This window comes from Rhodococcus sp. IEGM 1406 (genome assembly GCF_030056745.1).
Classification (GTDB): domain Bacteria; phylum Actinomycetota; class Actinomycetes; order Mycobacteriales; family Mycobacteriaceae; genus Rhodococcus_F; species Rhodococcus_F erythropolis.
This window is the reverse complement of the sequence record NZ_JASHKO010000009.1, coordinates 1-57671: the sequence shown is the minus strand read 5'-3', so window position 1 is coordinate 57671 and position 57671 is coordinate 1. Positions and strand designations below refer to the sequence as shown.

The window sequence follows — 57671 nt, the reverse complement described above, 5'->3', positions numbered from 1 at the left end:
TGGTCGGTTCCTGAGCCGAAGCAGTTCCGGCCAGGCTGAGTAATGCGAAGAACGTCAGTAATGCAAAGGCCAGTAGTCGGCTGAGTGTCGCGAGGGTCTGCCGTTTCACTACGGGTGGGGCCACGTACGTCCTCCGAGCGGGTCGGGAATAGCGCGTCTGGACAAAGGTGCCGCGCAGCACAGGGATTGTTTCGTTGCTGCGATTTCCGGACTCTAACGGCTCCGTTCGCTTCAGATGGGGTTCTGAGATTTCCGGGATGTTTCGGTTCCGTATCGAAGGCCGAAGGCTGCATCAATTGTCCGATTCTTGTGTCTGTTCCTGCGTAAACAACGGCGAAGGCGTCGATGTCGGTCGCGATCCCTAGACTGATGAACCGTGAGCCCCGCAACCACAACTCGGTCCAGCACGTCCACCGCTTCAGCCGGCACCACCGGCAAGGCGGACGATCGCCCTCTTCTGATGCTTCTCGACGGGCATTCGTTGGCATTTCGCGCCTTCTATGCGCTGCCTGCAGAGAACTTCAAGACACACAGTGGGCAGGCCACCAACGCGGTGTACGGCTTCACGTCGATGTTGATCAACCTTCTTCGTGACGAGCAGCCCACCCACTTGGCCGCGGCTTTCGACGTGTCGCGTCAGACGTTTCGCGCCGACCTGTTCCCCGAATACAAGGCGCAGCGCGCGAAGGCTCCGGACGAATTCAAGGGCCAGATCGACATCACCAAGGACGTTCTCGGCGCGCTGGGCATCCCGGTCATGGCCGAGGAAGGTTTCGAGGCCGACGACGTGATTGCCACGTTGACCACGCAGGCGGAGGCACTCGGATACCGGGTTCTCGTCGTGACCGGCGACCGCGACTCGCTGCAGCTGGTGACCGACAACGTCACTGTGCTCTACCCGAAGAAGGGTGTCTCGGAGCTCACCCGATTCACGCCGACGGCCGTCGAGGAGAAGTACAGCCTCACTCCGTCGCAGTATCCGGATTTTGCTGCCCTGCGCGGCGACCCGAGTGACAACCTCCCCGGTATCCCCGGCGTCGGCGAGAAAACCGCTACCAAGTGGATCCGTGAGTACGGTGACCTGCAGGGACTGGTAGACAACGTGGACAAGGTCCGCGGCAAGGTGGGCGACTCACTACGAGAGAACCTCGCAAACGTCCTGCTCAATCGTCAGCTCACCGAGATGGTTCGCGACGTTCCGTTGCCGTACACGCCCGAGCAGTTGGTGTTGGCCCCGTGGGACCGCGAGAAGATTCATGCGTTGTTCGACGATCTCGAGTTCAAGGTTCTCCGCGATCGACTGTTCGCGACCCTGTCGTCGTCCGAGCCCGAAGCAGAGGAAGGGTTCGAGGTCAGCGGCGACGCACTCGCCCCGGGTGGGGTTGCCGCGTGGCTCGACGCCCACGCGCGAACCGGTGAGCGTCACGGCGTCACGGTGCTTGGAACCAGAACTCCGTTTGCCGGCGACGTCACTGCACTTGCGATCGCGGCCTCCGACGGTGAATGTGCATACATCGCGGCGTCGACGGCAACACCGGAAGACGAAGCAGCTCTCGGTGATTGGCTCGCCGATGCATCGCAGCCGAAGGCGCTGCACGAAGCCAAGTGGGCGATCCATGCTCTGTGTGGGCGTGGTTGGACGCTCGGTGGACTGACCAGCGACACTGCTCTGGCCGCATATCTCGTCCGGCCGGGCCAGCGCAGCTTCAATCTCGACGACCTCTCGCTCCGCTACCTCAAGCGTGAACTGCGCGCCGAAACATCCGGCCAGGAACAGCTTTCACTGCTCGACGACACCGAACAGCTCGATGCCGAAGCAGCCGAGACCGCGATGCTCAGCGCTCAGGCCGTTCTCGACTTGGCAGCTGCACTGGACACCGAGTTGGAGTCGATCGAGTCCAAGTCGCTCCTCTCCGACATGGAACTGCCGTTGACGATCGAGCTCGCTCAGATCGAGGCCACCGGCATCGCCGTCGACAGCGCGCATCTGCACGATCTTCAGAGCCGTTTCGCCTCCCAGGTCGCCGACGCCGCAAACTCCGCGTACGAGGTGATCGACAAGCAGATCAACCTGGGTTCGCCGAAGCAGCTGCAGGTGGTCTTGTTCGAAGAACTCGACATGCCCAAGACGAAGAAGACGAAGACGGGCTACACCACCGACGCCGAGGCGTTGCAGGGTCTGTTCGACAAGACAGGACACCCGTTCCTCGAACACCTTCTCGCGCACCGTGATGCGACGCGTATGAAGGTGACCGTCGACGGTCTTCTCAAGGCCGTGGCCGAAGACGGACGCATTCACACGACGTTCAACCAGACGGTCGCCGCGACCGGACGTCTGTCGTCGACCGATCCGAACTTGCAGAACATCCCGGTGCGAAACGACGCGGGGCGCGAGATTCGCGACGGATTCGTAGTCGGGCAGGGGTTCGACGTTCTGCTCACTGCCGACTACAGCCAGATCGAAATGCGCATCATGGCGCACGTGTCAGGCGACGAGGGGCTGATCGAGGCATTCAACACCGGTGAGGACCTGCACAGCTTTGTCGGCTCGCGCGCATTCGGTGTACCGATCGAAGAGGTAACTCCTGAACTGCGTCGCCGGGTCAAGGCGATGTCCTACGGTCTGGCCTACGGGCTCAGTGCCTACGGATTGGCGTCGCAGTTGAAGATTTCGACCGAAGAAGCGAAGCAGCAGATGGATGCGTACTTCGCTCGTTTCGGCGGCGTGCGGGATTACCTCCACGCGGTGGTCGAGCAGGCACGTAAGGACGGCTACACCTCGACGCTCTACGGTCGTCGTCGCTACCTGCCGGACCTCAACAGCGACAACCGTCAGCGTCGTGAGGTGGCAGAACGGGCTGCCCTGAATGCGCCGATCCAGGGCACCGCAGCCGACATCATCAAGGTCGCGATGATCAATGTTCAGAAGGCTCTCGCCGACGCCGGATTGAAGTCGCGCATGCTGCTGCAGGTGCACGACGAATTGGTGCTCGAAGTGGTCGCCTCCGAGTTGGAGGAAGTCACCGCACTGGTCAAGGACAAGATGGCCACAGCCATCGAGTTGTCGGTACCCCTGGACGTTTCGGTGGGAACCGGTCGAAGCTGGGACAGCGCGGCTCACTGAGTCGGCGCCAAGGCAGCCTGGCTACGAAACGCCAAGGCAGCCTGGCTACGAAAAGAGCGCGCTCCGAATCGAATTCGATTCGGAGCGCGCTCGCTTTCGCTATTCAGCTGAAGCGGTTTGCTCTGCGATCTGCTTGCGGACCTCGTCCATGTCGAGTGCCTTGACCTGAGTGACGAGCTCTTCGAGCTGAGCAGCGGGAAGAGCGCCGGCCTGGTTGAACACGAGTACGCCTTCGCGGAAGGCCATGATCGTGGGGATGGAGCGGATGTTCGCGGCCGCTGCGATTCCCTGCTCGGCCTCGGTGTCGACCTTGGCGTGAACGACGTCGGCGTGCTTCTCCGAAGACGCTTCGAACGTCGGTGCGAACTGGCGGCACGGGCCGCACCAGGAGGCCCAGAAGTCCACGAGGACGACGTCGCTGCCGTTGATCGTTTCGTCGAAGTTCTGCTGGGTGAGTGTCTGGGTGGCCACAGGGGTCCTTTCCATTGTGCGGGCTGTTGGTGTGTGCAACGCCCCGGAACCGCTGATTCTTCCCTGAGCCGATTTCAGCTTGCGTTCTCGGTCGCCCGAAACGTCCGGCGGTAGGCCTGGGGCGTGGTGCAGCGAAGCCGGATGAAGTGCTGGCGAAGCACGGCGCCGCCGCCGAAACCGACGCGTTCCGCGATGACATCGACGGAGAGGTCCGAATTCTCCAGGAGTTGCTGGGCGGCCAGTACTCGCTGATCGCTGAGCCAGCGGGCGGGAGTTGTTCCCGTTTCCGCTTGGAAACGGCGGGCAAATGTGCGAGCGGACATGTTCGCTCGGGCCGCGACCATTCCGACAGTGAGGTCGAGGGCGAGATTCTCCGTCATCCAGTCGAGGAGTGGGGCAAGGGTTGCACTCGGCGTCGAGGTGAGGGGAGTGGCGACGTACTGGGCCTGCCCACCGTCACGGTGGGGTGGCACCACCATCCTTCTCGCGATGCCGTTGGCGACACGAGAACCCTGTTCCTTTCGCACGATGTGCAGGCACAGATCGATTCCTGCCGCGGTGCCTGCGCTGGTGAACACCGGATCTTCGTCCACGTACAACACGTCCGGATCGACCTTGGCTTCCGGATACGTCTGGGCAAGCCTCTCTGCGTGCCGCCAATGCGTCGTGCATCGCCTTCCGTCCAGTAGTCCAGCTGCGCCGAGGACAAACGCTCCGGTGCACAGGCTCGCCACCTTGGCGCCCCGGGCTACGGCCTCGTTGAGTTTGACCAGCAGGGGATCGACACTCGAGTCGGGACTCGGTGAGCACATGTACGCGTCGCCGGCGTCGTAAGTTCCGCCGGCGGAAACGACGATGAGGTCGGCGTCGTCGAGAGAATCGAGGTTGTACGGAACATCGATGTTGTAACCGAACCGCGTTCGGATCGGGCCCGGAACTGCGGCTATCAGAGAGAAGTCGTAGGTGGGGAGGCCGTCGTCGGATCGGTCGAAGCCGAAGACTTCACATGCCACGCCGAGTTCGAACGCCTCGGTCATCGGCATCAGTGGGACCACCACTTTCGCGAGCATCTTTCGAGTGTGACAGAAAAATGGGAAAGTGGCAGAAAATCGTCCAAGTCTGGCTTTTCTGCCACTACTGCCACGTGGGACATTCCGTCAGGCTGAACACATGGCAATCATCGTCGTCAGCCTCCTGGTCCTACTGGTCCTGAACGTACTAGCTCTTGCCGGCCGAACGCCCGACACTCGTCACGACGTCAGTCCGCACGGAGACTTCACCCTTTGAGGGCAAGTCTGGCCTTTCAATACACCGCAGCTGCGGTGGTGTGGGGAGCCAGTTTCCTCTTCATGAAGATCGGGCTCGAAGGTCTGTCCTTCACGCAGGTAGTTCTGTGGCGCTTGGTCTTCGGTGCGCTCGCGCTGGTTCTCGTGTCAGCGGTCAGCCGGATCGGCCTACCGAGGGAATTTCGTGTCTGGAAGCACCTGGCTTTTCTCGCAGCGACGCAATGCATCGTGCCGTGGCTGCTGTTCAGTTGGGCGGAGCAAAACATGTCCTCGGGACTCGCGAGCATCTACAACGCCACCACGCCACTGATGACTATGGCTGTCTCCCTTGCCTTTCTGCCGGGGGAGACGCTGACGCGATACAAGTCGCTGGGGTTGCTTCTCGGATTCGGTGGGGTGCTGATCGTGTTGGCGCCGTGGAATCTCGGCGTTGGCGGAAGTGTGAGTGCTCAGGTCGCTTGCCTAGGAGCGACTGCGTCGTACGGGATTTCGTTTGTCTACCTCAGGCGTTTCGTGCTTCCTCTCGGCGTCGACACTCGTACGGTCGCGCTTGTGCAGATCAGTATCGGTGCTTTCGTGATGGTTCTGGCCTCTCCGGTCGTCGCAAACACGCCGATGCACCTCACGCCGGCAGTCGTCCTGTCGATGATCGCTCTAGGCGCACTGGGGACCGGGCTCGCATTCATCTGGAACACCAACGTCGTTCAGGGGTGGGGGCCGACTGCGGCGTCCACCGTCACTTATCTCAGTCCAGTGGTGGGCGTCGCTCTCGGCGCAGTAGTCTTGGACGAAAGCGTTGGCTGGAATCAGCCGGTTGGTGCGCTGGCGGTGATCGCGGGAATCCTGGTGACCCGACGTGCAACCCGCTCTTTCACACCGGCGGTGTCAGTAACCATTCCGTCTTCTGTTCGCCGTCCCAGCGCCTGATCCCGCCGCTGCGCCCTTGAATCACGTCGGTGCCCAGCAGGGCGATGGCTTCACCCAGACGTGCAGGTTCGACGCGTCGGGCGAGCGTCACATGAGGCGTCCACGCGCCGGGCTCGACGTGGGCGGGAAGTGCCGTCGAGCCAACTGTTGACTCGGCTATTTCTCGGTGCAGGTGAAGGAGTGCACGCGAAGGAACAACCGAGCGCGCCAAGACCATCTGCTTGCCGCCGAACACGACGTAGCCACCCAGCCGGACCTCGAAGTCCGGGGCCGAGAAGCGCCGCACCAACAGTTCGTCGATCTCCGCGGGGATCTCACGGGCGACGAACAGCGTGATGTGCGGACGGTTGGACGGGCTGTGATGAGAGGCCTGACTCGGTAATCCGGCGTCGGCGAGTAGCTGCCATTGTGCTCGCACTGCCGACTCACTCACCGGATCGAGGAGCAATTCCACCGACTGGACCATGGTGAGCAATGATTGCCTGATGACAGGTGCGAGCGCAATCGGTACTCCGGCCATGCGGCTGGGACTCATGCACGGCGACGGAATTGGCCACGAAATCGTCCCGGCGACACGGCAGATCGTGGATGCGGCGCTGTCATCGGTTCATGCTCCGCCCGTCGAGTGGGTAGAGCTTCCGCTCGGGAGTACGGCCATCGACACTCACGGCACGCCAATTCCCGACGAAACCATCGATGGGTTGGGGCAGCTGCAAGGCTGGATCCTCGGACCCCATGACAGCGCGTCGTATCCCGAGAGTTTTCGCGGACAACTCACCCCCGGCGGCGTCATCCGGAAAAAGTTCGAGTTGTTCGCGAACATCCGACCGGCAGCAGCATTCCCCGGCGTCAAGGCGATGGTCCCCGACATGGATCTGGTGATCGTCCGCGAGAACACCGAGGGGTTGTACGCGGATCGGAACATGGCAGTCGGCAGCGGCGAATTCATGCCGACGCCAGACATCGCCCTGGCCGTCGGTGTGTTCACCCGCGCTGCATGCGAACGGATCGCACGCACTGCCTTCGCGTTGGCGTCGCGTCGGCGCAATCACGTCACGATCGTCCACAAGGCCAACGTCCTGACACTGACCACCGGCCTCTTCCGCGACGCCTGCCGAACCGTCGCCGCGGAGTACCCCCACGTAGTCGTCGACGACGAGCACGTCGACGCGATGGCGGCGCACCTCGTTCGACGCGGCGGAGACTTCGACGTCGTGGTGACCGAAAACATGTTCGGCGACATTTTGTCGGATCTGGCGGGCGAGCTGTCCGGTTCACTCGGAACCGCGCCGTCGATCAACGCTGCCGAGACGCAGGTCATGGCTCAGGCTGCGCACGGTGCAGCACCCGACATTGCCGGGAAGAACCGGGCGAACCCGACGGCACTGTTCCTCTCGAGTGCGATGATGCTCGACTGGCTCGGTGATGCGCGCGGAGATCGGTTGTTGTCTGCGGCGGCACGCCGCATTTCAGACGCGGTTCGTACGACCATCGCGTCGGGTATCGCGACCGCCGACCTCGGCGGTTTGGCATCGACCAGCGAATTTTCCGAAGTCGTGTACGCACACACTCTGCGTCGCTGATTCTTGTACGACAGGCCGGAATCTTGCGAAGTCGGCGACGGTGGAACTCCTGCCGTAACCTACCGTTCGACTGAATTTCGGATGGACGTTGCAAGTGCGGCGATCGACGAGTGGAGAGCAGAGTCGTGGTCGATGAAAACGCACGGGCACCAAGGCCACGTGGCGTGGGTTATGGCTCGAGCAGTGGCGGGCGTATCCGCACCAACGTGGTGCGAGTCTTGTTGGTGGGCTTGATCGTCGCACTGTGCGGCGGGTGTGTGACCAACAACGAGGGCCTCGTTCCGGAGGGGCCGCCACTTGACATCCAGAAGGTGCCCGAGATCGCCGCCCTGTTGCCCCCGAACGTCAGGGAGTCGGGCAAGCTGCAGGTAGGGGTCAACATTCCTTACGCACCAAACGAATTCAAAGATGAGAATGGCAAAATCGTCGGCTTCGACGTCGACATCATGAACGCAGTGGCGACTGTGCTCGGGGTCGAAGCTGTCTATAACCAGGCCGACTTCGACAAGATCATCCCCGCTATCCAGTCGGGAAGCTACGACCTCGGCATGTCTTCGTTCACCGACTCCAAGGAGCGGGAGAAGTCGGTCGACTTCGTCACGTACTACAGCGCAGGTATCCAGTGGGCTCAGCGGCCGGACAATCCCGTGGACCCGAACAATGCGTGTGGGTTGCGAGTGGCGGTACAGACCACAACTACCGAGGACATCGACGAAGTACCCGCCAAGAGCGAGGCATGCGTTGCTGCGGGCAAGCCGCCCATCGAGAAGATCAAGTACGACAGTCAGGACGATGCGGCCAATGCTCTCATCCTGGGTCGAGTCGACGCGTTGTCCGCTGATTCGCCAGTGACCGGCTACGCGATCAAACGGAGTAAGGGGCGGATGGAAGCTGCCGGTGAGCCCTTTGATTCGGCGCCGTACGGCTGGCCGATCGTGAAGGGTTCCGCCCTTGGTCCCGCCCTGCAGCAGGCAATGCAGTACCTGATCGACAACGGTGTCTATCAACAGATCGCGCAGACCTGGAGTGTCGAGGCCGGCGTCATCGAAGTATCCAAGATCAACGGCGCGGAAAGCTGATGAACATGACAACAACTGAGACTGGCGATCCGGCGCCGATCAAGGCGATCCCACTGCGCAGACCGGGCCGATGGGTCGCAGCAGTCGTGGTGGTGGTCCTGGTGGGGCTCTTTATCTACGGTTCGGCGACCAATGAACAGTTCGGCTGGGCGACTTACCGCCAGTACCTCTTCGACGCTCGAATTTCGAAGGCCGCCTGGGTCACCATTCAACTGACAATTCTGTCGATGGCAGCCGCGATCGTTCTGGGCATCGTCCTCGCGGTAATGCGGCTGTCGCCGAACCCGGTGCTGAAGTCCGCTGCCTGGGTGTATTTGTGGGTCTTCCGCGGCACGCCCGTTTACGTCCAGCTCGTCTTCTGGGGTCTCTTCCCCTCCATATACAAGAGCATCGATCTCGGCGTTCCGTTCGTCCATCAGTTCGTGCATTTCGACATGCAAGATCTCCAGGCGGCGTTTCTCTTCGCAGTCATCGGACTCGCATTGAACGAGGCGGCGTACATGGCCGAAATCGTCCGTGCAGGTATCGCCTCGGTCAACGAAGGTCAGACCGAAGCGTCAGTGGCTTTGGGAATGACGTGGGGCCAGACGATGCGGCGAACGGTCCTTCCCCAGGCGATGCGGGTGATCATCCCACCGACCGGCAATGAATTGATCAGCTTGCTCAAGACGACTTCGCTGGTGACCGCAGTGCCGTTGAGTACCGAACTCTACGGACGAGCGAGAGACATATCCGGTGCAAATTTCGAGCCGATCCCACTCTTGATGGTCGCGGTTACGTGGTACCTCGCAATGACCAGTGTTCTCATGGTCGGCCAGTACTACGTCGAACGCCACTATTCGAAAGGGTCGACGAGGACGCTTACCACTCGCCAGCTTCAGGCACTCGCCGACGCACAGGGCAAAGAAACGGTAGTGGAGACACTCCCGGATATTCCAGGAGGAGAACGCAGATGACACCGATGGTCAAGGCAGACCGGGTCTGTAAGAACTTCGGCGCGCTCGAGGTTCTCAAAGGGGTCTCACTCGAAATCGATCCCGGCCAAGTTCTGTGCCTCGTCGGGCCGTCCGGGTCGGGCAAGTCGACGTTCTTGCGCTGCATCAATCACCTCGAGCAGGTCAACGCCGGCCGACTGTACGTCGACGGCGACCTGGTGGGCTACTCGGAGAAGAACGGCAAACTGTACGAACTCCACCCGCGAGCAGCGGCCAAACAACGCCGCGACATCGGGATGGTGTTTCAGCACTTCAACCTGTTCCCGCACCGCACCGCTCTCGAGAACATCATCGAAGCGCCGACGCAGGTGAAGCGCGTCAGTAAGAAGAAGGCTGTCGAACGAGCGAAGGACCTCCTCGATCAGGTCGGGTTGAGCGCCAAAGCCAACGCCTACCCGGCCCAGTTGTCGGGTGGTCAGCAGCAAAGAGTTGCCATCGCCCGCGCTCTCGCGATGGACCCGAAGCTCATGCTGTTCGACGAGCCGACATCCGCGCTCGACCCCGAACTCGTCGGTGAAGTTCTCACTGTGATGAAGCAATTGGCCAAAGAAGGCATGACGATGGTGGTCGTCACCCACGAGATGGGTTTCGCCCGCGAGGTCGCAGATCAGTTGGTGTTCATGGACGGGGGAGTTGTGGTCGAGGCAGGCGAGCCCAGGGAACTCCTGGCCAATCCGCAGCACGATCGGACCAAGGCGTTCCTGTCGAAGCTGCTGTAGCCGTCAGGGTTTGACGGCGCTGAAAATTGCAGTGCCCGGAAAGAGTTGGCCGCGCAGGGGACTCCACTGTCCCCATTCGCGGTCCAACCACTCCGGCCATTCGGGCTCGATGATGTCGCGCACCTGAAGTCCGGCCGCGACGATCTCACGAACCCGGTCGCCGATGGTGCGGTGATGCTCGACGTAGGTGGGGACTCCGTTGTCATCGACCTCGACATACGGGGTGCGGTCGAAGTAGGGGAGGGTCGCGGTCAAGCCCTTCGGCCCGGGATCGTCGGGGAAGATCCATCGGATCGGATGGTTGACGGCAAAGACCCACGATCCGCCGGGACGCAGAACCCGGGCGACTTCGTTCATCACTCGCTGCGAATCGGCAACGAACGGGACGGCGCCGAACGCGGAACAGACGATGTCGAAACTCTCGTCGGCAAACGGCAGGAGTTCCGCACTTGCCTGAATCAACGGGACTGCCGGTCCGCCGGCATTCATCGCGTCCTGCCCGCGGGCGAGCATCCCCATCGAGATGTCGAGACCGACGGCCCGAGCACCGTGTCCGGCGAGCCATCGGGCACACGGCGCCGAGCCGCAACCCACTTCCAATATGTCTTTGTCGACTATGTCGCCGAGTAAGTGGTGATCGCCCTCGTGCAGCCCTTCGGGGCACCAGACGAATTCACCTTCCGCGCTGTTCACGCCCAGAAACTCGCCGTGGGTTCGGTGGTAATCGTCGGCGTCGGCGTCCCACCACGCACGGCTGGCACGGTCGCTGGCACTGGAATCGACACGGACCCGGCCGACACCGCTGGTGCCGAGAATGGAATTGGCGGCGGCATGGCGCTCGTCAGACATGTACAACACAGTAGAACGGGTGATGCGGGCGCAGGGTACCCGGGTTTGCCCGGCAAGATAGCCGACGCGTAGTCTTACTCACGCGAGTGTCTGTCATCCGACCGATTGTCTATACGGGATCTTTACCAAGGTCTCGGAATCAGTTGGACCGAGGGAGCTCGCGGTGCGCTTCCGCGGTGTGGAATGTGATCCGGTATTCGGTTGTTCGTTATTGATGCAGCTGGGTACTTCGATCTAGTACTTCACAAAAGTACTTCCAACATTTGTACGCCACAGTTGCGCATCTCGTCCGACAAAATCCATCAACCGACCACAACTCGTCCGGAGCAATTCAACATATGCCCTCCACAACCGTCACCTCGCCGCAGGTTGCCATTAACGACATTGGCTCCGCCGAGGACTTCCTCGCCGCCATCGATGCCACGATCAAGTACTTCAACGATGGTGACATCGTCGAAGGAACCATCGTCAAGGTCGACCGCGACGAGGTTCTGCTCGACATCGGTTACAAGACCGAAGGCGTCATCCCTTCTCGTGAGCTCTCCATCAAGCACGACGTCGACCCCAACGAGGTCGTCTCCGTGGGAGATGCGGTCGAGGCTCTCGTCCTCACCAAGGAGGACAAAGAAGGTCGACTGATCCTGTCGAAGAAGCGCGCTCAGTACGAGCGTGCCTGGGGCACCATCGAGGAGCTCAAGGAGAAGGACGAGGCCGTCAAGGGCACCGTCATCGAGGTCGTCAAGGGCGGCCTCATCCTTGACATCGGTCTTCGTGGCTTCCTCCCCGCTTCGCTCGTCGAAATGCGTCGCGTCCGCGACCTCCAGCCGTACGTCGGCAAGGAGATCGAGGCCAAGATCATCGAGCTCGACAAGAACCGCAACAACGTGGTCCTGTCGCGCCGCGCATGGCTCGAGCAGACTCAGTCCGAGGTTCGCAGCGAATTCCTGCACCAGCTCCAGAAGGGCCAGGTCCGCAAGGGCGTCGTGTCCTCCATCGTCAACTTCGGTGCATTCGTGGACCTGGGCGGCGTAGACGGTCTGGTTCACGTTTCCGAGCTGTCTTGGAAGCACATCGATCACCCGTCCGAGGTTGTCGAGGTCGGCACCGAGGTCACCGTCGAGGTTCTCGACGTCGACCTGGACCGCGAGCGCGTCTCCCTGTCGCTCAAGGCAACGCAGGAAGATCCGTGGCGTCAGTTCGCCCGCACGCACGCCATCGGCCAGATCGTGCCCGGCAAGGTCACGAAGCTGGTTCCGTTCGGTGCATTCGTGCGCGTCGAAGAGGGAATCGAAGGCCTCGTTCACATCTCGGAGCTCGCTGAGCGCCACGTCGAGGTTCCGGACCAGGTTGTCGGCGTCGGCGACGATGCACTCGTCAAGGTCATCGACATCGACCTCGAGCGTCGTCGTATCTCGCTGTCGCTGAAGCAGGCCAACGAGGATTACAACGCCGAGTTCGATCCGTCCAAGTACGGCATGGCCGACTCGTACGACGAGCAGGGCAACTACATCTTCCCCGAGGGCTTCGATCCCGAGACCAACGAATGGCTCGAGGGCTTCGACAAGCAGCGCGAAGAGTGGGAGAACCGCTACGCCGAGGCTGAGCGTCGCCACAAGATGCACACCACTCAGATGGAGAAGACCGCTGCAGACGAGGCCGCTGAGGCTGCCACCGCTGCTGCCGGCTACTCCTCGGAGACGGCTGCTGCAGACGATGCTGAGGCTCCGGCTGCTGCCGGCTCCGCTCCGGCAGAGTCCGCTGGCGGATCGCTTGCCAGCGATGCGCAGCTCGCCGCACTTCGCGAGAAGCTGTCGGGCAACGCATAAGGATTACCGCTTGATCTGATCAAGCGAGATCTTTGAAGAACCCCGCCCCTGCACTTGCAGGGGCGGGGTTCTTTTCTCGGTCAGGTACCACTGGCGCGCGAAGAACTCAGTGAGTGAACACAGAAATGACCGGCACCGTAAAGTTGCCGGTCATTTTGTACTTCGTGAAAAAACTCAGTTTGCGGGAGCAGGCACCCAGTAGGTGGCGGTCGCTTCGGCTGTGCGCTTACGCATCGATGCGAAGCTGTGTCGGCCTTGGCTCACGAGCATCGTGAACCACGTACGACGGTGCTCTGCCAGGGCAAAAGCAACTTCGGGAAACTCTATGCAGTGCACGCCGTTCGGCATTCCGAGGCGGTGCTGACCGTGATGGTCGCGATCTGCTCGCATGGCGTCCACTTTCTCGAGAAGGTGCAGGTACAGGTGCGTTCGCTAGAACATAACCGCACGGTCACCGAAATTGTGGTATTTGAGCCTCGAACGCCTCGGCGTGTTCGATCGGTAGGCGTGTCTCAATCTCTCGGGCGCGGAGATGAGAGACTGTCGAGTGTGTTGAGAGTAGGCCTCACTGGAGGCATCGGAGCCGGTAAGTCGACAGTGTCGAAAATCCTCAGCGAACTGGGAGCCGTCATCGTCGACGCCGACCTGATCGCCCGAGAAGTGGTCGAGCCCGGTACTCCTGGCCTGGCCGCTCTGGTCGATGCATTCGGCGACGGGATTCTGTCCGAGGACGGCAGCCTCAACCGCCCCGCGCTGGCCTCGTTGGCGTTTGCCGACGACACGTCACGCGGAACTCTCAATGGCATCCTCCATCCACTTATCGGTGCGCGGACGATGGAGCAGATCTCGTCTGCGCCGTCGGATGCAGTGCTCGTTCAAGACATTCCGCTGTTGGTCGAGGGTTCGATGGCGCCGGCGTTCAACCTGGTCGTCATCGTCTACGTCGACGAGGAGGAACGAGTTCGACGCTTGGTGGGCTCACGCGGTATGCCGGAATCCGACGCTCGTGCGCGCATCGCAGCGCAGGCACATGACGATCAGCGTCGTGCGGTTGCCGACGTGTGGCTCGACAACAGCGGAGAGCCGGGTTCACTCGACGACGTGGTCCGCGACCTGTGGGCGAATCGCCTTGTACCTTTCGAGAAGAATCTCCGCGAGCGCACGGTAGTACGTGCACTGCCGGAGCTGGCTCCAGCTGACCCGTCGTGGCCGGCACAGGCCGAACGGATCATCGGCCGGTTGTCGCTGGCGTCCGGCGACCGCGCGCGCCGTATCGATCACATCGGATCGACCGCGGTGCCTGGTCTCGATGCCAAGGACGTGATCGACATTCAGATCACTGTCGAGCACCTCGGCGTTGCCGACGACCTCGCGGAAGATCTGGCCGCTGCCGGGTTCCCCCGGATCGAGCACATCGCCGCCGACGACCCGAAACCGTCGTACCTCGGTGGTGAAACCGATCCGGCGGTGTGGGCAAAGCGGATTCACGGCAGTGCCGATCCAGGGCGCCGCGCGAATATTCACATTCGGGTGGACGGTTGGCCCGGTCAGCAGTTCGCGATCCTCTTCCGCGACTGGCTTCGCGCCGATGCGTCGGCGCGTGCCGAGTATGCCGAACTCAAGGTCAAGGCAGCCGAGAGTGCCGCAGGCATCGACGACTACGCCGCTGCGATCGACGCCTACCTGGGAGTCAAGACGCCGTGGTTCGACGCCGCTTTCCACCGGGCGTGGGAGTGGGCCGAGAAATCAGGCTGGTCCCTCTAACCGCTCAGCGCCACGTGACCGGCATGCCCACCGAGGTGAGCCAGGCGTCGAGATCGTGACCGTGGGCGGCGATGCCGTCGATAGCGCGGGCCGCGTTCAGCATCGCGCGCTCTGACGTCTTCGGGTCGAGAATCCCGGCGGTGTTCGCCTCGAGCAATTCGTCGACGTCGAGCAATTCGACGCTGCGTCCGGTCTGCACGATCAGGTCGAGGTAGTGGTCCTCGGATCTCCAGACCTGCTCACCGCGGGTGAAGTCGCCGATGTCGACATAGAAATCCCAGTCTCGGACATGTTCCGGGGTGAAGTGCAGGATCGACGCCCGAATTCCGAGTTCGGGAATGATCCAGGACTCCAGGTAGTGAAACCGGGGATGGTCGGCGTGGCGCGCCATGTACAGCCCCCACGGTTCTTCGCGGTAGTGCTCGACCGGGCGAACGAAACCCTTGGGATCGACGTTGGTGCGAGCTGCGATGTCGAAGGTTTCGACCTTCGGCCGGTGAATGTGGGGACGTTCCTCGCTCATGGTCGAAGAACCTACCGCCGAACTGCATTTTCGGCTGAACGCGGACGAGCAGGCATTGTGTCGGTGGGTGCGCCTACCCTGGTTTCATGGCGTTTGCTTCCGAACATCCCGTGGTCGCGCATTCCGAGTTTCGGCCGGTTGGTGACATCGAGCGCTCAGACGCGCGCTTCGAGGTCGTCAGCCCGTACGAACCGGCAGGCGATCAGCCGGCAGCTATCGCCGAGCTTGAAAAACGGATCAATGAGGGAGAGAAGGACGTTGTCCTCCTCGGTGCGACCGGTACCGGTAAGTCCGCGACAACAGCGTGGTTGATCGAAAAGCTGCAGCGCCCGGCTTTGGTGATGGCTCCGAACAAGACCTTGGCGGCTCAGCTCGCGAACGAGCTTCGGGAAATGCTTCCCAACAACGCGGTCGAGTACTTCGTCTCGTACTACGACTACTACCAACCCGAGGCGTACATCGCCCAGACGGACACTTACATCGAGAAGGATTCGTCGGTCAATGACGACGTCGAGCGGCTTCGCCACTCGGCAACGTCCAGCCTTCTGTCACGACGGGATGTGGTCGTGGTGGCCTCGGTGTCGTGCATCTACGGCCTCGGTACACCGCAGTCGTATCTCGATCGCTCGATTCAGCTCGACGTCGGTGTCGAGGTACCGCGCGACGCGTTCCTCCGTCTGCTCGTCGACGTTCAGTACAACCGCAACGACATGGCGTTCACGCGAGGTTCGTTCCGCGTGCGCGGCGACACGGTCGAGATCATTCCTTCCTACGAAGAGCTGGCGGTCCGCATCGAATTCTTCGGTGACGAGATCGAGGCGCTGTACTACCTACATCCACTGACCGGGGACATCGTTCGCCAGGTCGACACGGTTCGCATCTTCCCGGCGACGCACTACGTCGCCGGCCCTGAACGCATGGAGCGTGCGGCCAAGGACATCGAGGCGGAACTGGAAGAGCGGCTCGCGGAACTCGAGGGCAAGGGCAAGCTTCTCGAAGCTCAGCGTCTGCGCATGCGAACGCAGTACGACCTAGAGATGATCAAGCAGGTCGGATTCTGCTCCGGCATCGAGAACTACTCGCGCCACATCGACGGCCGTGGCCCCGGAACTGCCCCCGCAACTTTGATCGACTATTTCCCCGAAGATTTCCTACTGGTCATCGACGAGTCACATGTGACCGTTCCGCAGATCGGCGCCATGTACGAGGGCGATATGTCGCGCAAGCGCAACCTGGTCGAATTCGGATTCCGGCTACCGTCGGCAACCGATAACCGCCCTCTGACTTGGGAAGAATTCAGTAAGCGGATCGGTCAGACCGTCTACCTGTCGGCGACGCCCGGTAAGTACGAGTTGGGTCAGTCCGGCGGTGAGTTCGTCGAGCAGGTGATTCGCCCGACCGGATTGATCGATCCCGAGGTCATCGTCAAACCCACCAAGGGGCAGATCGACGATCTCGTTCACGAGATCCGTGAGCGTGCCGAACGTGACGAGCGCGTGCTGGTCACGACGTTGACCAAGAAGATGTCGGAAGACCTGACCGACTACCTTCTCGAACTCGGAATTCGCGTCCGGTATCTGCACTCGGATATCGATACGCTCCGGCGAGTCGAGCTGCTCCGGCAGCTCCGCCTGGGCGAGTACGACGTGTTGGTCGGCATCAACCTCCTGCGTGAGGGACTCGACCTCCCCGAGGTGTCGCTGGTCGCGATCCTCGATGCCGACAAGGAAGGCTTCCTCCGTAGCTCCACCAGCCTTATTCAGACGATTGGTCGAGCGGCTCGAAATGTGTCCGGTCAAGTGCACATGTATGCGGACAAGATCACCGCATCCATGGCGCAGGCCATCGAGGAAACCGAGCGGCGACGCGAGAAGCAGGTCGCCTACAACGAGAAGATGGGCGTCGACCCACAACCGCTACGCAAGAAGATCGCGGACATTCTCGATCAGGTGTACGAGGAGGCAGAGGACACTGCGGCGTCCGTGGACGTCGGTGGTTCGGGTCGCAATGCGACGCGTGGTCGGCGTGCGCAGGGTGAGGCCGGTCGTGCGGTCAGTGCGGGTGTGTACGAGGGGCGCGACACCAAATCGATGCCTCGGGCCGAATTGGCAGATCTGGTCAAGGAACTCACCGACCAGATGATGAACGCTGCACGCGATCTTCAGTTCGAGTTGGCTGGGCGATTGCGAGACGAAATCTCGGATTTGAAGAAGGAGCTCCGAGGGATGGACGCCGCGGGTCTCAAGTAGGTCGCCTCGCGTGGGTTCGTGCTATCGACCGCTACGGTTTCAGGTATGGATGCACAGACTGCAGGCAAGACCGCGCGGACTCTCGAACTTCTCCACTCGTTGGCGTACTTCGTCCCGGAGACGGAGAAGGAGCTTGTCGGCGTCGGGTTGGAGCCCGGCCGAATGGTGTACTTCGCGGGGCGATCAGCACCGCTCGGCGCTCCACCCGCGACTGTCGTCACGGCCACCTTCTTCAACTTCAATCCCGAACTGATCGCCAGCGTCATCCCACGTGCCTGGGAATTGGCAAAGCCCACAGAGGTTGTCGCCGCGCGGTATCGGGCAATTGACGCGGCGTACGTCCGCCTGTTCGGTGCGGACGTGACAGGATCGGCGGACATGGCCGAGGCCGCCGAACTCGTGTCGATCGCGGCTCAGAACATCCCCGGAGTGGACGGCCGCCCCCTGTATGCGGGTTGGGCGTCGCTCGACTGGCCGACCGAACCGCACCTGCGTTTCTGGCACGCGCTGACACTGCTGCGTGAGTATCGCGGCGACGGCCACATTGCGGCTCTTCAGACCGCGGGATTGAACGGCCTGGACGCGTTGATCACGCACACCGCGACGGGAATCGGGTTTCAGCGCAAGTTCGCGCAGACTCGCCGCGGATGGTCGCAGGAACAGTGGGACGAGGCCGTCGAGAGTTTGAAGGACCGCGAACTGCTGGATCGTTCGTCGGGTGCACTGACCGAGGACGGGCAGGAACTGCGTGACGTCGTCGAAGACCTGACGGACGACCTCGCTTTGGCTCCGTGGGATGCGCTGGGTGAGGAGGGTGCCAAGCGGTTGCTGGAATTGGCGACGCCGTGGCGTACCGCCCTGGTCGAGCAGGAAGTTTTTCCGGCGGCGCTGTTCGGGCCCCGCTTCGGCAAACTTCGCTGAGTGGTCACCGCCGCACAAATGTGTCTGTGACGAAGAATCACATTCATTGTGGGCTTGTGGCGTGTACTGCAAATAACACTATCCGCGGCACAATCCCGCTAATGTCAGCGCAGCGGTTGTCGAGCGGGCGCAACAGCGTTGCGCCCGGTGCCGGCCGTACCGTCCGTCCCGTAACCATGGAGGAATGAATGAGTGCCTACCGGACCGTTGTCGTAGGAACCGATGGCTCCGAGTCGTCACTGAAGGCAGTCGACAGAGCTGCCGCCATTGCCAGTGGCTCGGACGCTCAGCTCGTCATCGCGTGTGCGTACTACCCGGCTGATCCCAAGGACGTGAGCGCTGCCGCTGATGCGTTGGGTAACGAGGCCTACCAGGTCACCGGTTCCGCTCCGACCTACGAGATCCTTCGCACCGCTCGTGAGCGCGCACATGCCCAGGGTGCCAAGGATGTTGTCGAGCGCGCTATCGTCGGCGCTCCCGTCGAATCGCTTCTCGCTTTGCTCGACGAGGTCAAGGGCGACTTGCTGGTCGTCGGAAATCGCGGATTGAACACACTGACCGGGCGTCTGCTCGGATCGGTGCCTTCCGATGCGGCGCGCAAGGCGACATCCGATGTCCTGATCGTGCACACCGTTCGCTGACCTACCGGCAGTAGTCGGCCTCGGCCGCATCGACGAACACTTCAGCCAGCTGATCGGCGCTGGGGGGCGTTGTCGATGCGGCCGAGTCGTTTCCGGTGGTGACCATCGGTTCGCTCGCGCCGTTCAGCGATACCGTCCGCAGATTCGCGATGATCATCGCTCGATCCGTGCCGGCCGCGAGCTGCTGGCAGACACCGTCACCGAGCGCCTGCAACATGTCGTCGGAAAAGGCTGGCTTGACCCCGGTAGATGCAAGCGCCGCCCGCAGCCGTTCTGCATCGTCTACCGGTTTTTCGGTCGGTGCGGCAGCAACGGCAGCGATGTCGTCGCTGCCTGCAGCAGCCGTTGAACTCGAATCATCCTCTGAACAACCGGCTGTCACCGCCGCAAGCATCCCGACACCGATCACCACGCGAGCGATCTTGCGGAAGGGTGCGGCGGAACTTGCGGGCAGGCCAAGCACGAGGGGTCATTCCTTCAGTCGTCGACACAAATTGGGGTGACACCACGATTCGTGGTGTCACGCACGAACCTACTCCGTGAGGCTCACGAATCGAAGGCCAACTCTGCTGCCGCGACGCCGTCGAGAACCGCGGGGAGCGACTCGACGTGAATGATGCCGAGCCTCTGGGTGGCTCGGGTCAACGCGACGTAGAGGTCGTTCATTCCGCGTGGTGACTCGTCGAGAATGTCGGCAGGTTCGACGATCAACACGGTGTCGAACTCGAGTCCCTTGACGTCCTTGACCGACAGGACACTTACGGTCTCACTCGCAATGCCCGCCAGATCGGCAACGACCTCGGAACCGGCGATCACTGCGGTGATACCGGGATGCGACTCGGACTCGATGCAACGGCGCACGGTCGATTCCAATTCTTCGGCAGTGGTCTTGAGTGCCCACGGCGCGAATCCGCTGTCGCGTACCGACCGGGGCACGGATTGCTCCGGGTCGATCTCTTCGAGCACACGGTGCGCGACATCCATGATCTCCGAGGGAGTTCGGTAGTTGACGGTCAGTTCGGTGAGCTTCCAGCGCTTGGCGACGTAAGGCTCGAGAATCTTCTGCCAGGACGAGGTTCCCGCGGGATCACCGGTCTGAGCTGTATCGCCGACCAACGTCATCCAGCGATTCGGTATGCGCCGCATCAGCATTCGCCACGCCATTTCGGAGAGCTCTTGGGCTTCGTCGACGATCACGTGACCGTAGGTCCAGGTTCGGTCGCCGGCAGCGCGTTCTGCCGTGGTCTGGCGCTGGCCCTGATCGTGGCGCTGGGCGAGTTGGCTGGCGTCGATCAAGTCGTACGCCATCAAGATCTCGGGGTCCATCTCGTCTTCGAGATCCTGTGGTGCAGAGCCGGTGAGGATGTCGAGGGCGCCCTGGGCGTCGGCGATCTGCGCGCGCCATTCACGTTGTGCGCGTTCGCGTTCGGCGGCATCGTCGACTCCGAGGATCTCGGCCAGTTCATCGAGGAGGGGAGCGTCTGCCGCACTGAAACCCGGTCCGACGCTCTGCAGAAGCTCGTCGCGTTGGGCGTCGTCGAGTTGCGGCGCTGCCTTGGCCAACCTCGCCGGAGAGGTCCACAGTTCCGCGAGGATTTGCTGCGGCGACAATTCAGGCCACAGCTTTCCGATGGCGGACATGATGTCCGCGTCCTCACGCATCTCGTCGCGAATGTCGGCGATGTCGTCCCGACTGAGGAGTGAGCCGCCGTCCACGAGGTTGCCGCCGATGAGTTCGGCCATCTGCAGTGCCAACGCCTCGATGACTGCTGCCACGAAGATCGGGCGCGCCAGGTTGTGTGGGCGACGCGACGACCGAGCACGTCCGCGAGCCTTCGTGACAGTCTTGCGATCCAGCTTCAAGTCGTACGTGTCGAATCGAAGGGTGATCGGCTTCGACGGGACTTCCTGCCGATCCCGGACGGCGTTCTTGAGTACGTCGAGGATCGCGAGGGAACCCTTGATCTCACCGGCGGCGAGGGAATCCGTACGAGTCGCACGCACTCCGGGGTACAGGTCCCCGATCGTCGAGAGCAGAACTCCGGTCTCACCGAGTGAAGGAAGGACCTGGCTGATGTAGTCGAGGAACGTCGCGTTCGGCCCGATGATGAGAACACCGGCCTTGGCCAGTTGCTGGCGGTAGGTGTAGAGCAGGAACGCGGCACGGTGAAGGGCGACTGCGGTTTTGCCGGTACCCGGACCGCCCTGGACCACCAGAACGCTTTTGTGCTCGGAGCGGATGATGGCATCCTGCTCACTCTGAATGGTCTCGACGATGTCGTTCATCTGACCCGTACGCGCTGCGTTCAGAGCGTCCAGGAGTGCGCTCTCACCGGCGACGCCGCCGGCTTCGGTCACCACGCCGGCGGCTCGGGCAGCGTCGAGGTCCAGGTATTCGTCGTTGATTCCGGTGACTGTTCGGCTCCGACTGCGGATATGGCGTCGTCGCTTGACGCCCTCAGGTGCCGCGGGCGTCGCCAGATAGAACGGGCGTGCCATCGGAGCTCGCCAGTCGAGCAGTAGCGTTTCGTAGTCGTTGTCGGTGTCCAGAATTCCGAGTCGGCCGACGTAGCGTCGCTCGTCGTCGAAGTCGATGCGTCCGAAACACATTCCGTTCTCGGCTGCGTCGTACTTGGCGAGATCCTCGGTGTACATGGCATTGAAGGATTCGCGTTCACTGCGTGCTTGCGGGGTTCCGCCGGTCTCGAGGAGGACCGTGCTCAAGCGAGTTTGGGCATACTTTCGAAGATCGTCGAGACGGGAGTACAACATCGTCACGTACTGCTGCTCGAGCTCTTGCTCGTTCAGTGACGGGTCCGCGTCGGGCAAAGGATCTCCTAGGCTTGATGAGAAATTCACGCGCTGCAAAAGCGCCAAGACAGTCTAGTTCCCCCAGATGAACTGCCGCATAGATACAGGTCAGGCCACCCGAAGGTGGCCTGACCGTGTTTTTCGGTGCACTCAGTGCGTCAATTCGTCCTTCTTGGCGCGAGCCTTTTCGAGCGCCTTCTCGGCGCGCTTTCGGGCACGCTTACCCAGCACCTCGGTCTGCTCCGACGCCGTTTCGGCCCACTCGTTGCTCTTTTCGAGCGCGAGTTCGGCGAACTCGGAGCTGCGCTTGCTCGCCAGCTCTGCCAGTTCGGCGCTGCGCTCACGTGCGGTCTCGGCCAGTTCGGAGCCGCGCTTCTGCGCGACTTCGAGGATGTCCGGGCCGCGTTCTTTGGCGACCTCTCCGAATTCAGCGGCACGCTTGCTCGCGATCTCCGCGAACTCGGAGCTGCGCTCCTTGGCAAGTTCGAGCCAATCCGTGCCGTGCGCCTTCGCGGTTTCGGCAAGTTCGGAACCGCGTTCGGAAGCCACCGACAGAGCGTGTTCGACGCGATCGCTCGTGTGATCGGTCTGCGATGCGACCAACGGAAGTGCCGCGGCTATAGACGCCTGAGCCTTCTTCGCGGCGCGGCGGCCACGCCAGCCGAGCGACGGCTTGCCCTCGGTGTCGACGGACGCGATCATCAGTCCGCCGAGCAGGCTGACGTTCTTGATGAAGTTGGTTCGCTGCATCGCTCGCAGTGACGGATCGGTTTCGTTCCAGAAGTCGTGACCGGCAAGCGTGGTCGGTACCAGGCTCCCCGCGAGGACCAACGACGCGAGACGCGGCGCCTTGCCGGTGGCCAGCAGGGCGCCGCCACCGATCTGGACGGCTGCGTTGATCTTGACGAGTGTTTCCGGATCAGCAGGCACCTTCTGCGTCACTGCTCCTGGCAGCGTCTCGACGGATTTGTCGATCAGCGGTGACGCTTTGGCTGCTCGCTGAGTGGGGTTGCGCAAAGCATCGATTCCCCCGGCGATGAAGATCGTGGAAAGCAGTGGACGAGCAATTCGACGTACCAGCATGTTTCAAGCCTCCCGATGTAGGTTCGTTTTCCACCCTAGCGATCTCACAAGGAATTGGTCCGGTTCGGCGATCCCGCGACGCCTGACCCGGTTGACGGATTCCTGGTCGCCGAAGCGCGCTGTACTGCGTCGATGACTTCTCCACCGATCCGGACACACCGTTCTGAAGTATCCGTTACCGCGTATCCGCATACGGCGTGTTCGAAGGTGTCACACAATGCGCACCGTTCGAGCACGATGGTGTTGTGACCACCAAGATGACTCAGAACTTCGGCTCGACCCTTCCTGCCGGCTGGGGACAGCTGTCGGATGAGGAGAACGAGAGAAACTGGGCGATCTTTCGTGTGCGCTTTGGGTTCACTCCCGGCATCGACGCACGATCTTGGCCCGCCATCGCCGAGCCCATCCCGTCCGTGGTCTTCGATTTGGGTGCGGTGCCAGCTGCGACTCCAGGGGCGTGGGCCGCTCGCGTGGATGCGATAAACGCCGAAGCGTTGCGCTGTTTTGTCACCGATTGGAACGACGATCCCAACTTCGTCGTTCTGGATTGGCAGCATCCGGGCTACACCTTCGACGCGGAGGCGCATGCTGCCGCGAAAGAGTTGGCGGAGTGGCGTGTCCCGATCTATCCGAACGGCGACTACTACATATTCAGTCGTGACGACTTCACGGAAGGGACCTTCGGCCATCCGTGGGAACGCACGCTGTGTGTGTTCGGGGAACGGATGGTCGAAGGACTCGGCCGGACTCTGTCGACCTGGCTTCCGTGACTTCGCGTCGACGGTGAACAGGTCGACGATGAACAGGTCGATAGTCAGGAAGTCGGCTAGCAGGGTCCAGTACGGAGCAAGCGGAACGTCACCAACCGCGCTCGCGCCATTCCGCCAAGTGTGGGCGCTCGGTACCCAGCGTCGTGTCCTTGCCGTGCCCGGGGTAGACCACAGTCGCGTCGTCGTACCTTCCGAACAGCTTGTTTCCCACGTCGTCGAGCAGGGAAGTGAACTTCTCGGGGTCGGCGGTCTTTCCGACGCCTCCGGGGAAGAGTGAGTCGCCGGTGAAGAGGTGAACCTGCCCATTCGGTTCGGTCAGAGCCAACGCAATGGAACCGGGCGTGTGGCCGGACAGGTGAATGACGTCGAGGCTCAGATTGCCAACTGTCACCTTGTCGCCGTCTTCGAGGAGTACGTCCGGGGTGACGGGAAGGACCTCCGCGTCGAGAGGATGAGCCGCGGTCGGCACCTTGGTGGCAGCGTGGACGTCCTGCAGAGCCAACCAGTGATCACCGTGTTGGTGGGTGGTGACGATGGAATCGAAAACAGGTGCTTCCTGTTCGATGAGCGCAATGATCTTCTCGGCCTCGTTGGCCGCATCGATCAGGAGAGATTTCCCGGTCGCGGAACAGACGACGAGGTAAGTGTTGTTGTCCATGGGGCCGACCGACATCTTCGTGATGACGGCACCGTCGACTGTGCGCCGCTGAGGGGCAGAATCGGGGGAGACCTGACCGGTGTAGGAGTCGTCGATCACGATGGGCTGATTCGTCATGAAACGCAGGCTACCTTCGAATAGGGGCAGGTAGAGCGATGGGCTCGCCTGGTGAGATAAACGTGTCGGTGGCTCGGCCTACGATGACGATCGCTCGAGGACTCGCGTTTGCGAGGCTACTCGAGACTTCTCCGGGGGGACGGCCCCGGACGATTGACGATGAAGGGAATTGGTGTGGCGGATCGCCTGATCGTGCGGGGTGCGCGTGAGCACAATCTGCGAGGAGTCGATCTCGACCTCCCGCGAGACAGCCTGATCGTCTTCACCGGGTTGTCCGGCTCCGGCAAGTCCAGCCTCGCGTTCGACACGATCTTCGCCGAAGGGCAGCGCCGTTACGTCGAGTCACTCTCGGCATACGCGCGTCAGTTCCTCGGTCAGATGGACAAGCCCGATGTCGATTTCATCGAGGGATTGTCGCCGGCGGTGTCCATCGACCAGAAGTCGACCAACCGCAACCCCCGTTCGACGGTGGGCACCATCACCGAGGTGTACGACTACCTCCGACTCCTCTACGCCCGCGCAGGTTCGGCGCACTGCCCGGTGTGTGGTGAGAAGATCGCACGTCAGACGCCTCAGCAGATCGTCGACCAGGTGCTCGAGATGGAGGAGGGCATCAAGTTCCAGGTCCTCGCACCAGTGGTCCGTACTCGTAAGGGCGAGTTCGTCGATCTCTTCGATCAGCTCAACACCCAGGGCTACTCGCGCGTGCGCGTCGACGGAGTCGTCCATTCGCTGGCCGATCCGCCGAAGCTCAAGAAGCAGGAAAAGCACGACATCGAAGTAGTGGTCGACCGATTGCAGGTCAAGGCGAGCTCGAAGCAGCGCCTGACCGACTCGGTCGAGACCGCACTTCGATTGGCCGAAGGCATCGTGGTCCTCGACTTCGTCGACCGTGAAGAAAATGCACCTGATCGTGAGCGTCGTTTCTCCGAGAAGCTGGCCTGCCCGAACGGCCACGCACTCGCGATCGACGATCTCGAACCGCGCTCGTTCTCCTTCAACTCGCCCTACGGCGCCTGCCCGGAATGCACCGGCCTCGGTATCCGCAAGGAGGTCGACCCGGATCTGGTGGTTCCGGACCCTGATCTGAGCCTCGAAGACGGTGCAATCGCACCGTGGTCGATGGGCCAGAGTTCCGAGTACTTCGGACGCCTGCTGTCCGGCCTCGGCGACATTCTCGGATTCGACATGAAGACGCCGTGGAACAAGTTGCCGGCGAAGGCCCGCAAAGCAATCCTCGAAGGCAGTGAGGAGCAGGTTCACGTCCGGTACAAGAATCGGTACGGCCGTACCCGTTCTTACTACGCGGAGTTCGAAGGTGTGATGCCGTTCTTGCACCGCCGGCTCGAACAGACCGAATCCGATCAGATGAAGGAACGCTACGACGGGTACATGCGCGACACCCCGTGCCCGGCGTGTGGTGGTGCTCGCCTGCGCCCCGAAATCCTGTCGGTAACTATCGCGGCGGGAGACTTCGGCAGTAAGTCCATCGCCGAGGTCTGTGAACTGTCGATCTCCGATTGCGCGGATTTCCTGAACAGCCTCACTCTCGGTTCGCGTGAAGAGGCCATCGCGGGTCAGGTCCTCAAGGAAGTTCAGGCGCGCCTCGGCTTCCTGCTCGACGTCGGCCTGGAATACCTTTCCCTCTCGCGAGCCGCGGGCACGTTGTCCGGTGGCGAAGCCCAGCGAATTCGCTTGGCAACGCAGATCGGATCCGGACTCGTCGGTGTGTTGTACGTGCTCGACGAGCCGTCCATCGGCCTGCACCAGCGTGACAACCGGCGACTGATCGAAACCCTGACGCGCCTGCGCGACCTCGGCAACACGCTGATCGTCGTCGAACACGACGAAGACACGATCCGTACATCCGACTGGGTGGTCGACATCGGACCGTACGCCGGCGAGCACGGCGGCAAGGTCGTCCACAGCGGACCGTACGAAGAACTGCTGACGTGTGAAGAGTCTTTGACCGGGGCCTACCTGTCGGGTCGCAGCTTCATCGAGGTTCCGGCCATTCGTCGGCCGGTGGATCGCAAACGCCAGGTCACGGTCGTCGGAGCTCGCGAGCACAATCTCGACGGCATCGACGTGAGTTTCCCGCTGGGTGTTCTCACCGCTGTCACCGGCGTCTCCGGTTCGGGCAAGTCGACGTTGGTCAACGACATTCTCGCGACGGTCATGGCGAACAAGCTCAACGGCGCACGCCAGGTGCCTGGCCGTCATACACGAATCAACGGTCTCGATCAGCTGGACAAGCTCGTGCAGGTCGATCAGTCTCCGATCGGCCGGACTCCGCGATCGAATGCGGCGACGTACACCGGTGTGTTCGACAAGATTCGAACCCTGTTCGCGGCCACCACGGAAGCGAAAGTCCGCGGTTACCAGCCCGGCCGATTCTCGTTCAATGTCAAGGGCGGACGCTGCGAAGCGTGCTCCGGCGACGGAACCTTGAAGATCGAGATGAACTTCCTGCCGGACGTGTACGTGCCCTGCGAGGTATGCCACGGCGCTCGGTACAACCGCGAAACGCTCGAGGTCCACTACAAGGGCAAGTCGATCGCCGAGGTACTCGACATGCCCATCGAGGAAGCAGCCGAGTTCTTCCAGCCGGTGACCTCTATTCACCGGTACCTCAAGACGCTGGTCGACGTCGGACTGGGCTATGTCCGACTGGGTCAGCCGGCTCCGACCCTGTCCGGTGGTGAGGCGCAGCGCGTCAAGCTGGCCGCCGAGTTGCAGAAGCGGTCCACCGGTCGCACGGTGTACATCCTCGACGAGCCCACCACGGGTCTGCATTTCGAGGACATCCGAAAGCTCCTGATCGTGATCAACGGTCTGGTCGACAAGGGCAACAGCGTGATCGTGATCGAGCACAACCTCGACGTGATCAAGACGTCGGACTGGGTCGTCGACATGGGGCCCGAAGGTGGATCCGGCGGCGGAACCGTTGTGGCGCAAGGTACCCCGGAGGACGTTGCCGCGGTCCCCGAGAGCTACACGGGCAAGTTCCTCAGTGAGGTTCTCACCGCACAGCACGCGCCCGTCAAGGCCAAGCCGATCACCAAGAAGCGTGCGACGAAGGCAGTTGCCGCAAAGAAGGCGGCGCCACGGAAGAAAGCTGCTTCCGTGAGCTAGTAGAAGGTGAGCAAGTAGCAGTCGGTCAGTGATGCCGGGTCGGAATCCGATCCGGCATCACTGCTTTGTCGATCAGGAAGCGGCGGCCTCGAGGATCACCTGGGCGACGTCTTCGGGGCGCGACCACATCGGCCAATGGCCGGTCGGGAGGTCGACGTACGTCACGGGGAGTTTCGCCAGTTCGGCGGCCATCGGATGACCTCCGTCGGCCATCTGGGCAATCACCGCGGACGGGAACGTGCTGCAAACGACGGTTGACGGCACCTGGTAGCGCTTTTCGTTCGTCAGGACAATCGGCTCACGCGCCGGCCCGGCCGGTTCGGGGACGGCGTTGGCGCGAAACGCCTCGAGAGCGTTCTCGTCGAGTCCTTCGAGGCTGCTGCCGTCTGCTTCAAGTTCTGCCCACGTCGGCAGCGGTATCTCGACGACGTCAGCGGCCAGATCCGGTCGCAGCGCCGCGCCGTCGGGCATGGGGCCTGAATCGACGTAGACGATCCGCGCGACCCGATCCGGGATGCGATCGGTTACCGCGTATCCCACCGGGCCGGCGCCGCTGTGTACGACCAGGACCGTACGTTCGTCTGAATCCGATACAGCGTCGATGACTGCGCGGACGTGGGCGTCGAAGGTGATCGCTGATCGATCTGCATCGACGGCGTCGAGTCCGGGCAGCGTCAGGCTGGTCACGCGGGTGGTGTCGGAGCGCTCGAGGTGGGGGAGGACTGCGTCCCAAGCCCATGAGCCGAGCCAGAATCCGGGAACAAGAACGATGTGAGTTTTCATGCACTCACTGTGCAATCAGGTTGGTGACAACAGAGTGTCACCAATTATGTCACTGTTTGGTATCGAAATCTGCGACACTGGTGAACGTGAATCGAGCTGCGAGATTGCACGCTCTCGTCGAAGAGCTTCGGCGACAGGGCGATCGAGGGGCTACGTGTTCCCGATTGTCCGAGGAATTCGGTGTCACCACCCGGACGATCAAGCGGGATATCGAGACTCTGATGATGTCGGGCGCGGCGATCGAGGCGCGCTCGGGCCCCGGGGGTGGATACCGACTCGTAGGTCGCGCCACGCTACCGCCGGTCAATTTCACTGTTCCGCAAGCAGTTTCAATCGCGTTGGCCTTGACGGCGGCCGGTGACGCCCCGTTTGCGCCGGACGGACGAGCAGCTCTGGCGAAACTGCTCGACGTGATGGACGAGGAGAGTCGTCGTAAGGTCGCCGAACTCGGTGGCCGTGTGTGGATTCGCGGCGACGGCGGGGTAGTAGCGGATTCGCGCACGAACCGGCGGGCCGTCGAGCAGGGGCTCGAACAGAGTCGCGTCGTGTCGTTGCACTACGTGGACGGGGACGGTGCGGAGACGGTGCGGGCGGTTGAGCCGCACATTCTGGCGCAGGACCGTGGGCAGTGGTTTCTCATCGGCTGGTGTCGCCAGCGCGACGCGGTGCGGTGGTTTCGACTCGATCGAATGCGGCGTGCCACGCTGACGAACGATCACTTCACACCACGGGATTCGACCCTGTTCGGCCAACCGCCCGAAGACGCTCGGCCTGTAGCCCCACGAAGGTGACCTGTTCAGTCGATCATGTTGCGGGCTGCGGCAACGGAATCCGTGATCAGTTCGGTCAGGACTGCCATGTCGACGTCGCTCAGCCGTTTGACGTACAGGCAGCCCTTGCCGATCTTGTGCTTGCCGAGGCGCGCCAGTGTGTCGGTGTAGTCGTCGAAGTTCAGCGACAAGTACAACGTGAGCGCGGTGGCCCTGGGGGAGAACCCGATCAGTGGGGTGTCACCTTCGTGGCCGCTCGCATACCGGTAGTGCCGTGCCCCGAATCCGATGATGCTCGACCCCCACATCACGGCAGGCTCGCCGGTCGCGGCCGACAGCAAGGAGATCAACTCCACGCTGTCGGCACGCTTGCGGTCGTCGACGCGTGAAATGAATGCGTCGACGTCCTCGGGCGTCGGTTGAGTCTTGTTGGCGGTTGCCAACTCAGTAGACCGGACCGGTGAACTTCTCGCCCGGTCCCTTTCCTGGCTCGTCCGGGTGCGAGGAGGCCTCACGGAATGCGCGCTGCAGGGCTTGAAGGCCTTCACGGATGGGTCCGGCGTGGGGGCCGAGGTATTCGACCGACGCAGTCACGAGTCCGGCAAGCGCCGTGATGACTCGACGAGCTTCGTCGAGGTCCAGATATGGACTGGAAGACGGATCGGCGTCGGAGAGGCCGAGTTTTTCGGCAGCCGAACTCATCAGCATCACTGCGGCGCGGCTGATGACCTCGACCGCGGGAACTTCGGAGAGTTCGCGGACGTCGGGGTTCGCGCCGTCGGTGTTCTGATCTGCCTCGAAGTTCTCACTCATGGTTGTAAGGATTCCATCAGGCTGTGGTCGTGTTGAATCGGGCCTCTCCCGGCAGCACTGGGAGCGGCACCGATTTCTTTCATCTGTGGCGACCTGTTACTCTTGTTGCAACGACCGCCTCCGACTTGTTCGGGGGCAGCAAGTGGAGTCCGACTCCCACCTCTGCGCGGCAGGTAAAACTGCGGTTCAGTGGTTCCGGTCACCTGTTATCGGAGATCAATTCTTCGTCAGGTTCCTCGCTCAGTCGAGGAGATAGGTTTCGGCGTGAGCTGGATCTTATGTGATCGGTCGACATCGGGCCCCGCGGATGAGCAATCATCACAGCGGGGCTTTTTTGTTGGGGTGCGGGCGGTACGGGCTGCGTGCGGTCATGAAGACCGCACCGTTCAACCTAGGAGGCCCCATCAGCACTGAGACCCGCATCAACGATCGTATCCGCGTTCCCGAGGTTCGTTTGGTCGGACCTGGCGGGGAACAGGTAGGCATCGTGCGTGTTGAAGATGCACTCCGCTTGGCCCTTGAGGCCGACCTCGACCTGGTCGAGGTAGCTCCTGATGCCCGTCCACCGGTCTGCAAGATCATGGACTACGGCAAGTTCAAGTACGAGGCTGCACAGAAGGCACGTGAGTCACGTAAGAACCAGCAGCTGACGGTCATCAAGGAGCAGAAGCTCCGACCCAAGATCGACGACCACGACTACGAGACCAAGAAGCGCAACGTCGTTCGCTTCCTCGAAGCCGGTTCCAAGGTCAAGGTCACGATCATGTTCCGCGGACGTGAGCAGTCACGCCCCGAACTCGGCTACCGCCTTCTGCAGCGTCTGGGAGCAGACGTCGCAGATCTCGGATTCGTCGAAACCTCGGCAAAGCAGGACGGCCGAAACATGACGATGGTCCTGGCACCGCACAAGGGCGCCAAGACTCGCGTCAAGGCGCAGGAGAGCGCTCAGGCGCCAGTGGCTCAGGCTGCTCCGCGTCCGGCTCCGGCCGCACCGGCTTCCAGTGAAGCAGCTCCGGAAGCACCGGCGACCGGCGATGCCGCTCCCGAGGCTCCGGCCAGCTAGTCGATTTCCCAAGATCCACCACGTAACAAGAACTGAGGACTCCATGCCCAAGATGAAGAGCCACAGCGGCGCCTCGAAGCGATTCAAGGTGTCCGGCAGCGGAAAGCTCATGCGCCAGAAGGCCGGCCGTCGCCACCTTCTCGAGCACAAGTCCAGCAGGGTTACCCGTCGTCTCGACGGTGTCGCTGTTGTCAGCCCTGACGACGCTCCGCGCATCAAGCGCATGCTCGGCATCTGAGTCGCCCCCTTACTGACCACCCGGGGCCGTACTTTCAGCCCCTAGATTGACAGGATTTTTCAAGTGGCACGCGTAAAGAGGGCGGTCAACGCCCAGAAGAAGCGTCGTTCAATTCTTGCTGCATCCAGCGGCTACCGTGGACAGCGTTCGCGTCTGTACACCAAGGCCAAGGAGCAGCAGCTCCACTCGCTCACCTACGCGTACCGCGACCGTCGTGCGCGCAAGGGCGAGTTCCGTAAGCTGTGGATCACGCGTATCAACGCTGCAGCTCGCGCAAACGACATCACGTACAACCGCCTCATCCAGGGCCTGCGTCTGGCAGAGGTCGAGGTCGACCGCAAGATCCTGGCCGAGCTCGCTGTCTCCGATGCCGAGGCCTTTGCCGGCCTGGTCGCACTCGCGAAGGCCGCTCTGCCGGCTGACGTGAACGCTCCTGCCGGAGAAGCAGCCTGATTCACGCATCACAGCAACGGCCCGTGGACCCGCTCACCGAGCGGACTCCGCGGGTCGTTTCTGCTGTCAAGCTCCTGCGCACAGCAGAACGACGCAAAGCAGGACGTTTCCTCGTCGAGGGCGAGAACTCGGTCACCGAACTGTTGAACGGTGCACTCTCGAACGGCGAGGCCCGCCCGGTACACGACCTCTTCTACACCGAGGACGCAGCCGAGCGCTATCAGCACGTCATCGATCGGGCGCTGACCGCTGGAGTTCGTGTTGCTCTTGTGACCGATCGAGCAATCAAAGCTCTGAGCGATACCGTCACGCCGCCCGGTCTCGTTGCCGTCAGCGATCTACTGGATGTACCGCTGAGCGCAGCCGTCCATCAGGAGACCCGCCTGCTCGCAGTGCCGGTCGAGGTCAACGAACCAGGTAACGCGGGCACCGTCATTCGCATCGCCGACGCAGTGGGTGCCGATGCGGCAATCCTCGCCGGTGACAGCGTCGATCCGCACAACGGCAAGGTCGTTCGTTCGTCGGCGGGCAGCCTCTTTCACCTGCCAGTCGTCCGCGATCGAGACACGGTGTCGGTGATCGAGCAGATTCACGCAGCCGGCATTCAGATTCTCGCGACTGCAGCTGACGGCGAGGTCGATCTCGACGAGGCCGACGAGTTGCTGAGCAAGCCGACGGCCTGGCTGTTCGGTAACGAAGCTCACGGTCTCGATCCGGCGATCGCCGCACAGGCTGATCATCGGGTCAGGATTCCGATCCATGGCCGCGCCGAAAGCTTGAACCTCGCGACAGCGGCGGCAATTTGCCTGTACGCAAGCGCGCGGGTGCAAAATCGCGCCACCGATCACGGCTGAAAACGCACGCGAAGACCTCACGGAATCCCATTTGCGGAAGCCTGAGACAATACAAGAGCAGAGACAATGCTCGAGCGAGTTCGAATGCTCGCTCGCAGTACAAGAAGTAAGCAGTACAAGAAGCACGCAGTACGAGAAGTAAACCGAGAAGCGACAGGAGCGTCACAGCCGTGGCCAAAAATGAGGGCGCGACACCGCCGGAGGTCGACGCGAGTGTACTCACCGAAGAGGCGTTGACCGCTGCGGCTGAGAACGCCGAGAAGGCGCTGGCGGACGCCGCTGACCTGGACGCGCTGGCGCACGTCAAGGTGGAGCACCTGGGGGACAAGTCCCCGATCGCCCTCGCGCGCCGGGGACTCGGCAGCCTTCCGGGCAAGGAAAAGGCGGACGCCGGTAAGCGCGTCAACATCTTCCGCACTCGGATCAACAACGCGTACGACGCTCGTCGTGAGGTCCTCCTCGCCGAGCGTGACGCCGCGGTGTTGGTTGCCGAGGCGATCGACGTCACTCTGCCCTCCGATCGCCACCCCGTCGGGGCGCGTCACCCGATCAGCTTGATTTCCGAGCAGGTCGCCGACGTATTCGTCGCGATGGGTTGGGAAGTTGCCGAGGGCCCGGAGGTGGAGACCGAGCACTTCAACTTCGACGCACTCAACTTCTTGCCGGATCACCCTGCGCGCACGATGCAGGACACCTTCCACCTGGCACCCGAGAACTCTCGCCAGGTGCTGCGTACCCACACCTCGCCGGTGCAGGTCCGCACCATGCTCTCGCGTGAGGTGCCGATCTACGTGGTGTGCCCGGGCCGCACGTTCCGCACCGATGAACTCGATGCGACCCACACGCCTGTCTTCTCGCAGGTCGAAGGCCTGGCCGTCGACAAGGGCCTGACCATGGCCAACCTGCGCGGGACTCTCGACGCGTTCGCTCGTGCCCTTTTCGGCCCCGAGACGCGTACCCGTATGCGCCCCAACTACTTCCCGTTCACGGAACCGTCGGCCGAGGTCGACGTCTGGTTCGCGAACAAGAAGGGCGGCGCCGGCTGGGTCGAGTGGGGCGGCTGCGGCATGGTCAACCCGAACGTTCTGCGCGCCAGCGGTATCGATCCCGACGAGTACTCGGGTTTCGCATTCGGCATGGGCCTCGAGCGGACCCTGCAGTTCCGCAACGGTATCCCGGACATGCGCGACATCGTCGAAGGTGACGTGCGTTTCACGCTGCCCTTCGGTGTCGCAGGCTGACCGATCCGGTCCGCGGAACCTTCACAAAGACTTATCGACAAACGAGAGAGCTGAGCAGACGTGCGAGTAGCGCAATCCTGGCTGACCGAGATCCTGCAGCGGGCAACTCCGGACTGGGAGGTGACCCCGGAAGAGCTGGACGCCGGGTTCGTCCGGGTGGGACTCGAAGTCGAGGAACTCGACACACTCGAGGCGATCGACGGCCCGTTGGTCGTCGGCAAGGTCGTCTCCATCACCGAACTGACCGAGTTCAAGAAGCCGATCCGCTTCTGCCAGGTCGAGGTCGGCGAACCCGAGCCTCGCGGCATCGTCTGTGGCGCACGCAATTTCAACGAGGGTGACCTCGTCGTCGTTGCGCTGCCCGGCGCGGTGCTGCCCGGCGGATTCGAAATCGCCACTCGCAAGACGTACGGCCAGGTGTCCGACGGCATGATCTGCTCCGTCTCGGAACTCGGTATCGGCAAAGACCATTCGGGCATCTTGGTGCTCGAGCCTGGTACCGCCGAACCCGGCGCCGACGGCAACGAGTTGCTCGGTCTCGGTGACACGATCATCGAACTGAACATCACCCCGGACCGTGGCTACTGCTTCTCGGTCCGTGGTCTTACGCGAGAGCTCGCGTGCGGCTTCGATCTCGAATACGCCGATCCCGCTTCGGTTCCCGCGCACCCGGCTGAGGGTGAAGCCTGGCCGGTGCGCCTCGAACCGGAGTCCAAGGCTTCGCGTTTCGTGATGCGGAAGATCACGGGTATTGATCCGCAGGCAGTGAGCCCGTGGTGGCTGCAGCGTCGACTTCTGCTCTCGGGTGTTCGCCCGATCTCGCCGGCCGTCGACGTCACCAACTACGTGATGCTCGAACTCGGCCAACCTCTGCACGCGTTCGATGCGACCTCGGTGCAGGGCGACCTGGTGGTCCGTCGCGCCAAGGCGGGGGAGAAGCTGACGACGCTCGACGACGTCGAACGCACGCTCGATCCCGAAGACGTTGTCATCGCCGACGATTCCGGAGTCATCTCGCTGGCTGCCGTCATGGGCGGCGCAACCACCGAGGTGGGAACGGCAACGACGGACATCCTCCTCGAAGGAGCTACCTGGGATCCGCTCGCAGTCTTCAAGACGGCGCGCCGGCACAAGCTGCCGAGTGAGGCGAGCAAGCGTTTCGAGCGCGTCGTCGATCCGGCGATTCCGCTCGCGGCCGTCGACCGCGCAGCCGCTCTGCTGGTCGAGATTGCCGGCGGACGGATCGAACCGGTCCTGACCGACGTGGGCGATGTCGCCCCTCGCGCTGCCATTCGCATGGATATCGACCTGCCCGACCGTGTCGCCGGAGTCACGTACCCCAACGGCACCGCAGCTCGCCGCCTCACCCAGGTTGGCTGCAACGTCGAGGTCGGCGTCAGCGAAGAGGGACACGGCCAGTTGGTCGCGACTCCGCCGTCGTGGCGTCCGGACCTGGTGCAGCCTGCGGACCTCGTCGAGGAAGTTCTTCGCCTCGAAGGTCTCGAGCAGATCCCGTCTGTGCTTCCCGCCGCTCCGGCCGGACGCGGATTGACTCCGTCGCAGCGGCGTAAGCGCACGGTGTCGAAGGCCGTGGCTCACGCCGGTTACGTCGAGGTACTTCCTCCGGTCTTCCTGCCCACCAACGTCTTCGACGTCTGGGGCCTCGACGCGGATGATCCGCGCCGCAACACCAGCAAGGTCCTCAACCCGCTCGAAGCCGATCGTCCGGAGTTGGCGACCACGCTGCTCCCGGGTCTGCTGGAGATCCTGGCTCGCAACGCTTCTCGCGGTCAGCGTGATCTTTCGCTGTACGGCATCGCGCAGGTTGTCCTGCCGGGCCCCGATACCAAGCCGGTGGATGCATTGCCGGTGGATCGTCGCCCGACGGACGAGCAGATCGCGAACCTGATCGCGTCGTTGCCGGCTCAGCCCGTGCACATCGCTGCAGTGTTGAGTGGTTTGCGTGAGCCGAGCGGCCCCTGGGGTCCTGGCCGTCAGGCCGAGGCTTCGGACACTTTTGCAGCAGTGCGGGTCATTGCAGCTGCAGCAGGCGTCGAGGTGGAACTGCGTGCGGCGCAGTACCTGCCGTGGCATCCCGGCCGTTGCGCCGAGGTTGTCGTTGACGGCAACGTAGTCGGTCATGCGGGCGAACTGCATCCGGCTGTTCTCGAGCGTGCGGGATTGCCTGCGCGCACTTGTGCACTGGAGATCGACCTCGACGCTTTGCCGTTGGTCGAGAACCTGCCGGCGCCGCGCATTTCGCCCTTCCCCGCAGTGCTCCAGGACGTGGCGGTTGTTGTCGATCGCGATATTCCTGCGGCGAAGGTCCAGGAAGCTCTCCGTTCCGGCGGCGGCGAACTTCTCGAAGACATTCGCCTCTTCGACGTCTTCGAGGGCGAGCAGGTCGGTGAAGGCCGCAAGTCGCTCGCGTTCGCGTTGCGATTCCGTGGTGTCGACCGGACACTGACCGAGGACGAGGCAAGCGCGGCTCGCGATGCCGCGGTCGAGGCTGCCTCCAAGGCAGTCGGTGCGCAGATGCGCGGCTGATCTACTCAACTGATCACAGAGCCCACGTCCACTCCCGGTGGTCGTGGGCTCTGTTGTGTTATCGGTTTTCCGGTGAATCGGTGCGGCTCGGCAACCACACATCCGGGGCGATAGTCGAGGTTCTGCGCCCGTCCTGATCGAGTACGTGACCGAGCAGTTTGCGCAGGTGCAGCACGATGGATCGTTCGGTGACGTAAAGCCCCGAAATCTCCTTGCGCAGACGAATTTCGAATGCATCGAGTTCTGCAGGAGAATGCAGCCACAACTGAACCACCAGATTGTCGGCGCCCACCACCGCGAAACAGTTTCGGACTTCCGGCGCTCGGCTCAGTAATCGGCCCGCAGTATCGAGAAGTTCGGGTTCGACGCGGCACCACAGTGTGGCGAGCACGGGAAGCCCGGCCAGCGGCCGGGCAAATTCACACCGCAGCGCCACCAACCCCGAAGACGTGAGCCGGTCGATCTGGCGTTTGCACGCAGCCGGACTGACACCGATCGCGTCGGCCAACTCCTTCATGGGAGTGCGCCCGTCGTAGGCGAGGATCGTGAGAACCTTGCGATCCTGTTCGGAAATGCCGGTCGACCGAGCGCGCACGGCAGTACGGCTTTCGCTGGTGGTCAGCACACCCTTCTCGGACGGTGCCAGCGCATTGAGTCTCCATCGCCCACCTTCGGTGAACCAGCGTGTGATGATCGAGGTTCGTGTCGCGAGTACGCCGTCGATCGTTGCGATCTCTTCCGAGATGAAGCGCGACATCGACGCCAAGTCCGCAGTACCGGCTGTGACGAGCAGATCGGCTCTACCTGTTGATACTTCGATGGTCACGGCGTGGGCCAAGATGGTGAGACGTGCCGCGACGGTGTCGAGAAGTTCTGGTGAGCAATCGATTTCGATGATCGCTGTGACGATGGTGCCCAGCACCTGTGGCCCCGGAGTAACCGTGACCCAGGCCAACGACGATTCGGACAGTCGATTCCAACGCCGGGCGAGAGTCGCGGCGTCGAGTTCGAGTGGGCCGGCCAACGAAAGCCACTTCGATCGCGGTGCGAGCTGCAGCGCATTGATTATCCTCAGATCGATTTCATCTATCCCGCGATCGTTGTCGGCATCGAGTGCGCTCATAACGTCATTATCCTGCACATTGCCGCAAGATTTGAACTATCTGCGACGCTCGACCCATGAGCACAGAGGCCAAGTACGCGCTGATCGGAGCGGGTCCGTCTGGATTGGCCGGCGCGCGAAACCTCGATCGAGCCGGAATAGCGTTCGACGGCTTCGAGAGCCACGACGACGTCGGTGGGCTCTGGGACATCGACAACCCGCACAGCACCGTCTACGAGTCGGCGCACCTCATTTCGTCGAAGGGCACCACCGCATTCGCGGAGTTCCCGATGGCGGATTCGGTTGCCGACTACCCGAGCCACATCGAACTTGCCGAGTATTTCCGCGACTACGCCGATACCCACGATCTTCGCAGGCACTTTGCCTTCGGCACTACCGTCATCGACGTTTCGCCGGTCGATTCGCTGTGGCAGGTCACCACGCGTAGTCGCAGCGGTGAGACGACAGTCGCGCGGTATCGAGGCGTGATCATCGCGAACGGAACGCTGTCGAAGCCGAACGTACCGACGTTCCGGGGCAACTTCACCGGCACGTTGATGCACACGAGCGAGTACCGCAGCGCCGAGATCTTCCGCGAAAGGCGGGTACTGGTCATCGGAGCGGGCAACAGTGGATGCGACATCGCCGTCGATGCCGTCCACCAGGCCGAGTGCGTCGATTTAAGCGTTCGGCGAGGCTACTACTTCGTCCCCAAGTATCTGTTCGGACGACCCTCGGACACCTTGAATCAGGGAAAGCCGTTGCCGCCGTGGATCAAACAACGCGTCGACACCTTGGTACTCAAGCAGTTCACGGGAGATCCGGTGCGGTTCGGATTTCCGGCACCGGACTACAAGATCTACGAATCGCATCCGGTCGTGAACTCATTGATCCTGCACCACATCGGGCACGGTGACGTGCACGTGCGCGCCGACGTCGACCGGTTCGAGGGGAAGACGGTGCGGTTTGTCGACGGATCGTCTGCCGACTACGACCTCGTTCTCTGCGCCACGGGGTATCACCTCGACTATCCCTTCATCGCGCGCGAGGACCTGGACTGGTCGGGCGCTGCCCCGGACCTGTTCCTCAACGTCGCGAGTCGCCGTCACGACAATCTCTTTGTGCTCGGCATGGTCGAAGCATCGGGTCTCGGGTGGCAGGGCCGTTACGAGCAGGCCGAGTTGGTGGCCAAATTGATCACCGCACGCACCGAAGCCCCCGCCGCGGCGCGCGAATTCTCGGCAGCGGCGGCCGGCCCTCCTCCCGATCTGTCCGGGGGATACAAGTACCTGAAGCTGGGACGAATGGCCTACTACGTGAACAAGGACGCCTACCGATCGGCGATCAGACGGCACATCGGACTGCTCGATGCCGCTCTGACGAAGGGAGGACAGTGATGCCGATCGACGACGTGGTGCTCAACTTCAACCCGGGATCGTTGATGATCCTCAACGTGGTGCTGGCCGCGATCATGCTGGGGATCGCCCTCGACACCTCGGTCGACGACTTCCGTCGTGCGCTCACCAAACCCAAGGCGATGGCGGTGGGTATCGCTGCCCAGTTCCTGCTGCTGCCGGCAGTGACTTTTCTGCTGACGCTGATTCTCTCGCCCGCTCCCTCGGTAGCGCTCGGCATGATCCTGGTGGCGTGCTGCCCGCCGGGCAATATCTCGAATGTCCTGACTCACCGGGCGGGCGGCGACGTCGCACTCTCGGTGTCCATGACGGCGGTGTCGAACGTCCTCGCGATCTTCCTCATGCCGCTCAATCTCGCGTTCTGGGGGAGCCGACGCCCGGAGACCGACGCTCTGTTGCAGTCCGTGAACCTGAATGCGCTCGAGATGGTCGCGCAAATCGCCCTGATCATCGGCGTGCCGTTCGTTCTCGGCATCTGGGCGGCACAAAAGTTCCCGGAGATCGCCGCGAAAGCGCAGCCTTGGGTGAAAAACGGTTCGTTGGTGGCGTTGTTGATCTTCATCGTCGCGGGTGTGTCAGGGAATGCGTCGTACTTCGTCGACTACATCGGGGTGGTACTGCTCGCGGTCTTCCTGCACGACACGGTTGCCCTCGCACTGGGATACTTCTGCGGCGCCGTCACCGGGTTGAACGAATACAGCCGTCGCGCCGTCTCTTTCGAGGTCGGCATCCGCAATGCCGGACTGGGGCTTGGCCTGGTGTTCACGTTCTTCGACGGGCTCGGTGGCATGGCCGTCGTGGCCGGCTGGTGGGGAATCTGGGACATCATCGCCGGGTTGGCTCTGGCGACGATCTGGTCCAAGCGACGCGCCCGAAAGGCGGTACCGGCATGACCGTCGCACTCGTCACGGGCGGGAACGGGTTCCTGGGTACCGCTGTCATCGACGCACTGATCGCGCAGGGCATCACCGTCGTCTGTGTCGACCTCACCGTCAAGGACACGCCGGACGATCGCATCCGCCGCGTTAGGGCGGACGTCTGCGACCCCACAGAATTGGGGCGGGTGTTCGGTCAGTACCGACCGAACGTCGTGATCCACCTTGCGTCCATCGTGAATCCCGGCAAGAACACGACAGCAGAGCAGGAGTACCGCGTTGACGTCGACGGGACACGAAACGTGCTCGCGGCCTGCGTCGAACACGGGGTTGGACGGATCGTCGTGTCTTCGTCCGGAGCGGCGTACGGCTACCACTCCGACAACCCACCGTGGATCACCGAGGACGTACCTGTCCGAGGCAACGACGAATTCACTTACAGTCGCCACAAACGCCTGGTCGAAGAGATGCTCGCCGAATATCGCGTCGAACACCCGGAGTTGGAACAAGTTGTCTTCCGGATCGGCACGATCTTGGGTGAGAGCGTCGACAATCAGATCACCGCGTTGTTCGATCGCCGCAAGCTGCTCAAGGTTGCCGGGAGCGAAAGCCCCTTCGTGTTTGTCTGGCACACCGATGTCGCGGGCGCTTTTGCGGAGGCCGTGACCGGAAACCAAGTGGGCATCTTCAACGTTGCGGGCGACGGCGCGTTGACCGTCGACGAGTTGGCTTCCCGGATGGGCAAGAGCACGGTGACGCTTCCTGCATGGCTGTTGCGAGGCGTTCTACGCGTCGGACGGCGATTGGGCGTAACGGAACACGGTCCGGAGCGCGTCGGATTTCTCCAGTACCGACCCGTTCTCGACAATCGGCGGCTCAAGGAACAGTTCGGGTACGTCCCCGAATATTCGAGCGAGGACGCGTTTGCCGCTTACCTCGCCTCACGCTGACCCCTTCGGCAGACAGTCGTGGAAGGATCGGAGTTGTCCGTCGGCATTTCGAGAAGGGACTGACAGTGTCACGAAATGATGGGCCCGAACATGATGGGTCCGAGCACGATGGGTCCGTGCACCAGGTAGTCGAGGCCGCCAGTGCACTCGACGACAAGGACTTCCTCGCGGTCGTTCGCGCAGTGGTCGAGCGTCGTCCGAGCTTGTCGGTCCTTCTTTCCGTGGTTGACACCGCTGCCGCGAGCCTCGAGCCGCACCGTGTAGAGGACGACAACACGATCACCGACGCCGAAGAAGTCGAACTGCCCGACACCGTTGTGGAGGTCGACGAGATCATCGACGTCCCGGTGGTACTTGCGACCGACCCGAGAATTCCCGAACCCGACTACACCGAAGGGGGAGTCCCCACTTTCGACCGTGTTCGGGAGAAGATAGAGGGGCGTTTCGGTACTTCCATAGGTTCGGCCGAATTGGCACACGAGAGTCCTGCCGGAAAATCCGTCGACGAGCAGTGGGACGAGCGCCAGAAGGCCGCAAAAGCCAAGCTCGAGGAGATCCGGCGATCCATGGGTAAGTAATTATGCATTCCGATGCACAATGATGCATACTGTGTGACATGACTGAAGGTGGTACGACCGAGAACGCCCGCAAGCCGATCAGAGTCGCCGTTGCCGGCGCCAGTGGGTACGCCGGTGGTGAGGTTCTGCGTCTGCTCCTCGGGCACCCGTCCTACGCCGACGGCAGTCTGGTGATCGGTTCGCTGACCGCCGGTGGCAACGCCGGTTCGACGCTCGGTGAGCATCATCCGCACTTGCTCCCACTCTCTTCGCGGGTACTCGAAGAGACCACTGTCGAAATCCTCTCGGGTCACGACGTCGTCTTCCTCGGTCTCCCACACGGAAATTCGGCTCAGTACGCCAAGTTGCTGCCCGAGTCGACAGTCATCATCGACTGCGGCGCGGACTTCCGGCTGCAGGATCCCGCAGCCTGGGAGAAGTACTACAAGAGCACTCATGCCGGTACCTGGCCATACGGTCTTCCTGAATTGCCCGGTGCCCGTGAGAAATTGGTAGGCGCAACCCGCATTGCCGTTCCGGGCTGCTACCCGACGGCAGCGAGCCTCGCGCTGGCCCCCGCCGTTGCCGCGGGGATCGTGGACTCACACGTGAACGTGGTTGCGGTCAGTGGCACTTCGGGCGCCGGCCGGGCGCCGAAGGCCGATCTGCTGGGTTCCGAGGTCATGGGCTCCGTCCGCGCATACGGTGTCGGAGGTGTCCATCGCCACACCCCTGAGATCATTCAGAATCTTTCGGCCGCAGGCGGCAAGGACATCAGTGTTTCTTTCACTCCAGTCCTCGCGCCCATGCCGCGCGGCATCCTCGCGACCTGCACGGCAGCCACCACGGCCACCGAAGAGCAAGCGCGCGAAATCTACGAAAAGGCATACAACGACGAGCCGTTCATCCACGTGCTGCCTGCCGGAGTCTTCCCGCAGACCGGTGCCGTGATCGGATCCAATGCCGTGCAGATCGGGGTCACCGTTGACGCCGACGCCGGTCAGCTTGTTGTCATCTCGGCAATCGACAATCTCACCAAGGGCACCGCCGGTGGCGCGGTGCAATCGATGAATCTCGCCCTTGGCCTACCCGAGACCGCAGGTCTCTCTACCGTGGGAGTAGCTCCGTGAGCACCGACAATCCGCAGCCGATCGACAACGCAACCGAGCCTGACGCGACAGTTGCAGACGTGGTTCACGTCGCCGGGGGACGTCTGCTCCGCACACAGGGCGTTACCGCACCTGCCGGATTCCGCGGTGCCGGAATTGCTGCCGGTATCAAGAAGAGTGGCAAGTCGGACCTCGCATTGGTGCTCAACGAGGGACCCGATCTGGCCGCTGCCGGCGTCTTCACCCTGAACAAGGTCAAGGCTGCTCCGGTGCTCTGGTCTCAGCAGGTTTTGACGACGGGCAAGCTGCGCGCGGTCGTGCTCAACTCGGGCGGCGCAAACGCGTGTACCGGCGCGGGTGGATTCCAGGATGCGCACAAGACTGCCGAGGAAGTTGCCTCGGCACTGAGCAACTGGGGAACCGAGACGGGCGCGATCGAGGTCGCCGTCTGTTCGACCGGCCTGATCGGTGACCGCTTGCCCATGGACAAGCTGATCCCCGGTGTCACCGAGGTAGTGCACGAACTGGCCGGCGGAATCTCCGGCGGTACCGACGCGGCGTACGCGATCATGACCACCGATACCGTGCCGAAGCAGGCGTCGCTGCACCACGCGAACAAGTGGAACGTCGGCGGAATGGCCAAGGGTGCAGGCATGCTCGCGCCCGCACTGGCGACGATGCTGTGCGTCGTCACGACCGATGCTGTCGCAACGGCCGAGCAGCTCGATACCGCTCTGCGCGCCGCCACCCACCTGAGCTTCGATCGCCTCGACGTCGACGGCGCCACGTCCACCAACGACACGGTGCTCCTGTTGGCCTCCGGCGCCAGCGGTGTCACACCGACCCAGGACGAACTCAACGCCGCGGTCTTCGCAGTGTGCGACGATCTCGCGGATCAGTTGATGGCAGACGCCGAGGGCGTCACCAAGCGGGTCAAGGTGACGGTTCGCGGCGCAGCGTCCGAGTCCGATGCGTTGATCGGCGCTCGGACCATCGCCCGCGACAGCCTGGTCAAGACGGCACTGTTCGGATCCGATCCGAACTGGGGCCGCGTCCTCGCAGCAGTGGGTATCGCTCCCATCGAGCTCGATCCCGATCGAATCAGTGTGTCCTTCAACGGGAGTCCCGTCTGCATCGACGGCGTCGGCGCTCCGGGAGCGCGTGAGGTGGACCTGAGCGGGATCGACATCGAACTCGACATCGACCTGGGAATCGGCAACGAGTCCGTGAGCATTCGCACCACGGACCTCTCGCACGCGTACGTCGAAGAGAACTCGGCGTACTCGTCATGACCGAGACGTATCCCGTGATCAGCGAGCATCAGAAGGCGCATGTCCTCGCCGACGCGCTGCCGTGGCTGCAGCGATTCCGAGACAAGGTGGTCGTGGTCAAGTACGGCGGAAACGCCATGATCGACGAGACACTCAAGACCGCCTTCGCCGCGGACATGGCGTTCCTGCGGACTGTCGGCATCCACCCCGTCGTCGTGCACGGCGGCGGCCCGCAGATCAACGCGATGCTGGCACGCCTTGGCATGAAGGGTGAGTTCCGCGGTGGTTTCCGGGTCACGACGCCCGAGGTGATGGACGTCGTCCGGATGGTGCTCTTCGGTCAGGTGGGCCGTGAACTCGTCGGCCTGATCAACGCGCACGGTCCGTACGCGGTCGGTATCTCCGGTGAAGATGCGCACCTGTTCACCGCTACTCGACGCACTGTTGCGGTCGAGGGGGAGCAGACCGACATCGGCCTGGTCGGAGACGTCACCACCGTGAACCCAGACGCGGTACTCGATCTCATTGCGGCAGGACGCATTCCGGTGGTCTCGACCATCGCGCCCGACGCCGACGGCGTCGTCCACAACATCAACGCCGATACCGCCGCTGCCGCACTGGCCGAGGCGATCGGTGCCGAGAAGCTCGTTGTCCTCACCGACGTCGAAGGCCTGTACACCGATTGGCCGGACCGATCCTCGCTGGCCACCGAAATCGACACCGACGCCCTTGCCCAGTTGTTGCCGAGTCTCGATGCCGGCATGGTGCCAAAGATGGAGGCCTGCCTTCGCGCGGTGCGCGGAGGTGTGCCGTCGGCGCACGTGATCGACGGCCGGCTCGAACATTCAGTCCTACTCGAACTTTTCACCGGTGAAGGAATCGGCACGATGGTCGTGCCCGGCTCCTCGGTCGCCGGTCCCCAGCAGGGAGCTACTTCATGAGCACGATCGATCTGCAGCAGCGGTGGTCCGCTTCGCTGATGAACAATTACGGCGTACCCCGGGTTGCTCTCGTCCGCGGTGACGGCGCCGTACTCACCGACGCCGACGGCAAGCAGTACGTCGACTTCCTTGCCGGAATCGCCGTCAACATCCTCGGACACGGACATCCGGCCGTCGTCGAAGCCGTCACTACTCAGTTGTCGACACTCGGCCATGTTTCCAACCTGTACGCCAGCGAGCCGGTCGTCGAGTTGGCGGAGCAGTTGCTCGCTCATCTCGGCAACGTCACCGGGCGCGCGTTCTTCTGCAACTCCGGTACCGAGGCGAACGAGGCTGCCTTCAAGCTCGCTCGCGCCACTGGCCGGAAGAAGATCATCGCGGCCGAGGGCTCTTTCCACGGTCGCACGATGGGGGCACTCGCTCTGACGGGTCAGCCGGCCAAGCGGGCGCCGTTCGAACCGATGCCCGCCGGTGTCGAGTTCGTGCCGTACGGCGATGTCGAGGCACTGGAGCGGGCAGTCGATTCCGACACCGCTGCTGTGTTCCTCGAACCGATCATGGGTGAGGGCGGCGTCGTGGTGCCACCCGAGGGATACCTCGTCGAGGCTCGGCGGATCACCGCCGAACGCGGGGCGCTGCTCGTACTCGACGAAGTTCAGACCGGCATCGGCCGGACCGGCTGGTTCTACGCACATCAGGCAGTCGGCATCGTGCCGGACGTCATCACTCTTGCGAAGGGACTCGGCGGCGGAATGCCGATCGGCGCCTGCATCGCGACCGGAGCAACGGCAGAGTTGTTCGGACCAGGCAAGCACGGTACGACGTTCGGTGGCAATCCGGTGTGCGCTGCGGCGGCGCTTGCCGTGCTGAAAACCATTGCAGCGGAAGACCTGATCTCACGCGCCGACAGCTTGGGCAAATCGATCTCGGCGGGCATCGAAGATCTGGGCCATCCGTTGGTCGACTACGTACGGGGATCAGGACTGTTGCTGGGTGTCGTGCTGACCGAGGACGTCGCGCCGGCGGTGGAAAATGCCGCGCGCGAAGCCGGGTACCTTGTGAATGCAGCGCAACCCGGAGTGATCCGGTTGGCGCCGCCGCTCATCCTCACGGATGAGCAGGCCGAAACCTTCGTGGCAGCACTACCTGCCATCTTCGACAGTGCACTATCGGCTGACCAGCCGGGGGAGAAGTGACTACCGTGGTGAAACACTTTCTCAGGGACGACGATCTGACTCCGGCGCAGCAGGCCGAAGTTCTGGAACTCGCTGCGATTCTCAAGAAGGACCCGTTCGCTCGGCGTCCACTCGAGGGTCCTCGCGGAGTCGGCGTCATCTTCGAGAAGAACTCGACGCGTACACGTTTCTCGTTCGAGATGGGCATCGCGCAGATGGGCGGCCACGCCGTCGTCGTCGACGGGCGCAGTACCCAACTCGGTCGTGAAGAGACGTTGGCGGACACCGGACGCGTACTCTCCCGCTATGTCGACGCCGTCGTGTGGCGCACGTTCGGCCAGAAGCGCTTGGAGCAAATGGCAACGGGTGCAACGATTCCCATCGTCAATGCGTTGTCCGACGAATTTCATCCCTGTCAGGTTCTGGCCGATCTGCAAACGCTGATCGAGCAGAAGGGTGAGCTCAAGGGACTGAAGCTGACCTACCTGGGCGACGGCGCCAACAACATGGCTCACTCGCTGATGCTCGGCGGAGTCACCGCAGGCATCGACGTCACCATCGCAAGTCCCGCAGGCTTCGAACCGGCGGACTGGGTAGTAGCAGCAGCGCGCACACGCGCCGCGGAAACCGGCGCGACCATCACGCTGACGCAGGACCCGCAGGCCGGCGTCGTCGGTGCCGACGCGTTGGTCACCGATACCTGGACCTCGATGGGTCAGGAGAACGACGGGCTCGATCGGGTCGGACCTTTCCGTCCGTTCCAGATCAACAAGGAACTCCTCGCCAAAGCAGATCCGAAGGCTGTCGTCCTGCACTGCCTGCCGGCCCATCGCGGCGAAGAGGTCACCGACGAGGTTCTCGACGGACCCCAGAGTGTCGTCTGGGACGAGGCGGAGAACCGTCTGCACGCCCAGAAGGCGTTGCTCGTGTGGCTGCTGGAACAGCGAACCCAGCTGGACCAGGCGTGAGCGTCGCTCCCACTCGGGCCGGTCGCCAGTCGCGCATCATCGCGCTGCTGGCGGCGCACCCCGTCCGAAGTCAGACGGAATTGGCGGCGTTGCTCGGTGCCGAGGGCATCGAAGCGACGCAGGCCACCCTCTCGCGTGACCTCGAAGAGCTGGGAGCGGTGAAACTGCGTGCCGCCGACGGCGGCGCCGGTGTTTACGTGGTGCCGGAGGACGGGAACCCGGTACGCGGTGTGTCCGGCGGTACCGACCGCCTCTCACGGCTGTTGGGTGAGCTGTTGGTCTCCACCGATTTCAGCGGCAACATGGCGGTTCTCCGGACACCGCCGGGAGCCGCGCACTACCTCGCGAGCGCACTGGATCGGTCCTCGATGCCCGACATCGTGGGAACGATCGCCGGAGATGACACCATCTTCGTGGTGGCCCGAGAACCGCTTTCCGGAGCGGAACTCGCGGCCATGATCGAATCGCTCGCCTGACCCCTTATTCTTTGATAGAGATTTTCAACCGAAGGAGCACAAAAACCATGGCCGATCGCGTCGTACTCGCCTACTCGGGCGGGCTGGACACTTCTGTTGCCATCAGTTGGATCGGTAAGGAGACCGGCGCTGAAGTTGTCGCCGTCGCCATCGATCTGGGGCAGGGTGGCGAGGACATGGAGGTCGTGCGTCAGCGCGCGATCGACTGCGGCGCAGTCGAATCCGTTGTCGTCGACGCCCGCGACGAGTTCGCGGACGAGTACTGCCTGCCGACCATTGCGGCCAACGCCCTCTACATGGACCGCTACCCGCTGGTCTCGGCCATCAGCCGTCCGCTGATCGTCAAGCACATCGTCGAAGCTGCACGCTCGCACGGCGGCACCATCGTCTCGCACGGTTGCACCGGTAAGGGCAACGACCAGGTTCGCTTCGAGGTCGGATTCGGCGCCCTCGCGCCCGACCTTCAGGTCATCGCACCGGTCCGCGACTACGCCTGGACCCGCGAGAAGGCCATCGCCTTCGCCGAAGAGAACAACATCCCGATCAACGTCTCCAAGAAGTCGCCGTTCTCGATCGACCAGAACGTCTGGGGCCGCGCCGTCGAAACCGGCTTCCTCGAGGATCTGTGGAACGCACCGACGAAGGACGTCTACGACTACACCCAGGACCCGACGGTCAACTGGAACGCGCCCGACGAGCTCATCATCAGCTTCGACAAGGGTCGCCCGGTTGCCATCGACGGCCGCCCGGTGTCGGTTCTCGAAGCCATCCAGGAACTGAACAAGCGCGCAGGCGCTCAGGGTGTCGGTCGCCTCGACGTCGTCGAGGACCGTCTCGTGGGCATCAAGAGCCGTGAGATCTATGAAGCTCCCGGCGCCATGGTTCTCATCACCGCGCACCAGGAACTCGAACACGTCACCCTCGAACGCGAACTCGGTCGCTACAAGCGTCAGATGGAGCAGCGTTGGTCCGAGCTGGTCTACGACGGCCTCTGGTTCTCGCCCCTCAAGGACGCACTGGACACGTTCGTCAACAAGACGCAGGAACGCGTCACCGGCGACATTCGTCTCTTCCTGCACGGTGGAGCCATCACCGTCAACGGTCGTCGTAGCCCGGAGTCGCTCTACGACTTCAACCTCGCGACGTACGACGAGGGCGACAGCTTCGACCAGTCCGCATCGAAGGGCTTCGTCGAGATCCACGGTCTGTCGTCGAAGGTCGCCGCGAAGCGCGATCTGGGACTCTGAGCCATGACGGCTCACGGTGACGGAGACGCCCAAAAACACGGCACCAACGAAGGTGCGCTGTGGGGCGGGCGGTTCGAATCCGGACCGGCCGCTGCCATGGCGGCGCTGAGCAAGTCGACTCACTTCGACTGGGTCCTCGCTCCGTACGACGTGCGTGCGTCGCAGGCGCATGCACGTGTGCTGAACAAGGCAGGCCTGCTCAGCGAGGCCGATCTCGTGACAATGCTCGACGGTCTCGACCGTCTGGCGGCAGATGTCGCCAGTGGCGCCTTCGGGCCCAGTGAATCGGACGAGGACGTACACGGCGCACTCGAGCGCGGTCTGATCGAGCGTGTCGGGCCTGAGGTCGGTGGGCGCCTGCGTGCTGGACGTTCGCGCAACGACCAGGTGGCCACGCTGTTCCGCATGTGGCTTCGGGATGCGGTCCGCCGCATCTCCACCGGCGTTCTCGACGTGGTCGATGCTTTGGCGACTCAGGCCGGGGCCCATCCGGATGCCGTGATGCCGGGCAAGACGCACCTGCAGGCGGCTCAGCCGGTCCTGTTGGCGCATCACCTGCTCGCTCACGCACATCCGTTGTTGCGCGACGTGCAACGTCTTCGCGACTTCGACGTGCGAGCTGCGGTGTCCCCGTACGGTTCCGGTGCACTCGCCGGTTCCTCGCTCGGTCTCGACCCCGAAGCCATTGCAGCGGAATTGAAGTTCGACAGCTCGGCCGAGAACTCGATCGACGCAACCGCGTCGCGTGATTTTGCGGCCGAGGCAGCGTTCGTGCTTGCGATGATCGGTGTCGACCTCTCCCGCATGGCGGAAGAGATCATCATCTGGAGCACACCGGAATTCGGCTACATCACGCTTGCCGACGCGTGGTCGACGGGATCGTCGATCATGCCGCAGAAGAAAAACCCGGATGTTTCGGAACTCACGCGCGGTAAGTCTGGTCGTCTGATCGGTAACCTCACCGGCCTGCTGGCGACGCTCAAGGCTCAGCCGCTGGCGTACAACCGCGATCTGCAAGAGGACAAGGAACCGGTCTTCGACTCGGTTGCGCAGCTGGAGATGTTGCTCCCGGCCATCACCGGCCTGGTGCAGACTCTCGAGTTCCACACCGCGCGTATGGCGGAACTTGCTCCGGCAGGGTTCACGTTGGCCACCGACATCGCGGAGTGGATGGTGCGCCAGGGCGTGCCGTTCCGGGTTGCACACGAGGCTGCTGGAGCGTGTGTGCGTGTCGCCGAAGCGCGAGGCGTCGGACTCGAAGATCTCACGGACGAGGAACTGGCCGGCGTCGACAGCGCGCTGACACCCGCTGTTCGTGAGGTGCTGACAGTCGAGGGTTCCATCGCTTCGCGTAATGCGCGAGGCGGCACCGCGGGGGTGCGGGTAGCAGAACAGTTGGACGGAGTCCGAGCAGTGGCGCAGTCGCTGCGGGAATGGACCCTCTGACCTTGCGGTCACGAGTGTTTCCCCTCTCTTTTCGGCAGTAGTCCTTCGGTCGTACGCGGTCAGGGAGCAGAATTTGCTCCCTGACCGCGTACGCGTATTCGTCGTCAGTAGGCTTGTTACGCGCGGGAAAAATGAGACGGACGTCACATGGTGAGTAACTTGGGAGTGAAATGGTGGGATTGAATTCCAAGTCTGTGCTGGGCCCGATTCGTCGGGTGGTTGCGACAGCACAAAACGGCCTCGAGGTCGTCCGGTTGGGTGGGCTGGAAACGGATGCGACCACGTCGCCGTTCGAGATCGTCGAGCGCGCAGCGATGTACCGGCTTCGCCGCTACTTCCCGGACAGCGATCCGGAAACCGTCGGTGCACCGATCGTGCTGATCCCGCCGATGATGATGTCGGCGAACGTGTACGACGTGACCCGCGACCAGGGTGCTGTGGGAATTCTGCACGAGATGGGCCTGGACCCCTGGGTAGTCGATTTTGGTTCGCCCGACTCCGAAGAGGGCGGTTGGGATCGCAATCTCGCCGATCACATCATCGCTCTCAGCGACATCATCGACCACATCCACCGTCACACCGGTAAAGATGTTCACATCTCCGGCTATTCGCAGGGCGGCATGTTCGCCTATCAAGCTGCCGCGTATCGGCGTAGTCGAAACATCGCCAGCATCATCACCTTCGGCAGTCCGGTCGACACACTCGCCGCGTTGCCCTTCGGTATCCCGGCCGGATTGGCCACCAAGGGTGCGGATTTCCTCGCCGATCACGTCTTCAATCGCCTGGCGGTCACCGGGTGGATGGCTCGCACCGGGTTCCAGTTGCTCGATCCCGTGAAGACGTTGAAGATGCGCGTCGACTTCCTGCTTCAACTGCACGACCGTGAGGCTTTGCTGCCGAGGGAGCAGCAGCGACGTTTCCTCGCGACCGAGGGTTGGGTCGCGTGGTCCGGGCCCGCGGTTGCCGAACTGCTCAAGCAGTTCATCGTGCACAACCGAATGATGACCGGTGGTTTTGTCATCAAGGATCAATTGGTCTCGCTCGCCGAGATCACCTGCCCCATCCTGGCATTCGTCGGCGAGGTCGACGACATCGGTCAACCTCAGGCGGTTCGTGGGATCAGCCAGGCAGCGCCGCGGGCCAAGGTCTACGAATCTACCTTGCGCGCAGGTCATTTCGGATTGGTTGTCGGTTCCACCGCGGCCAATCACACCTGGCCGACCACCGGTGAATTCGTGCAGTGGACCGAGACGGGTGGACCCCTCCCGGACCGTATCGCGAACATGGTCTACGGCGCCGACCTCGAAGACCAGACCGGTGTGTCGATCAGCAATCGGATCATCCACACTGTCGCCTCGGTCGCTGAAGTAGGTGCAGGAGTCACCAAGGGAATCAGTGACCTTGCAGCCGGTGCGTTGCGCGGGACTTTCGAATTGTCCGGCGAAGCGGCACGCGCGTTGCCACGTCTTGCGCGACTCAACCAAATTCAGCCACACACCAAGATCTCGCTGAGCCAATTGCTCGCGGAGCAGCGTCGAAAAGCACCGAACGGCGAGTGCTTCCTCTTCGACAATCGTGTGCACACCTACGAAGCGGTCAACGCCCGCATCGACAATGTCGTGCGTGGATTGATTTCCGTGGGAGTGCGTCCGGCAGCGCACGTCGGTGTCCTGATGGAGACCCGCCCCAGCGCGCTCGCGGCCATCGCGGCCCTGTCGCGCCTTGGTGCCGTTGCCGTCATGCTTCCGCCGGGGTCCGACATCTCGGCGGCGGTCAAGCTGGGATCGGTTGATCGGATCATCACCGATCCGGAGAACGTCGACGCTGCGGTGGTTACCGGTAGGCCGGTCTTGGTACTCGGCGGCGGCGATGCCCGCGGACTCGAGGTGGATCCGTCACACGACGTGATCGATCTCGAACAAATCGATCCGACGAAGGTCAATCTGCCCGGTTGGTACCGGCCGGATCCCGGCGTCGCCCGTGAACTCGCATTCATCATCTTTGCGGAATCGGGCGGTGTGCTCGAAGCCAAGCAGATCACCAACTACCGGTGGGCACTGTCTGCCTTCGGAACGGCCACGGCGGCAGATCTCGATCGCGGTGACACCGTGTACTGCCTTGCACCACTCCATCATTCGTCGAGTCTGCTCGCGACCATCGGTGGCGCTATGGCCGGTGGCTCACGGATTGCGCTCTCACGCGGACTGAATCCGGCTCGATTTGTCGAGGAAATCCACCGCTACGGTGTGACCGTGGTGAGTTACACGTGGTCGATGATGCGCGAGATCCTCGACGAGGATCTTCTTCTCATCGACGGTAGCCATCCGGTCCGACTGTTCATCGGTTCGGGAATGCCTCACGGGCTGTGGAAGCGGACCACGGAGGCGTTCGACCCCGCGCAGGTGCTCGAGTTCTATGCGTCGACCGAAGGTGACGTGATTCTTGCCAATGTCGCGGGCTCCAAAGTTGGTTCCAAGGGCCGCCCGTTGCCGGGTAGCGCGCAGGTGCGGTTGGCGGCATACGACCCGCTGAGTGGTCGGCTCCTCGAAAATGGAAACGGATTTGTCCGTGAGTGCGCCGAAGACGAAGTCGGGTTGCTACTCGGGCGCGCGGGATTCACTGCCGATCTCTCGGGCGGAGCCATGCGGGGACTCTTCCAAGCGGGTGATTCGTGGATTCCCACGGAGAATCTCTTCCGCCGGGACGCCGACGGCGACTACTGGCTGATCGATCACAAGAACACGGTCATTTCGACGCTCCGCGGTCCCGTGTTCACCCAGCCGATCGTCGACGCGTTGTCGAGTGTGGCGCGGGTAGATCTTGCCGTCGCATACGGCGTCGGTGACGCGCCGCATCAGCTGGCGGTCGCTGCCGTGACATGGCGTCCAGGGCGGCAGTTCCGTTCCGCCGAGCTTGCAGAGGCTCTCTCGCGCATCGCTTTTGATGCGCGCCCGGATATCGTGCACGTGGTAGACGAGATCCCGGTGGGTTCGTCGTACCGTCCGAGCTCCACTGCGTTAGCTGCCGCCGGATTGCCGGCGCCAGGACCACGGACCTGGTTCCTCGATTCCGAGACGCAGTCGTACAAGCGGCTGACCAAGGCAATTGCCGCGCAGTTGATGCCGACGAGGGTGGGCACCGGAGCACGGTAGCCTGAGGACATTCTGTTTGATCGGTTCGAGAGGACTCACGTGGCTATTGATTCGACGTTGCTCAGCATTTTGGCCTGCCCCCAGGACAAAGGCCCGCTGTTGCTGGTCGGGGACGAGTTGCTCTACAACCCGCGCCTGCGGCGTGCATACCCGATCGAGAACGGCATTCCCGTTCTGTTGATCGACGAGGCACGCGATGTGGCGGACGACGAGCACGAGAAGTTGCTCGCGTGGGCTGAAGGCTAGATCGGTAATTCACCGGTCAGGTACCGCTGGAGGTTCGGAGCCACCAGCGGTACCAAAGCGTCAACGCTCAATGATGCGAGTGGTTCGAGTCCGAGCACATATCGTGTGACCAGCAGTCCGGCCATCTGAGATGCCACCAATTCCGCTCTGGTCAAGCCGGTACCAGGTGGTGTGTCCACCCGCGGAATGATGTCGCGCAATACGACATCGAGCAGAAAGCTCTGGATCAGCTGCGATCCGTCGCCGGAAACCGCCGATCGAAAAGCCGCCAGAATCGCCGGCTGGTGTTCCGATTCCCACAGCCCGATCACTGCTCTGAGTAGATTTTCGCCGAGATTTTCGGTCGGAGAGGCGTGAACCGGTCCCAATACCTGGACTGGATCGATCGGTAGCGCGATCGCAGCGGTGAACAACTGCTCCTTGCTTCCGAAATGATGATGAATCATGGCCGGATCGACGTCAGCGGCCGCAGCTATCGATCGAATGGTTGTTCGTCGAAAACCGTTCTGGGAGAACGCCCGTCGCGCCGAATCGAGGATCTGCGCGCGAGTCTCCGACTTGCCCGGTCGTCGCCCCGAACGAATCGGTGCAGGTGCGGGCGCCGTGTCGTTGTCGTTCATGAAGTGCGGCGATCGAGTGTTGCCGCGGCCAGCGAGAGTGCTGCGGCGGCGAAGCCCGCCATGACGGCGAGATCACGCCACATCTGACCCGTCGCGTCGGCATGCATCGACACTTGCTGAAGTGCGTCGACGGCGTAGCTCAAGGGGAGGACGTTGCTGATCCATTCGAGCCAGGTCGGCAATTGGTCGCGGGGCACGAGGAGTCCGCAGAGGAACAGTTGGGGGACCACAACTACCGGCATGAACTGCACCGCTTGGAACTCGGTCTTCGCGAATGCGCTGGCCAACAGGCCGAGCGCAACGCCGAGTATTGCGCCGAGAACTGCAATGACGATGACCCAGGCAAGACTGCCGGCGATGGTGAGTCCGAGAAATCCGAAAGCAACCGCGCACGCGAGAGCCGCCTGAGCGGCGGCCGAGAGCGAAAATGCCGCGCCGTATCCCGCCAGAAGATCGAGTTTGCCCATCGGGGTGGTGAGCAGGCGTTCGAGTGTTCCTGAACTGCGTTCGCGCTGCATGGCGATGGACGTGACCAGGAACATGACCACAAACGGCAAGATTCCCAGCATGGTGATCGCCACCCGTTGGAACAGTGAAACCTGGCCGGGCGGCGTGGGTACGTCTTGGTAGAGGAAATACAGCAAAATCATCAACAACGACGGGACCAACAAGATCATGGCCACCGTGCGATGGTCCTGGCGGAGCTGAAGCAGAATGCGTACGGTCGTAGCACCGAAGATCCTGATGCTCATGATATTTCGCCTCCGACGGGTGAAGTCCGAATCAGCTCGAGAAAGGCGTCCTCGAGCCGTTCACATCTGGTTTTGGCGCGCAATTCATCGGGTGTGAGTTGAGCGAGGAGATGCCCATCTCGCATCAGGATCAGTTCAGCGCAGTGGTCGGCCTCATCCATGACGTGGCTGGAGACCAACAGGGTGGTTCCGCTGCGAGCAAGGTCGGCAAATCGTTCCCACAATTCGACACGAAGCACCGGATCCAGACCAACGGTCGGTTCGTCGAGGATCAACACATCAGGTGATGCCACCAACGCGCATGCCAGCGAGACTCGACCGCGTTGACCTCCGGACAGATCGGCGGCGGTCTGGTCGGCGTATCGGCTCAATCCGACTGCGTCGACCGCTGCTGCGACGTCTACGCCGGACTTGCCGTACAGAGCGCCGAAGTACTGGACGTTTCGAGTGACCGTCAGGTCGCCATACACGCTGGGGGATTGGGTGACGTATCCGACCCGGCGGCGAAGAGCAACGGACCCCGCGAGGTCGCCCAGGACTCTGACCTCACCACTTTCGACGACCTGGGTTCCGACTATCGCGCGCATCAGGGTTGTCTTGCCGCAGCCGGACGGGCCGAGCAGTCCGGTGATCGATCCTGCCGAAACCTGCAGGTCGAGTGAGTGAAGAACTTCGTGCTTGCCGCGAATGACTCGTAGTCCGCGGATGTCTATTGCCGGCGTGGTGGTCACGGTTCGCCTCATTTCGATAATTCATCACTTGTTGAATTATGCGACTCGGCCGACCGATGAGTCAACGGCGTGGGCACAATCGAAGGGTGAGTATCGAGACCTTGGAAAATGTGAAGAACCCGTTGGAAGCGGGCCTGACAATTCTCGGCTCGACCCTGATCGTCGACGACATCTCGCTGAGGATTGTCGAGGTCGAGGCGTACGGAGGGGAGAAGGACGGGCCCTGGCCAGATCCGGCAGCACATTCGTATCGGGGGCAAACGCCGCGGAACAGCGTGATGTTCGGGCGGGCGGGCCGTCTCTACGTCTACCGCAGCTACGGAATGCACTTTTGTATGAACATCTCGTACGGCCCGGATGGTGTCGCGGGTGGTGTTCTGCTCCGAGCGGCCGAAATCGAGGCCGGTCACGATGTGGTGTCTGCTCGGAGATCGCCGGATCGACCATCTCACCAATGGGCCAGAGGGCCAGGTAATCTCGGCGCTTCCGTTGCAATCACGTTGGCGGACAACGGAACAGACGTGTTCAACCCTGCCTCGCGGGTTCGGCTCGAATTGGGGGAGTCGAAGGAATGGGTCAGTGGACCGCGGGTGGGGGTCAGTACTGCGGCCGAGGTCCCGTGGCGCCTCTGGATTCCGGACTCGCGAGCTGTGTCCGCGTACCGCCGAAGCCCGCGAGCGCCGGTCATTTCGTGAAGATGGGATGATCGAGTCCGTGACTGAGAATATTCTCGACGAACTGACCTGGCGTGGGCTGATCGCCCAATCAACTGATCTCGACGCTTTGCGTAAAGATCTCGAGGCCGGACCGGTCACGTTGTATGCGGGCTTCGACCCGACCGGCCCGAGCCTGCACGCAGGTCACCTGGTTCCGCTCCTCGCGCTCAAGCGGTTTCAGCGTGCCGGTAACCGTCCGATCGTTCTTGCCGGCGGTGCAACAGGCCTGATCGGTGATCCCCGTGACGTCGGGGAACGGACGATGAACTCCGCCGATACCGTCGCGGACTGGGCAGGTCGCATCCGTGGTCAGCTCGAACGATTCGTGGATTTCGACGATTCACCGACGAGTGCGGTCATCGAGAACAATATGAACTGGACCGGCAAGATGTCGGCCATCGACTTCCTGCGTGATGTCGGCAAACACTTCTCTGTGAACGTCATGCTTGCGCGTGACACCGTGAAGCGTCGTCTCGAGTCGGACGGGATGTCGTACACCGAGTTCAGCTACATGCTGCTCCAAGCCAACGACTACCTGCACTTGCGACGCGATCTCGGCTGCACTCTGCAGGTCGGTGGGTCCGATCAGTGGGGCAACATCATCGCGGGCGTCGAACTCAACCGTCGTGTCGACGGCGAGAGTGTTCACGCAATGACCGTTCCGCTGGTGACCTCGGCTGATGGGAAGAAGTTCGGAAAGTCGACCGGTGGCGGCAGTCTGTGGCTCGACCCCGAGATGACCAGCCCGTACGCGTGGTACCAGTACTTCGTGAACACCGGCGACGCCGACGTGATCAAGTACTTGCGCTGGTTCACGTTCCTGACCGCAGACGAACTCGCGGAACTCGAGACGGCAACGGCGGAGCGTCCGCATGCGCGCGAAGCGCAGAAGCGATTGGCTGCGGAGATGACGACCTTGGTTCACGGAGAACACAACACTCGCGCCGTCGAGCTCGCCAGCCAGGCGTTGTTCGGCAAGGCGGAATTGGCGGAACTCGACGAGTCGACGCTCGCCGCGGCGCTGAAGGAAGCATCTGTCAGCGAATTGGCGCCGGGGGAGCCGCGCACGATCATCGATCTGCTTGTGACGAGCGGTTTGTGTGAGAGCAAAGGAGCTGCTCGACGCGCAGTGAAGGAAGGCGGCGCTTCGGTGAACAACCAGAAGGTGTCGGCCGACGACTGGGAGCCCGCCGCATCCGATCTGCTTCACGGCAGCTGGTTGGTCGTCCGGCGCGGAAAGCGCAATTTCGCCGGCGTGAAAATACTTTCGAACTGACGTGTGTGGGGTCACAGTTGTCTCGCGGGGCTCCTGTGGCCGTTGGTGGCCCGTCTGCGGGCGGGCTACCAGCGGATTTAACCTGGCGAACACCTGCGACCTGCACGTTTGACGCTCAGTTTTCATTCGCGTAACTTTGTCCAAGTCAGAGCGACACGGACACCAACCCCGACCGAGAGGCCGGGGACACGCGGTTGGACGAAGTCGGAGACATTCACGCTCAACGGGAACTTGCTTCCTGGGAGCGAACAAGCTAAGATTGTAACCCTTGCCCCGGAGCTTTCAACCAGTTTGAAGCGATGGTGTGTGCGTGTTCTTTGAGAACTCAACAGTGTGTCGATGAATGTCAGTGC

General features: G+C 62.5%; 54 protein-coding genes (1 of these 54 running past the window's edge). 36 read left to right on the top strand and 18 right to left on the bottom strand.

Features of this window, described 5'->3' with window-relative positions; genetic code table 11:
• On the bottom strand, positions 1–73 hold the 5' end (the start) of the coding sequence (locus QM596_RS29160) for a branched-chain amino acid ABC transporter permease (RefSeq protein WP_283310583.1). It extends 1238 nt beyond the left edge of the window; 73 of the gene's 1311 nt are visible here — the first part of the coding sequence; the start codon lies at positions 71–73; its stop codon lies beyond the left edge, outside the window.
• 303 nt (positions 74–376) lie between these two features.
• Between QM596_RS29160 and polA the strand changes: the two genes are divergently transcribed.
• On the top strand, positions 377–3124 hold the full coding sequence (gene polA, locus QM596_RS29155; RefSeq protein WP_283310573.1) for a DNA polymerase I: 2748 nt from the start codon (positions 377–379) through the stop codon (positions 3122–3124).
• A 99-nt stretch (positions 3125–3223) separates the two neighbouring features.
• Here the strand turns inward: polA and trxA are convergent, their stop codons facing one another.
• Positions 3224–3595, bottom strand: a complete 372-nt coding sequence (gene trxA / locus QM596_RS29150) for a thioredoxin (protein WP_003944106.1) — start codon at positions 3593–3595, stop codon at positions 3224–3226.
• 74 nt (positions 3596–3669) lie between these two features.
• Positions 3670–4665 carry a helix-turn-helix domain-containing protein gene (locus QM596_RS29145; protein WP_020969741.1) on the bottom strand — a complete coding sequence of 332 codons (996 nt, stop codon included), beginning with the start codon at positions 4663–4665 and terminating at the stop codon, positions 3670–3672.
• A 213-nt stretch (positions 4666–4878) separates the two neighbouring features.
• Here QM596_RS29145 and QM596_RS29140 point away from each other — a divergent pair, with 213 nt between their 5' ends.
• Positions 4879–5808, top strand: a complete 930-nt coding sequence (locus QM596_RS29140; protein WP_279219078.1) for a DMT family transporter — start codon at positions 4879–4881, stop codon at positions 5806–5808.
• On the opposite strand, the gene QM596_RS29135 is transcribed toward QM596_RS29140, so the two are convergent.
• Positions 5753–6328: a 2'-5' RNA ligase family protein gene (locus QM596_RS29135; RefSeq protein WP_223257901.1), complete on the bottom strand. Its 576-nt coding sequence runs from the start codon at positions 6326–6328 to the stop codon at positions 5753–5755. The two genes, QM596_RS29140 and QM596_RS29135, sit on opposite strands and share 56 nt — an antisense overlap.
• Between QM596_RS29135 and QM596_RS29130 the strand changes: the two genes are divergently transcribed.
• The 4 genes from QM596_RS29130 to QM596_RS29115 all read left to right on the top strand — a co-directional run bounded on the left by QM596_RS29130 (position 6294) and on the right by QM596_RS29115 (position 10184).
• Positions 6294–7391: an isocitrate/isopropylmalate dehydrogenase family protein gene (locus QM596_RS29130; protein WP_283310572.1), complete on the top strand. Its 1098-nt coding sequence runs from the start codon at positions 6294–6296 to the stop codon at positions 7389–7391. The genes QM596_RS29135 and QM596_RS29130 overlap by 35 nt on opposite strands.
• Positions 7392–7597: 206 nt before the next feature.
• Positions 7598–8470 carry an ABC transporter substrate-binding protein gene (locus QM596_RS29125; RefSeq protein WP_060939346.1) on the top strand — a complete coding sequence of 291 codons (873 nt, stop codon included), beginning with the start codon at positions 7598–7600 and terminating at the stop codon, positions 8468–8470.
• Positions 8470–9426: an amino acid ABC transporter permease gene (locus QM596_RS29120; RefSeq protein ID WP_003944035.1), complete on the top strand. Its 957-nt coding sequence runs from the start codon at positions 8470–8472 to the stop codon at positions 9424–9426. The genes QM596_RS29125 and QM596_RS29120 overlap by 1 nt, the downstream gene beginning before the upstream one ends.
• Positions 9423–10184: an amino acid ABC transporter ATP-binding protein gene (locus tag QM596_RS29115; RefSeq protein WP_003944053.1), complete on the top strand. Its 762-nt coding sequence runs from the start codon at positions 9423–9425 to the stop codon at positions 10182–10184. The genes QM596_RS29120 and QM596_RS29115 overlap by 4 nt, the downstream gene beginning before the upstream one ends.
• A gap of 3 nt (positions 10185–10187) precedes the next feature.
• Here the strand turns inward: QM596_RS29115 and QM596_RS29110 are convergent, their stop codons facing one another.
• Positions 10188–11033 (bottom strand): class I SAM-dependent methyltransferase, encoded by an 846-nt coding sequence (locus QM596_RS29110; protein WP_007728737.1) that lies wholly within the window; start codon positions 11031–11033, stop codon positions 10188–10190.
• 338 nt (positions 11034–11371) lie between these two features.
• Here QM596_RS29110 and rpsA point away from each other — a divergent pair, with 338 nt between their 5' ends.
• Positions 11372–12859 carry a 30S ribosomal protein S1 gene (rpsA, locus tag QM596_RS29105; protein ID WP_019748632.1) on the top strand — a complete coding sequence of 496 codons (1488 nt, stop codon included), beginning with the start codon at positions 11372–11374 and terminating at the stop codon, positions 12857–12859.
• 174 nt (positions 12860–13033) lie between these two features.
• On the opposite strand, the gene QM596_RS29100 is transcribed toward rpsA, so the two are convergent.
• Positions 13034–13249 carry a hypothetical protein gene (locus QM596_RS29100; RefSeq protein WP_003944056.1) on the bottom strand — a complete coding sequence of 72 codons (216 nt, stop codon included), beginning with the start codon at positions 13247–13249 and terminating at the stop codon, positions 13034–13036.
• Positions 13250–13408: 159 nt separating this feature from the next.
• On the opposite strand from QM596_RS29100, the gene coaE reads away from it, so the two are divergent.
• Positions 13409–14623 carry a dephospho-CoA kinase gene (gene coaE, locus QM596_RS29095; RefSeq protein WP_113684195.1) on the top strand — a complete coding sequence of 405 codons (1215 nt, stop codon included), beginning with the start codon at positions 13409–13411 and terminating at the stop codon, positions 14621–14623.
• A 4-nt stretch (positions 14624–14627) separates the two neighbouring features.
• Here the strand turns inward: coaE and QM596_RS29090 are convergent, their stop codons facing one another.
• Positions 14628–15146 carry a ribonuclease FAU-1 family protein gene (locus QM596_RS29090; RefSeq protein ID WP_283310571.1) on the bottom strand — a complete coding sequence of 173 codons (519 nt, stop codon included), beginning with the start codon at positions 15144–15146 and terminating at the stop codon, positions 14628–14630.
• An 86-nt stretch (positions 15147–15232) separates the two neighbouring features.
• Here QM596_RS29090 and uvrB point away from each other — a divergent pair, with 86 nt between their 5' ends.
• The 3 genes from uvrB (at position 15233) to QM596_RS29075 (ending at position 18957) form a co-directional block, all read left to right on the top strand.
• Positions 15233–17395 (top strand): excinuclease ABC subunit UvrB, encoded by a 2163-nt coding sequence (gene uvrB / locus QM596_RS29085; RefSeq protein WP_019748629.1) that lies wholly within the window; start codon positions 15233–15235, stop codon positions 17393–17395.
• A 45-nt stretch (positions 17396–17440) separates the two neighbouring features.
• Positions 17441–18316: an SCO6745 family protein gene (locus tag QM596_RS29080; protein ID WP_020969735.1), complete on the top strand. Its 876-nt coding sequence runs from the start codon at positions 17441–17443 to the stop codon at positions 18314–18316.
• Positions 18317–18504: 188 nt separating this feature from the next.
• Positions 18505–18957, top strand: coding sequence for a universal stress protein (locus QM596_RS29075; protein WP_019748627.1), 453 nt, complete (start codon positions 18505–18507; stop codon positions 18955–18957).
• A 1-nt stretch (position 18958) separates the two neighbouring features.
• Here QM596_RS29075 and QM596_RS29070 read toward each other — a convergent pair whose 3' ends face one another.
• The 3 genes from QM596_RS29070 to QM596_RS29060 all read right to left on the bottom strand — a co-directional run bounded on the left by QM596_RS29070 (position 18959) and on the right by QM596_RS29060 (position 22851).
• A complete protein-coding gene (locus QM596_RS29070) occupies positions 18959–19420 on the bottom strand; it encodes a DUF732 domain-containing protein (protein WP_019748626.1) in 462 nt (153 codons plus the stop codon).
• An 83-nt stretch (positions 19421–19503) separates the two neighbouring features.
• On the bottom strand, positions 19504–21786 hold the full coding sequence (locus QM596_RS29065; RefSeq protein ID WP_020969733.1) for a HelD family protein: 2283 nt from the start codon (positions 21784–21786) through the stop codon (positions 19504–19506).
• A 132-nt stretch (positions 21787–21918) separates the two neighbouring features.
• Positions 21919–22851: a DoxX family protein gene (locus tag QM596_RS29060; protein ID WP_019748624.1), complete on the bottom strand. Its 933-nt coding sequence runs from the start codon at positions 22849–22851 to the stop codon at positions 21919–21921.
• Positions 22852–23096: 245 nt separating this feature from the next.
• Here QM596_RS29060 and QM596_RS29055 point away from each other — a divergent pair, with 245 nt between their 5' ends.
• Complete coding sequence (locus QM596_RS29055) at positions 23097–23621, top strand: DUF2716 domain-containing protein (protein ID WP_283310570.1); 525 nt, start codon at positions 23097–23099, stop codon at positions 23619–23621.
• A gap of 88 nt (positions 23622–23709) precedes the next feature.
• Here the strand turns inward: QM596_RS29055 and QM596_RS29050 are convergent, their stop codons facing one another.
• Positions 23710–24396 (bottom strand): MBL fold metallo-hydrolase, encoded by a 687-nt coding sequence (locus QM596_RS29050; RefSeq protein WP_283310569.1) that lies wholly within the window; start codon positions 24394–24396, stop codon positions 23710–23712.
• Positions 24397–24570: 174 nt separating this feature from the next.
• Between QM596_RS29050 and uvrA the strand changes: the two genes are divergently transcribed.
• Positions 24571–27531 carry an excinuclease ABC subunit UvrA gene (uvrA, locus tag QM596_RS29045; protein ID WP_024487477.1) on the top strand — a complete coding sequence of 987 codons (2961 nt, stop codon included), beginning with the start codon at positions 24571–24573 and terminating at the stop codon, positions 27529–27531.
• A 72-nt stretch (positions 27532–27603) separates the two neighbouring features.
• Here the strand turns inward: uvrA and QM596_RS29040 are convergent, their stop codons facing one another.
• A complete protein-coding gene (locus tag QM596_RS29040; RefSeq protein ID WP_283310568.1) occupies positions 27604–28314 on the bottom strand; it encodes an alpha/beta fold hydrolase in 711 nt (236 codons plus the stop codon).
• A gap of 80 nt (positions 28315–28394) precedes the next feature.
• Here QM596_RS29040 and QM596_RS29035 point away from each other — a divergent pair, with 80 nt between their 5' ends.
• Positions 28395–29105 carry a helix-turn-helix transcriptional regulator gene (locus tag QM596_RS29035; protein ID WP_019748619.1) on the top strand — a complete coding sequence of 237 codons (711 nt, stop codon included), beginning with the start codon at positions 28395–28397 and terminating at the stop codon, positions 29103–29105.
• Between the two features lie 5 nt (positions 29106–29110).
• Here QM596_RS29035 and QM596_RS29030 read toward each other — a convergent pair whose 3' ends face one another.
• Both QM596_RS29030 and QM596_RS29025 read right to left on the bottom strand, forming a co-directional pair.
• On the bottom strand, positions 29111–29527 hold the full coding sequence (locus QM596_RS29030) for a DUF1801 domain-containing protein (RefSeq protein WP_283310567.1): 417 nt from the start codon (positions 29525–29527) through the stop codon (positions 29111–29113).
• A 1-nt stretch (position 29528) separates the two neighbouring features.
• Positions 29529–29897 carry a DUF1844 domain-containing protein gene (locus tag QM596_RS29025; RefSeq protein WP_020907885.1) on the bottom strand — a complete coding sequence of 123 codons (369 nt, stop codon included), beginning with the start codon at positions 29895–29897 and terminating at the stop codon, positions 29529–29531.
• Positions 29898–30267: 370 nt separating this feature from the next.
• On the opposite strand from QM596_RS29025, the gene infC reads away from it, so the two are divergent.
• The 6 genes from infC to pheT all read left to right on the top strand — a co-directional run bounded on the left by infC (position 30268) and on the right by pheT (position 36293).
• Complete coding sequence (infC, locus tag QM596_RS29020; RefSeq protein WP_003944008.1) at positions 30268–30960, top strand: translation initiation factor IF-3; 693 nt, start codon at positions 30268–30270, stop codon at positions 30958–30960.
• 43 nt (positions 30961–31003) lie between these two features.
• Complete coding sequence (rpmI, locus tag QM596_RS29015; protein ID WP_003944043.1) at positions 31004–31198, top strand: 50S ribosomal protein L35; 195 nt, start codon at positions 31004–31006, stop codon at positions 31196–31198.
• A 63-nt stretch (positions 31199–31261) separates the two neighbouring features.
• Complete coding sequence (rplT, locus tag QM596_RS29010; RefSeq protein WP_019748616.1) at positions 31262–31651, top strand: 50S ribosomal protein L20; 390 nt, start codon at positions 31262–31264, stop codon at positions 31649–31651.
• Positions 31652–31674: 23 nt separating this feature from the next.
• Positions 31675–32505, top strand: a complete 831-nt coding sequence (locus tag QM596_RS29005) for a TrmH family RNA methyltransferase (RefSeq protein ID WP_020969726.1) — start codon at positions 31675–31677, stop codon at positions 32503–32505.
• A gap of 170 nt (positions 32506–32675) precedes the next feature.
• A complete protein-coding gene (pheS, locus tag QM596_RS29000) occupies positions 32676–33746 on the top strand; it encodes a phenylalanine--tRNA ligase subunit alpha (RefSeq protein ID WP_003944109.1) in 1071 nt (356 codons plus the stop codon).
• 60 nt (positions 33747–33806) lie between these two features.
• The gene (gene pheT, locus QM596_RS28995; RefSeq protein ID WP_019748615.1) at positions 33807–36293 is read left to right on the top strand and encodes a phenylalanine--tRNA ligase subunit beta; all 2487 of its coding nucleotides are present in this window, start codon (positions 33807–33809) and stop codon (positions 36291–36293) included.
• 58 nt (positions 36294–36351) lie between these two features.
• On the opposite strand, the gene QM596_RS28990 is transcribed toward pheT, so the two are convergent.
• Entirely contained in the window at positions 36352–37416 is a 1065-nt protein-coding gene (locus QM596_RS28990) for an Lrp/AsnC family transcriptional regulator (protein ID WP_283310566.1), read from the bottom strand.
• A 56-nt stretch (positions 37417–37472) separates the two neighbouring features.
• On the opposite strand from QM596_RS28990, the gene QM596_RS28985 reads away from it, so the two are divergent.
• The 14 genes from QM596_RS28985 (at position 37473) to QM596_RS28920 (ending at position 53223) form a co-directional block, all read left to right on the top strand.
• Positions 37473–38792, top strand: a complete 1320-nt coding sequence (locus tag QM596_RS28985) for a flavin-containing monooxygenase (protein WP_283310565.1) — start codon at positions 37473–37475, stop codon at positions 38790–38792.
• Entirely contained in the window at positions 38792–39703 is a 912-nt protein-coding gene (locus tag QM596_RS28980) for a bile acid:sodium symporter family protein (RefSeq protein ID WP_019748612.1), read from the top strand. The genes QM596_RS28985 and QM596_RS28980 overlap by 1 nt, the downstream gene beginning before the upstream one ends.
• The gene (locus tag QM596_RS28975) at positions 39700–40635 is read left to right on the top strand and encodes an SDR family oxidoreductase (RefSeq protein ID WP_283310564.1); all 936 of its coding nucleotides are present in this window, start codon (positions 39700–39702) and stop codon (positions 40633–40635) included. Before QM596_RS28980 ends, QM596_RS28975 begins: the two co-directional genes overlap by 4 nt.
• Before the next feature lie 116 nt (positions 40636–40751).
• Positions 40752–41213: a hypothetical protein gene (locus QM596_RS28970; protein WP_021344370.1), complete on the top strand. Its 462-nt coding sequence runs from the start codon at positions 40752–40754 to the stop codon at positions 41211–41213.
• A 38-nt stretch (positions 41214–41251) separates the two neighbouring features.
• A complete protein-coding gene (gene argC / locus QM596_RS28965; RefSeq protein ID WP_019748609.1) occupies positions 41252–42322 on the top strand; it encodes an N-acetyl-gamma-glutamyl-phosphate reductase in 1071 nt (356 codons plus the stop codon).
• 59 nt (positions 42323–42381) lie between these two features.
• Positions 42382–43593: a bifunctional glutamate N-acetyltransferase/amino-acid acetyltransferase ArgJ gene (argJ, locus tag QM596_RS28960; protein ID WP_020907877.1), complete on the top strand. Its 1212-nt coding sequence runs from the start codon at positions 42382–42384 to the stop codon at positions 43591–43593.
• On the top strand, positions 43590–44513 hold the full coding sequence (argB, locus tag QM596_RS28955; protein WP_019748607.1) for an acetylglutamate kinase: 924 nt from the start codon (positions 43590–43592) through the stop codon (positions 44511–44513). Before argJ ends, argB begins: the two co-directional genes overlap by 4 nt.
• Positions 44510–45709, top strand: a complete 1200-nt coding sequence (locus QM596_RS28950) for an acetylornithine transaminase (RefSeq protein ID WP_020969719.1) — start codon at positions 44510–44512, stop codon at positions 45707–45709. The genes argB and QM596_RS28950 overlap by 4 nt, the downstream gene beginning before the upstream one ends.
• Complete coding sequence (gene argF / locus QM596_RS28945; protein WP_019748605.1) at positions 45706–46656, top strand: ornithine carbamoyltransferase; 951 nt, start codon at positions 45706–45708, stop codon at positions 46654–46656. The genes QM596_RS28950 and argF overlap by 4 nt, the downstream gene beginning before the upstream one ends.
• On the top strand, positions 46653–47132 hold the full coding sequence (locus tag QM596_RS28940) for an arginine repressor (RefSeq protein WP_019748604.1): 480 nt from the start codon (positions 46653–46655) through the stop codon (positions 47130–47132). Before argF ends, QM596_RS28940 begins: the two co-directional genes overlap by 4 nt.
• A gap of 47 nt (positions 47133–47179) precedes the next feature.
• On the top strand, positions 47180–48379 hold the full coding sequence (locus tag QM596_RS28935) for an argininosuccinate synthase (RefSeq protein WP_007736221.1): 1200 nt from the start codon (positions 47180–47182) through the stop codon (positions 48377–48379).
• A gap of 3 nt (positions 48380–48382) precedes the next feature.
• The gene (argH, locus tag QM596_RS28930) at positions 48383–49825 is read left to right on the top strand and encodes an argininosuccinate lyase (RefSeq protein WP_283310563.1); all 1443 of its coding nucleotides are present in this window, start codon (positions 48383–48385) and stop codon (positions 49823–49825) included.
• Positions 49826–49995: 170 nt separating this feature from the next.
• Positions 49996–52977, top strand: coding sequence for an acyl-CoA synthetase (locus tag QM596_RS28925; protein ID WP_283310562.1), 2982 nt, complete (start codon positions 49996–49998; stop codon positions 52975–52977).
• Positions 52978–53016: 39 nt separating this feature from the next.
• On the top strand, positions 53017–53223 hold the full coding sequence (locus QM596_RS28920; RefSeq protein ID WP_283310561.1) for a Trm112 family protein: 207 nt from the start codon (positions 53017–53019) through the stop codon (positions 53221–53223).
• On the opposite strand, the gene QM596_RS28915 is transcribed toward QM596_RS28920, so the two are convergent.
• From QM596_RS28915 to QM596_RS28905, 3 genes are read right to left on the bottom strand one after another with little or no spacing between them, the layout of a single operon-like run.
• On the bottom strand, positions 53220–53843 hold the full coding sequence (locus QM596_RS28915) for a TetR/AcrR family transcriptional regulator (protein ID WP_283310559.1): 624 nt from the start codon (positions 53841–53843) through the stop codon (positions 53220–53222). The genes QM596_RS28920 and QM596_RS28915 overlap by 4 nt on opposite strands.
• Positions 53840–54595 carry an ABC transporter permease gene (locus QM596_RS28910; RefSeq protein WP_172932780.1) on the bottom strand — a complete coding sequence of 252 codons (756 nt, stop codon included), beginning with the start codon at positions 54593–54595 and terminating at the stop codon, positions 53840–53842. Before QM596_RS28910 ends, QM596_RS28915 begins: the two co-directional genes overlap by 4 nt.
• Positions 54592–55326 (bottom strand): ABC transporter ATP-binding protein, encoded by a 735-nt coding sequence (locus QM596_RS28905; protein ID WP_283310556.1) that lies wholly within the window; start codon positions 55324–55326, stop codon positions 54592–54594. Before QM596_RS28905 ends, QM596_RS28910 begins: the two co-directional genes overlap by 4 nt.
• 86 nt (positions 55327–55412) lie before the next feature.
• Between QM596_RS28905 and QM596_RS28900 the strand changes: the two genes are divergently transcribed.
• Both QM596_RS28900 and tyrS read left to right on the top strand, forming a co-directional pair.
• Positions 55413–56021, top strand: a complete 609-nt coding sequence (locus QM596_RS28900) for a DNA-3-methyladenine glycosylase (protein WP_020969717.1) — start codon at positions 55413–55415, stop codon at positions 56019–56021.
• Between the two features lie 19 nt (positions 56022–56040).
• Positions 56041–57318 (top strand): tyrosine--tRNA ligase, encoded by a 1278-nt coding sequence (gene tyrS, locus QM596_RS28895; protein WP_020907871.1) that lies wholly within the window; start codon positions 56041–56043, stop codon positions 57316–57318.
• The last annotated feature ends 353 nt before the right edge of the window (positions 57319–57671 follow it).

Coding starts and splice junctions, on each gene's coding strand:
- QM596_RS29145 (WP_020969741.1), bottom strand. CDS start 4,665: ATGCTCGCGAAAGTGGTGGTCCCACTGATGCCGATGACCGAGGCGTTC.
- QM596_RS29130 (WP_283310572.1), top strand. CDS start 6,294: ATGACAGGTGCGAGCGCAATCGGTACTCCGGCCATGCGGCTGGGACTC.
- QM596_RS29135 (WP_223257901.1), bottom strand. CDS start 6,328: ATGGCCGGAGTACCGATTGCGCTCGCACCTGTCATCAGGCAATCATTG.
- QM596_RS29120 (WP_003944035.1), top strand. CDS start 8,470: ATGAACATGACAACAACTGAGACTGGCGATCCGGCGCCGATCAAGGCG.
- QM596_RS29115 (WP_003944053.1), top strand. CDS start 9,423: ATGACACCGATGGTCAAGGCAGACCGGGTCTGTAAGAACTTCGGCGCG.
- QM596_RS29110 (WP_007728737.1), bottom strand. CDS start 11,033: ATGTCTGACGAGCGCCATGCCGCCGCCAATTCCATTCTCGGCACCAGC.
- rpsA (WP_019748632.1), top strand. CDS start 11,372: ATGCCCTCCACAACCGTCACCTCGCCGCAGGTTGCCATTAACGACATT.
- QM596_RS29100 (WP_003944056.1), bottom strand. CDS start 13,249: ATGCGAGCAGATCGCGACCATCACGGTCAGCACCGCCTCGGAATGCCG.
- QM596_RS29090 (WP_283310571.1), bottom strand. CDS start 15,146: ATGAGCGAGGAACGTCCCCACATTCACCGGCCGAAGGTCGAAACCTTC.
- uvrB (WP_019748629.1), top strand. CDS start 15,233: ATGGCGTTTGCTTCCGAACATCCCGTGGTCGCGCATTCCGAGTTTCGG.
- QM596_RS29080 (WP_020969735.1), top strand. CDS start 17,441: ATGGATGCACAGACTGCAGGCAAGACCGCGCGGACTCTCGAACTTCTC.
- QM596_RS29075 (WP_019748627.1), top strand. CDS start 18,505: ATGAGTGCCTACCGGACCGTTGTCGTAGGAACCGATGGCTCCGAGTCG.
- QM596_RS29060 (WP_019748624.1), bottom strand. CDS start 22,851: ATGCTGGTACGTCGAATTGCTCGTCCACTGCTTTCCACGATCTTCATC.
- QM596_RS29050 (WP_283310569.1), bottom strand. CDS start 24,396: ATGACGAATCAGCCCATCGTGATCGACGACTCCTACACCGGTCAGGTC.
- QM596_RS29040 (WP_283310568.1), bottom strand. CDS start 28,314: ATGAAAACTCACATCGTTCTTGTTCCCGGATTCTGGCTCGGCTCATGG.
- QM596_RS29025 (WP_020907885.1), bottom strand. CDS start 29,897: ATGAGTGAGAACTTCGAGGCAGATCAGAACACCGACGGCGCGAACCCC.
- infC (WP_003944008.1), top strand. CDS start 30,268: ATGAAGACCGCACCGTTCAACCTAGGAGGCCCCATCAGCACTGAGACC.
- rpmI (WP_003944043.1), top strand. CDS start 31,004: ATGCCCAAGATGAAGAGCCACAGCGGCGCCTCGAAGCGATTCAAGGTG.
- QM596_RS28990 (WP_283310566.1), bottom strand. CDS start 37,416: ATGAGCGCACTCGATGCCGACAACGATCGCGGGATAGATGAAATCGAT.
- QM596_RS28985 (WP_283310565.1), top strand. CDS start 37,473: ATGAGCACAGAGGCCAAGTACGCGCTGATCGGAGCGGGTCCGTCTGGA.
- QM596_RS28980 (WP_019748612.1), top strand. CDS start 38,792: ATGCCGATCGACGACGTGGTGCTCAACTTCAACCCGGGATCGTTGATG.
- QM596_RS28975 (WP_283310564.1), top strand. CDS start 39,700: ATGACCGTCGCACTCGTCACGGGCGGGAACGGGTTCCTGGGTACCGCT.
- argC (WP_019748609.1), top strand. CDS start 41,252: ATGACTGAAGGTGGTACGACCGAGAACGCCCGCAAGCCGATCAGAGTC.
- argB (WP_019748607.1), top strand. CDS start 43,590: ATGACCGAGACGTATCCCGTGATCAGCGAGCATCAGAAGGCGCATGTC.
- QM596_RS28950 (WP_020969719.1), top strand. CDS start 44,510: ATGAGCACGATCGATCTGCAGCAGCGGTGGTCCGCTTCGCTGATGAAC.
- QM596_RS28935 (WP_007736221.1), top strand. CDS start 47,180: ATGGCCGATCGCGTCGTACTCGCCTACTCGGGCGGGCTGGACACTTCT.
- argH (WP_283310563.1), top strand. CDS start 48,383: ATGACGGCTCACGGTGACGGAGACGCCCAAAAACACGGCACCAACGAA.
- QM596_RS28925 (WP_283310562.1), top strand. CDS start 49,996: ATGGTGGGATTGAATTCCAAGTCTGTGCTGGGCCCGATTCGTCGGGTG.
- QM596_RS28915 (WP_283310559.1), bottom strand. CDS start 53,843: ATGAACGACAACGACACGGCGCCCGCACCTGCACCGATTCGTTCGGGG.
- QM596_RS28910 (WP_172932780.1), bottom strand. CDS start 54,595: ATGAGCATCAGGATCTTCGGTGCTACGACCGTACGCATTCTGCTTCAG.